The organism is Embleya sp. NPDC055664 (assembly GCF_053618075.1).
Genome location: NZ_JBSHGZ010000057.1, coordinates 1 through 45,788, shown reverse-complemented (window position 1 = coordinate 45,788; position 45,788 = coordinate 1). Strand labels below are relative to the sequence as shown.

Below are 45,788 nucleotides of genomic sequence, written 5' to 3'. Positions count from 1 at the left end.
GGATGCACGGCAGCCAGCCGCCGCCGGTGTAGGCGCTGTTGTCGGTGTACGACGGCACCAACCGCTCACGCAACGACGTCGGCGGCCGATCCCGAAACCCGAACCGAGCCAGTGACCACGCCCAACCACGCGGCTCCGGACGTGCGGTCCCCGTGTCGCCGGGGGACTCCGCATCCCCCTGGGGGGCATGCTTTCGGGTCGGCTGATCGGTCGCCACGTCACTCGTCACCGGAGCATCGTATTGACGCGCGGGCGAGACCGGGCGCGCGAAAGGAGAGGATGGCCGCGTGGAACACGAACAGCACACCTCTCAGAGCGGCGTACTCGTACTGGCCGGCACCCCCATCGGCGACGTCGGCGACGCGCCCGCGCGCCTCGCCGCGGAGCTGGGCACGGCCGACGTGGTGGCCGCCGAGGACACCCGCCGGCTGCGCAGACTGGCCGGCGCGCTCGGCGTCGAGGTGCCGGGGCGCGTGGTGTCGTACTTCGAGGGCAACGAGGCGGCGCGCACCCCGGACCTGGTCCGGGCGTTGCGCGAGGGCAAGCGGGTGCTCCTGGTCACCGATGCCGGGATGCCGTCGGTGTCCGACCCCGGCTATCGCCTGGTCGAGGCCGCGGTGGCGGAGGACATCCGGGTGACGGCCGTACCGGGACCGTCGGCGGTGCTGACCGCGCTGGCCCTGTCCGGTCTGCCGGTGGACCGGTTCTGCTTCGAGGGCTTCCTGCCCCGCAAGGCCGGGGAGCGGTCCCGACGCCTGGCCGAGTTGGCCGCCGAGCCGCGCACGATGGTGTTCTTCGAGGCGCCGCACCGGCTCGCCGAGTCGCTGGCGGCGATGGCCGAGGCGCTGGGCGCCGAACGGCGCGGCGCGGTGTGTCGCGAGTTGACCAAGACGTACGAGGAGGTCCGCCGGGACACCCTGGCCGAACTCGCCGTGTGGGCGGAGCCGGGTGTGCGCGGCGAGATCACCGTGGTGGTCGCGGGCGCGCCGCCGGCCGACCCGTCGCAGCTCGGTCCGGCCGACCTCGTCGCGCTGGTGGCCGGACGCGAGGCCGCCGGACAGCCGCGCAAGGAGGCGATCGCGGCGGTGGCCGCGGAGGTCGGCGTGCCCAAGCGCACGGTCTTCGACGCGGTGGTGGCGGCCAAGGCGACCAAGTAGCCCGGGCCCCGGGCTGCCGCGGGGCACCCGGCCGAGCCGGTTGCCCGACCCGAGGCGACCGGCCCGCCCGAGCCGTCCGGCCCCCGGCGATCCGTCCGCCCGGCCGCCCCGGCGGAGCACACGCCCCCACGCTCCGAACGCCCCACCCCACCCACCCGGAACGCTGTGTGCACGATCCGCGACAGCACGTGCCCGCTCCGTCCGCGCAAGCGCACGGCGCGACGGTCAAGCGCGTGCAACGGGCAGGTAGGGCGCTGCACTCGATCGGGTGATGAGTCTTTCGGAATATCAATATTCCGTAGTGCCCCCCGTCAAGGAACCGTTCGGGTCGATACGTCACCGCCCCCTCGGGCATTCCATGGATACCGGTCACGGGAAGCCCTCGAACCAGTCGGCGGGCCCACCCGTGTGAGGAGGTCGTCATGGAGAACCCGACGGTGGTGCACGAGTCCTACTCCTTCGTCTGTATGTCGTGTGGTCGAGGCTGGGAACGCGACTACGAGATTCACCACGCGACCGATCTGCACGGATTGCGACTGTGCCGTTACTACTCGGAGGGGACCCTTGTGCCGTCCCCGTTCACCAAGCCGGCGTGCGAGCACTGCGACGGCACCCGGCTGCGGATACTGCCCGCCGGACGGGTCGCCTCGGTCGCCGGCACGCCCAGGCCGGTCAAGCCGGTGAAGGCCGTCAAGCCGATCAAGGCCGCGAAGCCGGACAAGGTGCCCGCCCCGCGCGGCGCCTCGCGGTGGCACCTGCCCTCGCTGCACCGCTCCGCCTGACCCCCGTCCGGCCCGCCCGGACGCCGCCGTCCGCCCCCGGGGATACTCGGGGGCGGACGGCGTCCCGCCGGCCGTAGGATTCCGGGTATGGCGGCCACTGGAACCACTGAACACACTGCGGGCGAGCGCACGAAGGCGTTCTATGTCACAACGCCCATTTACTACGTAAATGACGCCCCGCACCTGGGCCACGCCTATACGACCGTCGCAGGCGACGTGCTCACCCGCTGGCACCGCCAGCGCGGCGAGAAGGTGTGGTTCCTCACCGGCACGGACGAGCACGGTCAAAAGATCATGCGCACGGCCGAGGCGAACGGGGTCACTCCGCAGGAGTGGTGCGACAAGCTGGTCACGGAGGCGTGGAAGCCGCTGTGGGAGCACCTGGAGATCGCCAACGACGACTTCATCCGCACCACCGAGCTGCGACACACCGCCCGGGTCCAGGAGTTCGTCCAGGACCTGTTCGACAAGGGCGAGATCTACAAGGGTGGCTACGAGGGCCCGTACTGCGTCGCGTGCGAGGAGTACAAGGCGCCGGGTGACCTGCTCGACGGCGAGGACGGGCAGAAGTTGTGCCCCATCCACAAGCGCCCGGTGGAGATGCTCAAGGAGGAGAACTACTTCTTCAAGCTCTCCGAGTACGGTCCGCGCCTGCTGGAGTTCTACGAGGCCAACCCCGACTTCATCCAGCCGGCGTCGGCCCGCAACGAGGTGCTGCAGTTCGTCCGGCAGGGCCTGCAGGACCTGTCCATCTCGCGGTCCACGTTCGACTGGGGCATCCCGGTGCCGTGGGACCCGAAGCACGTCATCTACGTGTGGATCGACGCGCTGCTCAACTACGCCACCGCCGTCGGCTACGGCGCGGACCAGGCGAAGTTCGAGCAGACCTTCCCGGCCGACGTGCACCTGGTCGGCAAGGACATCCTGCGCTTTCACGCGGTGATCTGGCCCGCGATGCTGATGGCCAACGGCCTGCCGGTGCCCGGACGGGTGTTCGCGAACGGCTGGCTGATGGTCGGCGGCGAGAAGATGAGCAAGTCGAACCTGACCGGCATCTCGCCGCGGCAGCTCACCGACCACTTCGGCGTCGACGCCTACCGCTACTACTTCCTGCGCGCGATCCAGTTCGGCCAGGACGGGTCGTTCTCGTGGGAGGACTTCTCCGCGCGGTACACCTCCGAGCTGGCCAACGACTTCGGCAACCTGGCCTCGCGCGTGGCGGCCATGGTCGGCAAGTACTTCGACGGCGCGCTGCCCGCCTCCACCGCCGACGGGGACGCCGAGGGTGTGCTGCACAGCGCGCTGATCGAGACGGTCTCGCTCGCCGACGACCGGGTCCGCGCGCTCGACTTCCAGGCCGGTCTGGACGCCGTGTTCGGCTACGTGAAGCTGGTCAACGGCTACATCACGGAGCAGGAGCCGTGGAAGGTGGCCAAGGACGACAGCCCCGAGGGTCGGGCCCGGCTGGCCACGATCCTGTACACCTCCGCCGAGTCGCTGCGTGCGCTCGCCGTGCTGCTCAACCCGGTGATGCCGGAGACCGCGCACAAGTTGTGGGACTCGCTCGGCGCCGAGGCCCACCTGGGCGCGCTCGACGCGCAGCACGTGCAGGACGCGGGCCGCTGGGGGCAGTTGCCCGAAGGGGCCGTGGTCACCAAGGGCGCGGTGTTGTTCCCGAGGCTGGAAGAGAAGAAGGCGGACGCGTAGGTGAGCAAGCGCAAGCGGCGGGACGGCGGGCCTCGGGACACCACCCCGCCGCCCGCCCCGGATCCGCTGCGGGTGCCGGTCTGGGACGCGCACACGCATCTGGACCTCCAGGACACGACGCCCGCCGACGCGTTGTCGGCCGCCGCCGCGGTCGGCGTGGACACCCTCGTCCAGGTCGGCATCGACGTACCGTCCTCGGTCTGGGCGGCGCGCACGGCCGCCGCGCACGAGCGGGTACACGCCACCGTGGCGCTGCACCCGAACGAGGCGCCGCGGATCGTGCTCGGCGACCCCGACGGATGGTCCGGACAGCGGCGCCCGCCCGGCGGGGCGGCCGCCCTGGACGCGGCGATCGCCGAGATCGACCGGCTCGCCGCGCTGCCGCACGTGCGCGGGGTCGGCGAGACCGGCCTGGACTACTTCCGCACCGGCGACGAGGGAGTGGCGACCCAGCAGGAGTCGTTCCGCCGGCACATCGAGATCGCCAAGCGGCATCGCAAGCCGCTGGTGATCCACGACCGCGAGGCGCACGCCGACGTGTTGCGGATCCTGGCCGAGGAGGGCGCCCCGGAACGGGTCGTCTTCCACTGCTTCTCGGGTGACGCCGAGATGGCGAAGACCTGCGCCGAGCACGGCTACGTGATGTCCTTCGCGGGCAATGTGACCTACCCCAGCGCGCAGCCGCTGCGCGACGCGCTGACGGTGGCCCCGACCGAGCTGATCCTGGTCGAGACCGACGCGCCGTTCCTGACCCCGGTGCCCTACCGGGGCCGCCCCAACGCGCCCTACCTCGTGCCGATCACGGTGCGGGCGATGGCCGAGGTCAAGGGCCTGGCCGAGGACGAGTTGGCCGCCGCGCTCGCGGCCAACGCCGAACGCGCGTTCGCGCCCGCGTAGTTGCCCCACCGGCCCGCCGCGGGCCGGTGCGGGCCGCCGCCCGTCACCCGGACGACCGGGCGGCGGCCGGCACGCGTCCCGGGCCGGTGTACAGTCCGGTGCTCGTCGGGCGGAACCTCGGCCCGCACCCGGGATCACACCCCCGGACCCGACCCCCGGAATCCCCTCAGGAGCACCCTTGAGTCGTTCCGCCGGCTCCGCCCGCAGGCGTACCTCCGCCCGGGCGGGCCGGGGCGGCAGCCGCCCCGGCCCGTCCCTGCGCTCGCTCGTCCCGCAGGCCCTGGTGGTCGCCGTCCTGGTCGGCGGCACCACCGCCTTCGTCGCCTACGACAAGACGGTCAAGCTCGTCGTGGACGGCGAGGAGCGCACCGTGCACACGTTCGCCTCCGACGTCTCCGGGCTGCTCGACCGCCAGGACGTCAAGGTCGGCGAGCACGACATCGTCGCGCCCGGCCGCAAGGCGGGCATCGAGGACGGCGACCGCATCGCGGTGCGCTACGGCCGCCTGCTGACCCTGACCGTCGACGGCCGGCCGCAGCAGGTCTGGGTGACCGCGAAGTCGGTGTCCGAGGCGCTGGAGCAGGTCGGGGTGCGGGCGGACGGCGCCTACCTGTCCGTCTCGCGCGATCTGCCGATCGGCCGGCAGGGGCTCAACCTGGACGTGCGCACCGAACGCGCGATCACCTTCCTGGTCGACGGCAGGACCATCCCGCTGCGGACCAACGCGGCCACCGTGCAGGCCGCCCTGGAGCAGGCGGGCATCGCGATAGGGCCGCAGGACCGGATGGACGTGCCGACCGACGCGTATCCGCAGCAGGGGCAGACCATCTCGATCCTGCGGGTCACCGGCAGCACGGTCACCAAGGACGAGAAGCTTCCGTTCAAGACGGTCAAGCAGGACGACCCGACCCAGTTCAAGGGCACCGAGGAGGTCGCCACCAAGGGCGTGACCGGGCTGAAGCAGATCACCTACTCCTACGAGACGATCAACGGCGTCAAGCAGGAGCCGCGCAAGGTCTCGGAGAAGGTGATCAAGGAGCCGGTCACCCAGATCGTCAAGGTCGGCACCAAGGAGATGCCGAACTCGGTGGCCGGGGCCGACCAGCTCAACTGGAACGCGCTCGCGCAGTGCGAGTCGGGCGGCCGGGCGAACGTGGTGGACGGGTCGGGGACCTATCACGGGCTCTACCAGTTCGACGCGCAGACCTGGCAGTCGATGGGCGGTACCGGGGTGGCCAGCCAGGCACCCGCGTCCGAGCAGACATATCGGGCAAAGCTCATGTATGTCCAGCGCGGGGCGAGTCCGTGGCCGCTGTGCGGCAGTAGGCTCTTCTCGTGAGTGATCTTCCCGCGGGACCGGGACTCCTCGGTGCCGCGGACATCCGTGCGCTCGCCGAGGCCCTGGGTGTGCGCCCGACCAAGCAGCTCGGCCAGAACTTCGTGATCGACGCCAACACGGTGCGCCGCATCGTGCGCACCGCCGGGGTGCGGCCCGACGACGTGGTCGTCGAGATCGGTCCCGGCCTGGGCTCGTTGACCCTGGCCCTGCTCGAAAGCGCCGCGCGAGTGGTCGCGATCGAGATCGACCCGGTCCTGGCCCGGCACCTGCCGACCACGATCGCGGCCCGCATGCCGGAGCGGGCGGCCGATTTCGCGCTGGTGCACGCCGACGCCATGACGGTCGCCGAGCTGCCCGGCCCGGCGCCCACCGCGCTGGTGGCGAACCTGCCCTACAACGTCTCGGTGCCGGTGTTGCTGCACATGCTCCAGACGTTCCCCTCGCTCGATCGACTCCTGGTGATGGTGCAGTCCGAGGTGGCCGACCGGCTCGCGGCCACGCCCGGCGGCAAGGTGTACGGGGTGCCGTCGGTCAAGGCCGCCTGGTACGCGGACGTCAAACGCGCGGGCGCGATCGGCCGCAACGTGTTCTGGCCCGCGCCCAACGTCGACTCCGGCCTGGTGTCGTTCGTCCGCCGCGATCCGCCGCCGACCACCGCGACCCGCGCGGAGGTGTTCGCGGTGGTGGACGCGGCCTTCGCGCAGCGGCGCAAGACGCTGCGCGCGGCGCTGGCGGGCTGGGCCGGCTCGGCGGCCGGGGCCGAGGAGGCGCTGCGCGCCGCCGGGATCGACCCGCGCACGCGCGGCGAGGCGCTGGGGGTGGCGGAGTTCGCCCGGATCGCCGAGCACCGGCCCGACAGCCGGCCCGACAACCGCCCCGCCGGCGCCCCGAACGAGCCCCGCGACTGAGGGCCGGGTGCCGCCGTCGATACCATCGGCGACGGTGCCGGGGAGTTCGCACGGCCCGCGTCCGAAGAGGCCCGACAGGGCCACGAAGGAGTTCCACCAGCCGTGTCTTCCGTTACCGTCAGCGTTCCCGCGAAGGTCAATCTGCAGCTCGCGGTCGGTGGCGTGCGGCCCGACGGCTTCCACGAGCTGGTCAGCGTCTTCCACGCCGTGTCGCTGTACGACGAGGTTTCCGTCACGTCGGCGGACCGGCTCACGGTGACCTGTGAGGGCGAGGGCGTCGGCGATGTCCCGCTGGACCACAACAACCTGGCCGCGCGCGCGGCGATCCTGCTCGCCGACCGGCTCGGCCGCGAGCCGAACGTGGGCATCCACATCCGCAAGGGCATCCCGGTCGCGGGCGGCATGGCCGGCGGCAGCGCGGACGCCGCGGCCACGCTGCTCGCGTGCGACACGCTGTGGCGCGGCGACACCCCGCGCCCGATGTTGCGCCGGCTCGGCGCGGAGCTGGGCAGCGACGTACCGTTCTCCGACCTGGGCGGGACCGCGATCGGCACCGGGCGGGGCGAGCGGCTGGCGTCGGTGCCGACCACGGCGCGCTTCCACTGGGTCTTCGCGCTCGCCGACGGCGGGCTGTCCACGCCCGCCGTCTACGGCGAGTGCGACCGGCTGCGCGAGCTGGCCGGCGAGCCGGTCGGGCCGCCGGAGCCGCGGGCCGAGCTGATCGCCGCGCTGCGGGCGGGCGACGCGCGCGCGCTGGGCGCGAACCTGGTCAACGATCTGCAACCGGCCGCACTGTCCCTGCGGCCCGCGCTGGCCGCGACGCTCGCGGCGGGCATGGCCGCGGGCGCCGTCGGCTCGCTGGTCTCCGGCTCCGGACCCACCTGCGCGTTCCTGGCGCCGGATCGGGAGACGGCCCGGCTGGTGGCCGAGCGGCTGACCGGATCGGGCACCTGCCGGGCCGCGCGGGTCGCGTTCGGCGCGGTGCCCGGGGCCCGGGTACTGCCGCGCCGGGTCGTTCCGGTGGAGCGCGAGAACACGGTGTAGTGGAGACCGTTAGTCTTGGTCGAATGCGAGCGTTGCGGTATGGCGGTTCGGTCTGATGGCGAACCTGGTCAATCTTGAGTCAGTCGGCAAGGCGTACGTCATGCGCACCCTGCTCGACGAAGTGTCCCTCGGCGTGGCCGAGGGCGACCGGATCGGGGTCGTGGGTCGCAACGGTGACGGCAAGACCACGCTGATCCGGGTGATGGCCCAGCGGGAACCGGTCGATTCGGGCCGGGTCACCCACGTGGGCGGGCTCAGCCTGGGCATCCTCAGCCAGCAGGACGACCTCGACCCGACGGCCACCGTACGGCGCGAGATCGTCGGCGACCGGCCCGAGCACGAGTGGGCGGGCGACGCGCGCATCCGCGACGTGCTGACCGGGCTGTTCGGCGGGTTGTCCATGCCCGGCTTCGAGAGCGGCATCGACTCGGTGATCGGCCCGCTGTCCGGCGGCGAGCGGCGCCGGATCGCGCTGGCCAAGCTGCTGATCGAAGAGCACGACCTGATCATCCTCGACGAGCCGACCAACCACCTCGACGTCGAGGGCATCGCCTGGCTGGCCGGACACCTCAAGACCCGGCGCTCCGCGCTCGTCGTGGTCACCCACGACCGCTGGTTCCTGGACGAGGTCTGCACCCGCACGTGGGACGTGCAGGGCGGCAAGGTGCACGACTACGAGGGCGGCTACTCGGCGTACGTCCTGGCCCGCGCCGAGCGCGCGCGGATCGCGAGCACCGAGGAGACCAAGCGGCAGAACCTGGTCCGCAAGGAGCTGGCCTGGCTGCGCCGCGGCGCCCCCGCGCGCACCTCCAAGCCCAAGTTCCGGATCGAGGCGGCGAACGAGCTGATCGCCGACGAACCGCCGCCGCGCGACACCCTCGCGCTGCGCGGCTTCGCCAACGCGCGCCTGGGCAAGACCGTGTTCGAACTGCTCGACGTCCGGATCGAGGCGGGCCCCAAGACCCTCCTGGAGCACCTGACCTGGAACCTGGGCCCGGGCGACCGGATCGGCCTGGTCGGGGTCAACGGCGCGGGCAAGACCTCGCTGCTGCGCGCGCTCAAGGACGCGGCCTACGAGGACCGCCAACCCGCCGCGGGCAAGATCGTGGTCGGGCGCACCGTCAAGCTCGCCTACCTCTCCCAGGAAGTCGTCGAACTGCCGGGCACGCTGCGCGTGTTGGAGGCGGTCTCCCAGGTGCGCGAGCGGGTCGAGATCGGCAAGGGCAAGGAGCTGACCGCCGGTCAGCTGTGCGAGCAGTTCGGCTTCACCGGCGAGAAGCAGTGGACGCCCGTTTCCGACCTGTCCGGTGGCGAGCGGCGCCGGTTGCAGCTGCTGCGGTTGCTGATGGACGAGCCGAACGTGCTGTTCATGGACGAACCGACCAACGACCTCGACATCGAGACGCTGACCCAGCTGGAGGACCTGCTCGACGGCTGGCCGGGCTCGCTGGTGATCGTCAGCCACGACCGCTACTTCGTCGAGCGCACCACCGACACGGTGCTCGCGCTGCTCGGCGACCGCACGTTGCGGATGTTGCCGGGCGGCATCGAGGAATACCTCCAGCGCCGGCACGCCGTCGTCGAGGCGGGTGCCACGGCCGCCGCGCCGGTCCGCCGCAGCGGTGGGGACACCCGGGCGGCGAAGAAGGAACTCCAGCGGGTCGAGCGGCAGTTGACCAAGCTGGCCGACCGGGAGAAGAAGGTGCACGACGGCCTGGCCGAGCACGCCACCGACTTCGACAAGGTCTCCGCGCTCGACGCCGAACTGCGCGCGATCCGGGACGAGCGGGACGAGTTGGAGATGCGCTGGCTGGAACTGGCCGAAGAGGCCGAATAGTTCGTAGCGGGAGACCCGGCGATGGGATATGTCGGGTATTCCGCCCGTTCGTGGTTCACCGAATCGATACCCGGTCACCGTCCGAAGCGAGGGTTTACCCCGTACCCATCGGTCATATCGGCTGGGTAGTCTGGGGACTACTGATACGGGTGCGCCGCGATGCGCCGCCTCGGATGTGGGGCACGCGCGGTGTGTTGGTAACTAGCTGCGTGGTGACGGGGTGAGGTATCGGCTCCACGCACGGGGGAGTGTGGCAGATGGTGCTCATTGCGGATATCGGTGACGGCGGGCCCGTAGGGGTCTCGTCGTCGGACATGCAGGCGCTGTCCGTCGGTCTGGAATCGATGGTGCAGTTCCAGAAGGACGTCCAGCGCGCGCTGGACGACCTGGACGCATCCACCGCGGCACCGCACAAGCTGGTGGACAACCGCGTCGAGCTGGACGCCTCGGGCAACTTCGGCGAGGCGATCCGGCTGTGGTCGGCCTACGTCGACGTGCGCTCGGAGCTGATCGACCTGTCGACGCAGCTCAAGCGCCAGATCGAGGCGATGCAGATGACCGTCCAGTACGTGCAGGGCACGTACGAGGGCAACGAGGCGGAGTTCACCGCCAAGTACAAGGCTCTGCAACAGGACTACGCGAACAACGCGCCGGCTCCCGCGCCGCCGGCGAAGACCCCCTGAGCGGGGTCCGATTCGACGTGACGGGAACTACGGGGACGGGGTGACGTGATGGTTGCGGATGCGGGCGGTGGCGGTGGGTGGGGAGATGGTCCCACCAAGTTCGACGAGTTTTCGCACGAGGCGCTGAAGAAGATGATCGACGGCGCGCGACCCGCCGAACTGACGGCATCGGGAAAGGCGTTGCTCGATGCCAAGGAGACGCTGGAGACGCTGACGACGGCGTTGGAGACGCGGATCAGCCGACTGGAGTGGAAGGGCAAGTCGGCCGACGGCTTCCGCGACTGGGCCGGGAAGGTCATGGTCGCGACGCGCAAGTTCGCCGAGCACTCGGGCGCGGTCGGCACCGCGATGGACCACGCGGGCAGCGAGTTGAGCTTCGCGCTGCTGACCATGCCGGAGGTGCCGGCGAACGCCAAGGTCATCGTGGACAGCAACGGTGACAAGAAGCTGCTGTGCCAACCCGGCGACAGCCCCGACAAGAAGGTCCTGGTCGAGTCGGCCAAGACCGAGTTGGAGAAGGCGCGCCAGGAGGCCATCCGGCGGATGGAGAGCCTGGGCAGCACCTACACGGTGACCACCGAGACGCTCGCCAAGGCACCGGCGGTGGAATTCCCGCCGCTGCCCGCGCTGCCGCAGGTGACGCACAAGGGGGGCGGCGGTACGACCGGCGACCCCCGGCGGACCGGCAACAACTCGACGGTGCGGACCACGACCGGCCGTGACGGCGGGACGCTGATCCCCGGGCACGGGCCCAACGGGGACGGCGGCGTGGTGTACTCCGGCTCCGACGGCTCGGGTTCGGGCGGCTCGGGGTCCGGGGGCGTCGGGGGTTCCGGTGGCTACGTGCCGCCGGTCGGTACCGACCTCCAGGGCACCGGCCCGTTCCAGAACGGGCCCACGCCGGTGTTGGACGGTCCCCCCGGCCCCACGGGTCCCGGTCTGCCCGGTCCCGGTGGCAGCGGTCCCTTCCAGCAGAATCCGCCCGGTGGTCTGCCCGGCGGCTTCCCGCCGGCGTCGGGCGGCGGCAAGGTCGGCATTCCGCCCGGTGGCAAGACCGGGATCACCAAGGCCCAGTTGACCTCGAACCCGCTTCCCGGCAACGGGCGCAACCCCAACGTCCAGTCCTCGACCGAGCCGGTCAGCGGCGGTCGGCCCTTCGGACGCGGCCCGGGTGGCGGCGGTGGCGGCGAGCACCCGTCCGGCGGTCGCCTTGGCGGCAAGCCAGGGGGCGCGGGTGGGCGCCGGTTCACCGGGCAGAGCGGTGGCGTGGTCGGCGGCACTCCGCGTACCGCGAGCGGGGCGGGCCAGTTCTCCTCCGGCGGCACCGGTCTGGCCGGTCGGGCCGGCGCGGGTGCGGGCGGTCGGGCCGGCGCCGGTCGCGGCGGGATGCGCGGCGGCGGGATGGGCGCGGGCGGCGGGGAGCGCGACCAGCGCAACCGGCGGCAGCGCGCCGACTACCTGCGCGAGGAGGAGGAGACGTGGGTGGGCGACCGCACCGCGGCTCCGCCGGTGGTGGATTGATCGGTCGGTAGGACTCGGGATCGGCCCCATCCGCGTGTGTCGCGGGTGGGGCCGATTTTCGTGCCCGGGAACGGAACGGGTGGGGCTCGGACTTCGTGCTCGGCAACGGACCGGGTGGGCCCCGGACTTCGTGCCCGGGGAACAGAAGGGGACGTGGCGGAGGCGGGTGGCGTTCCCTCGCGCAAACGGCAAACACCAAACTCTCGGGCGTTTGGGCAAAACCGCGACGGCGGCCCGAGGCGGGCCGTACGCTGAATCCCGAGTGCCGGTGGTTGCCTGCGCGGCTGTTGGTCCACCCGATGCGCCTGGGCCGCAAGTGACGCCGTGATCGTGGGGCCGTCGGGGGTTGTGGGGGCAATAGGGGCAGTTGCGTACGACCGCCGGGGTGGGCGTGGTGCGACGAGGCGGGACGCCTGGCTGCACCGGCGGGTCGGTGCCGCGTGTGGTCGGTGCACGATCCGAGGCCGATCACGCTGCTCCTGACCGAGGGGGGCTTGATGGGTCGGAGTTCGGCAGCGACGGACATATCCGGAGCGGGTCTGCGGACCCTGGTCGTGGGGGCCGGGTCGGCGGGCAGCGCGTTGGCGAGGGATCTTTTGCGGACGCCCGAATTCGGGTTGCGTCCGATCGGATTTCTCGACGACGATCCCGAAAAGGACGGGGTCCGGGTCGCCGACGCGGACAATCCACAACATCTGCTTCCGGTCCTGGGCGGTCTCGACGCCCTGACCGACGTGGCATTGGAGCACGGCATCGAGGTGGTCGTCCTGGCCATCCCGGGCCTTCCGCACGAGGAGTTTCGCAAGGTCGCCGCCGGCGCGGCCGCGATCGGCGCCGCCGTGCGGTATCTGCCGTCCTTCCTGGTCGCGTTGCGGCGCGATGTGGTCGGCAGCGACATGCGCATGCTCGACGTCAACCGGCTGATCGGTCGGCAGGAGCTGCACGTGGTCTCGGCGTCGGTGCGCGAGGTGATCGCGGGGCGCCGGGTGCTGATCACCGGCGCCGGCGGCTCGATCGGCAGCGAGCTGTGCCGGCAGGTGTACGGCTTCGGACCGAGCCGGATGTACATGCTCGACCACGACGAGTCCAACCTCCACCGGTTGCAACTCGACGTGTGGGGCGAGGCGTTGCTCGACGACGAGTCGTTGGTCATCGCCGACATCCGGGATCGGCCGCGGATCGAGCAGCTCTTCCACGAACTCAAGCCGGAGGTGGTCTTCCACGCCGCCGCGCACAAGCACCTGCCGCTGCTGGAGCGGCATCCGTGCGAGGCGGTGAAGTCCAATGTGCTGGGTACGGAGAACCTGGTCCGGGCGGCCCTGGACATCGGGGTCGAGCGCTTCGTGCTGATCTCCACCGACAAGGCGGCGGATCCGGTCTCGGTACTCGGCGCCACCAAGCGGCTGGCCGAGCTGATCGTGCAGGCGAACACGCAGGCGCCCGGGGTGTTCGCGGGCGTGCGGTTCGGCAACGTGCTGGGCAGCCGCGGCTCGCTGCTGTCCGTACTGGCCGAGCAGTTGCGCGCCGGCGGCCCGGTCACCGTCACCCATCCCGACGTCACCCGGTTCTTCATGACCATCGAGGAGGCCGTCGGGCTGGTCCTGGAGGCGGGTCGGATGGCCCAGGGCGGGGAGATCTTCGTCCTCGACATGGGCGAGCCGGTACGGATCGTGGACCTGGTGCACAAGTTCGCCGAACAGGTGAACCTGCCCGACGTGCCGATCCGGTTCACCGGTCTGCGGCCCGGCGAGAAGCTCAACGAGGCGCTGTTCGCCGCCGGCGAGGAACGACTGCCCACCGAGCATCGGCGGATCCAGGCGACGGTGCCGCCGGGCCAGGCCCTGGACGCGGTGGTTCGGCTGCCGGAGCTGTACGAGGCGGCGGCGGTCAACGACACCAGGGCGGTGCGGGCGCTGCTGTCCGAACTGCTGCCGGGGTACACGACACCGGCGCCGAGCGTGGTCGAGGTGGTGTCCGCGCCGTATCCGGACGACTTCTAGACGATTTCCGAACACCGTTGGGACGGTAATCCCGTGACCGGTGGGGTGTGAGGCGCAGTACGGTGGCGGTGAGGCCCCTGTGCTGCGAAAGGCGGATCCTCCGTGATCGACCCCGAACTGAAGACGGCCCTGGACGCGATGCTCGGCGACCCGGAGCACTGGGTGCATGTGGGCACGGTGACCCCGACGGGGGAGCCGCACGTGACCCCGGTGATGCTGGCGTACGACGACGAGTACCTCTACCTCAGCCTCACCGGTCGCACCAAGAAGGCGAACCTGGAACACGATCCGCGGGTATGTCTGTCGATGGCGCGCGATGGCGACATCGCGCACGTCATCGTGTGGGGCGAGGTCGCCATGCGCGAGGACGAATGGGCGCAGGAGCGCTGGGAATTCGCGATGCGGCACATCCTGGGCGAGGCGGGGCTGGCGCAACAGCAGCGCCCGCTGTCCCGGGAGGGCACCAGCCTGGGCGTGGTCACCCCCAAGCGCTGGCGGGTGTTCGGTCTGGGTCCGGGGCCGGGATCATGACGTCGCTTCGGCGACGCCGGGCCGCCTCCTCGTCCACGGCGTGTTGGATCCCCGCCTGGGCGAACAACACCGAGGCCACGTAGCACGGCAGGGCGATCAACCCGGCGACCGGCACCACGTCCTCGGCCCGCATCAGGCCCATGGCGATCCCGAACAGCGCGAGGATCAGCGGCAACCAGCGCCGCCATGCGGCGAGTTCGTACATCCGGACAACCGTGCCCGCGCGGACGAGAACGCCCCCGCCGGCCACGGAGACGAAGAGAATCGCGAACAACTCCACGCGGAACCAAGCCCTTTCCGGCTTGTGACTGAAAACGATTGATCCCAGCAAACCAGAAGTGGCCGGAAAGTGCCGCCTGTTACGGCGGGAGCGGGCCCTGGGGTTTGGTGGGTGGATGGTGCGGCCGGGGTTCGGCGGCACGGTTCGCTGCTGTCCGGTTTGCCGGGTTCGGTGAGTGGATAGAGTCGAACCGGGAGGCCGTGGTGACAGACGGTACCGACGCGGTGGCGGCGGATGTGTGGACCCTCGATCGACCCGACGGGACCGACCGCACCGGTGCGCCCAGGGAGATGGCGGCGCCGAGTGCCGAACCGACGAACGCATCTCGCGGTGGCGATCGATCGAAGGAACCGACCACGACCGCTCGCCGCACGGGATCACGCACGCCTACGCGGATTTGTTGTGCGGTCTGCTGTGCGCGTGAACGGCGGCGTGGGCCGGCCGCCGGTCCGAGCCGGTCGGCCACGAAGGTCAGGAGGACCGGCATCGTGCCCGCGTCAACGCGTCATTCCCTGCGCCGTCCACACACGGGGTCCGGATCCCATGTCTGGCCGGGTCTCGACGAGTCGTTCGCGCGGCACACGGCTCGGCTGGCGCATACACCGCAGGGCCGGGAGCTGACCCGTTCCCTGGTCCTGCGGGACGGGGTCGCCCAACGGCCGCGCCCACTGGGGCCGCCGCTGTGCCTGCGGCCGGGACTGCGTTCGGAACTGGACGCCTTCCTCGCCGCGTACCACCGGCTGATCGAGACGATCCTGAGCGCGTACGACCACGATCCGCGACTGCGCCGTGTGCTCACCGTGCCCGAGCCGCTGCGCGAGGAGGTCGCCGCGGCGCGCGATCACCGCGTACATCTGATGCGGCTGGATCTGCTGCCCCATCCCGACGGAGGGCTGCGGGTACTGGAGACCAACGCGAACTGCCCCGCCGGGCTCACGGCGGCGGGTCGGGGTCGGGCCGCGTGGCGGGTGCTGCTGACCCGACACGGGGTCGCGCTGCCCGCGCCGCTGCCCGCCGACGTGCCCACCTGGACCGGCAGTTGGCTGGCCGATCTGGCGCTGCGGCACACCGGGGTCCGACCGCGCTCGGTTGCCCTGCTGTGTCCGCGGGGGGCCAATCGCAACGAGATCAACGACTACGAGGCCGGTCTGACGGCGATCGGGATCCGCGTGGTGCACGCCGATCCGCGCGAGCTGCGTACCGGCCCCGGCGGTACCACCGTCGTCGGCGGGGAGCCGATCGCGCACGCCTACGCCAAGATCGCGACCCGGGACCTGCTGCGCATGGGCGCCGACGCGCTGCCGTACCTGCGGGCGGTGCGGAAGCGGAGCCTCTTCGTCCAGAACGGACTGCGCGGCCGATTCCTCGGGGACAACAAGCTCTGCCTGGCCGTGTTGTCGGACCCGCAGTTCGCCGGCCTGTTCGATGCGGCCGACCACCGACGTGTGCGGCCGGCCATCCCTTGGTCACGCAACATCGCGCTGTGCGACGGCGCCGTTCTGCGCGCCGTGGGCCGTGACCGGGAGCGCTACGTCCTCAAGCACCCGCTCGACACGCGAGGTCGCGGGGTCGTCATCGGCCGGGAATCCCCGGACGCCGCCTGGGCCGGCGCGGTGGACCACGCCTGCGAATCCGGCTGGCTGGTCCAGGAGTACGTGCCCGCGCCGCGCGCGCCCGCCACCCCGAACGGGTCGGGCAGACGCCACGACCTCGCCCTCGGCGCCGTCGACGGCCGCCTGGTCTCCGCCTTCGCCCGCACCGGCCACGACGCACGCCTGAACGTGGCGCGCTCGGGCCGGTTGCATCCGGTGTACGTGTGAGGGTGGGTCAGCCGCCTTGGCCGGCGCTGCCCATGGGGCCGACGGTGACGGCGGAGCCGGTGCCGCCGGTGACGGGGAGGGTGGCGGCGCCCGGCCAGGGGATGTCGGCGGCCTTGGTCTCTCCGGGCGGGGTGACCAGCAGGCCGGTGATGCGGACGCCGGAGCCGCCGGAGTCGTTGCTCGGGTAGTGGATGCCGAACGAGATCGAGGTGTCGCGCTTGAGGGTGATGGGGAAGACGGGCTCGCTGGTGCGCTTGGCGGAGATCGGTCCGGCGGTCGTCTTGAGGTCGACGCCGGCGAAGCCGTACATGGAGCAGTCGCCGGCGAGGTTGTTGAGGGTGACGGCGACGGTGCGGTTGCCGTCACCGTCGATGGTGACGTCGTCGGCGAGGAAGCTGAGGTCGTCGGTGCGGCACTTGGCGGGGCCGCCGGAGCCGGACTTGCCGCCGCCGGTGGTGGTGGTGCCGGTGGCCTTGTTCGGCGTGACGGAGGTCTGCCCGGAGTCCTTGACGGTGGAGCCGGAGCCGGAGGAGGTGTTCCCGCCCGCCTGGTTGCCGCCGGTGGTCGAGGATCCGGGTGCGGACGGTTGGGTGACGGCCTGGCCCGCCGGAGCGGCGGCGGGCGGGTTGCCCTGCGCGGCGTTGCCCGAGTCGGTGCCCTGGCATGCCGTCATCATCATCGCGCCGCCGACGACGGCGGCGGAGAGGAGGAAGGCCCTGCTGCGGTTCCCGAACATTGAACGTCCCCTTGGTATCCGGTGATCGAAGCCCGGGGCCGGCGAGGCCCCGCGGTGCTTGCTCGATCACTATTGCGAGGTCGCACGGCCGGGCGATACGGGAGTCGTCGACCCACGACGGCGCTGTCACAGACCGGTGACATGGTCACCAAAGAGAACAGCAAAGCCCGACAGCCCCCGATTCGACCCCACACCAACACCACGTTTGCCCTGGTGACACCCCCCAGGGCGGCTCCCGGCCGCCGGTGTTACAGAAGGTTGGTCGCCCGACGCCGACACCCGAAATCCCACGCCGGCGCTCGCGATCATGTGCAACAGCCCTTCCGGGGCGCCACAATCCGCGCTTCCCCCAAGCCAGTTGTGCTGTCCGCACTCAGCGCGGACGGACTCCGTCGAGAAGCGCACGCCACGCGGCCGGGGGCAGGGTGACTACCGGTCCGTCGACGAGCTTGGAGTCTCGAACTCCGATGGAGCCGAGGTCGGCGACGGCGACGCAGTCTTCGTTTCCACTGTGGCTGCTGGTCTTCCACTGGGCACGCTTGTCCTCGAAGCCCATGCGTTCATCTCCGCTTCCCGGGCCCGCTTCGCGACGAGTTCGATCGACTCGTCCACGGTCAGGGCAGCCGCTTGCAGATGATCGTAGGCCAGCGCGTGGGCGGCGAGACAGGTCGGACGAGAGGTCCAGGAACGACCTGTGAGTCCTTCGAGGTAGACAACGCGATCTCTCCCGAAGTCGTACCAGGTGAACGGTCCGGAGTTGAGACCCGGATGCGCGCCCACATCGTCGGGGAGTACCTGGAGGCGGATGTCGGCTCGCTGCGAAAGCACGACCAGGATGTGACCGAGTTGATCAGCGAGGGTCTGCCACCCACCGACCGGATTGCGAAGCGCCGAATCGTGGACGATGAACCACAACGAGCGTTGCGGGGACGCGGACTTCGTGACATCGCCGAGCCGTTCCACCCGGCGCTTCGTACGACGCAACACCTCGTCCTGTGCCAGGGTCGGTGAACCGGCTCGAATGACGGCGAAGGCGTACTCGAACGTTTGCAGCAGACCGGGAAGCAGGGTCGGCAGGTACGACCGCACAGCTACCGCAGACTGTTCCGCCTCCACCAGTCGCGCGTAGTGTGCGTTCCCGGCCATCTCGTCGGACTCCGTACGCCACCACCCCGGTTGCTCACGACCTTTGAGTTCACGGAAGGCAAGGCCGTCGTCCATCGCCGGATCCGCATCCACCAAGTGCGCCGGGCGCACGAACCCCAGCCGATCCAGTGGCACGCCGAACATGCTTTCCAGCACCCGTACGTAATCGGGCGTCGGCCAGGGCGGGTTCGCCGATTCCCAGCGTCGAACCTGCCGCACGCTCACATCCAGCCGCAGCCCCAACCCCGCCGCGCACTCCCGAAAGGCGGTCGAGAGATGCCGCTGCCCCATCCACCCATGCGCGTATCGTGCGCGAACGAGCGCCGGGTTGCCGGGTTTCGCCGTCATAACGTGCCACCCCCGAGGGCTGCATGAACCAATACCGGCCACGCTACCGCCGATATGGCCACATTTACGCCAGAACCACGATCTGCCCCTCCCCGTCCCCACCACGTCCCCCCGAAGTCCCCACCCGGACAGGTCGGCTGCCGACGGCGGCGGCGACCACAACCCCGACGCCACGCCTCGGCTTGCAGGGTGAGGGGTCGGGTCGGGTCCGCCGGGATGCGTTCCCGGGTGGGTCGGGTACTTCCGGCGGGGGTTGCGCTTGTGGTTTCGGGTGGCTGGTGCGGGGGCGGTCAGAGTTGGTGGTGGGCCGCCGCCGGCGTGCGGCCCCGAGACTTCGGGCTTCCGGCGAGACGGGCGCCTTGCTCGGCGAAAAAGCGACCAACAGCGGCGGGCAGGGAGGGCGCTCGGGTCGAGTTCGCCGGGTGTCCTTCCCGAGGGGGTCGGGGTGTTTCGGGTGTGTTTGGAGGGGAGTTGGGACTCGAAACCGGACGGCGTGGGGTGCCGCAGTCTCGGTGCGCGAGAAAACCGCAGGTCAGTGGGAAGGGAAGCCGTTTCGAGTGCCTCGGGATCCGGTTTCGGCTCCCACTGGGCACTTTCGGTCGGCTCGACAGCCTCCGCGAGGTCGCAGCGCCCGAAGCCGACCCCGACCGGGCAGTTTCGGTCTCCGCACCGGCGTCGAGGAGGCCGGAACACACGAAACCGGCACTCGACGCCCGACCTTTCACCCCGACCCCACAAAACCGCAGGTCACCGAAACCCGAAGCCCACAACCATCGACCGCGATCCGGTTTCGAGCCCCAACTCCCCTCCAAACACACCCGAAACACCCCGACCCCCTCGGGAAGGCCACCCGGCGGACCCGACCCGAGCGCCCTCCCCGTCCGCCGCTGTTGGTCGCTTTCAAGCCGACCAACACACCCGTCTCGCCGGAAGCCCGAAGTCTCGGGCCCCGCACGCCGGTGGCGGCCCATCACCGACTCTGGCCGCCCCCGCACCGGCCACCCGCAGCCTAAAAGCGCGACGCGCGCCGGAAGAACCCGGCCCATTCGGGAACGCACGCCCGGCGGACCCGACCCGAGCGCCCTCCCTGCCCGCCGCTGTTGGTCGCTTTCAAGCCGACCAACACACCCGCCCAGCCGAGACCTCGAAGTCTCGGGGCCCGCACGCCGGCGGCGGCTCACCCCCGACTCTGGCCGACCCCGCACCAGCCACCCGCAATCACAAGCGCAACCCCCGCCGGGAGCACCCGGCCCACTCGGGAAGGCCCCCCGGCGGACTCGACTTGACCGTCCTCCCTGCCCGCCTCTGCCGGTCGGTTTTCGCCGAGCAATACGCTCGCCTTGCCGGACGCCCGGAGTCTCGGGGCCCGCACGCCCGCGGCGACCCGCCCCCCGACGCGGACCGGCCCCGCACCGGCACACCGCAGCCGAAGAGCGGACAGCAAGAGGCGCCCCCCGCCGACTGCCACAACCGCACCACCGGCACCGGCACCGGCACCGGCACCGGCACCGCCGCAGGCAATGTCCCTCCGCAACCACGTGATTCACGTCGCCGGATACTCTCGCCGTATGTCTGGCGATCTCGTGGGGGCCGGCCTTTCGGGCGGGTTGACGGTGGCGGATTCCGGTCGGCTTCGTGCGGTGCCGTCGCGGGGGCGCAATATGCGTACCGCGGGCGACGTGGTCATGTTTGCCGCGTTCGTTGCGCAGCGCCCCGACTCCGATGCGCTCGAAACGCTCATGGAGTGGACCGGTCTTCCGGAAGAGGAGATCGTCGAGCGTATTGCCCAAGCCGAGCCGTACACCATGGTGATCGTCGCCGCAGGGCCGGACGACGCCCTGCCAGGGGTCGACATTTCGCATCTGGATCCGAGGTGGCTTGGTCAGCCCGGCACTTGTCGCTGGCTGGAGAAGATCGGCTTCGTACCCGACGGCGACGCCGTCCGGGTGTACGTGGTGCCCGCTCCGTACGAACCCCCGGCCGGATGCGAGTCGTACATCGAGTACTGCTTCGCCGTAGAGGATGCGATGGCGGTGCGCGTCGCGGCCTCGCTGATCGACGCGGGCTTGGTACCGGGTGGGCGGGTGCCGGTCGGGCAGGGGCCCACGGTGACCGGCGACGACGAAGTGTGCCGGGCGCTCACGGAGGTGGTTCGAGAGCTGGCCGACAGCCACCACTGGTATGCCGGCGACGCGTTCCGGTGGGTCGAGTGCACGCTGCTCGACGCCGTGGCCGGAATGCCACCGGAGCACGCCGCCCGCTTCCTCGACCGAGCAAGCGCCTACGAGTGGGCCACGGCGATCGCCGAAGGGTGGGAGGACCGCGATCGGCTCGCTGAGGTGATCGAGCGAGCCGAGTTCGCCCCCGAGGCGGCGGCCGAACCCGTCGATCCGCAACCGGTCCGCGAGGCGATCGGCGACTGGGGGACGGCGCTGGTGTGTCTGGTCGCATGGGCGGTGGACGTGGACGTCCTCACGGCAACCCTCGCGCGGGCGCGGCCCGTTGCGCTCGATCCGGCAACGTTCGCCTCATCCGCATCGGATGCGATCGAACTCGAAGCCATCGCCGTACGGATCACCCGCCTGCCGGCATCGGCACCGGCACCCGACGACCCCGAGGCGATCCCGATGTGGTCGCTGACCTGCACGCCGCGCACAGGGGTCTCGTGGCAGGAGGTCCTGCGGGACGTACGTCGCATGGCCTGGCGCCTACAGGAGGCAGGCGCGACCCGGATGAGCGTCGAGTTCGGCGACCCGACGGGCGAACCCGACCTCACGCCTTCCGCAGCATATGGAACGTGCGTCGATCCCGTCGGAGAATCCTGAGCGGCTCACCACCATCGGCCACGGTTGCCCGTGAATACTCCAACCCGACGGTGTGCAGCCGGTAGACGATCATCCGCAAATCCTCCGAGAGGTCCGTCCAGGACGTGCCGTCCTTCGGCCGAAACGTCATTGACACATATCCCCGGTCGGACTCGGCGTCGTACAGCTCACCGATGATCGAGATCTCCACGCGCTCGTTCTCGATCCGCGCGGCATGCCCACCCGTGCTCTGCCGCGCTCCGGCCACGATGGACACGAAGTCGTCGAGTTCGCCGTCCCACGTCACGAACATCTCGACAGGCGCGAGGTGGTCCCCCAGCGCCAAGCCCCCGAACTCCGGATCCCCGGCCTCGGGCATCGGCCGAGGCCGCGAGTGGCTGTGATCGTCACCAGACCGCTGCAGCCACGGATCCGACTCCAGGTAGATCTGGTCGGCCCAGTGTTCCTCGGAGTACTCGAACAAGAACCGGCGATCGTTTTCCTCCGTGAAGTCCCAACGGTAGGGCCGCATGTGGCGATCCACTCGAAGGAACGCCTCCTCCTCCGAAACCCCGTACACCCGCACCATGTCGTCCACGATTTCGAACAGGAACTTGTACACAGGCTCGGTCCCGCGCACGGCGAACACCCGACGCACAGACTTCACACCACCGTCTTCGAACACATCGAAAACCCTAGCGACCCTCGGGACCGCCGGAGAGGGAGTCCTCGTCTGGTGAAGCGCGCGCCCGGGAACGAGATCCGCGCGCGCCAGGCCGTCGAACTCCGGTGCGCCGAAGGCGACTCCAGATCTCACGGGCCGTATCCGGGTTGTCGCGCCAGGGAATAGGCGTGCGGCGCGACTGTCAAGCAGCATTCGGCCGGCCGCCATACCATTTCTCGCACGTCAGTCGAAGAACCGTGGCCTGACGGTCGACATCGGTCATTCGTCGCCGGTTCGTTACATCAGCAGATCACGCTTCGTTTGCTCGATGGTCAGGGGATCGCAGAAGAATACCGTGTTGAAGGCGACTTCCGTTCCTGCAGGTTTTGCCGGTTGGCCGGGTGAGGTCCCGAAGTGCCTTGCGGTTCGGTTCAGAATTTCGGAGACGACCCTCTTTCCTTCCGGCTCGTCGCGCAGGAGAAGTTCTGCACGAAGGATCAGAAGGAGATATCTGTCGGCGGGAATCCACGAAAGATCTCTTGTATATTCCGCGAGTGCCGGCCAGTTCCAGCCGAACTGGAAAGGGAACTTCAGTTCGCTGGAGAACGACTCGAGCACGCCCTGGCTGTCGAGCATTCGGGCTCCGTCGAGGCGTGCGCAGTAAATACTTCCGGTCGGCGGCAGCGGGATGGCATGGACCTCGGTGTCCGGAACGAAATGAAACCAGGGGGATTCGTGCTGCCAAATATCGGTGCCAAGCATCATTTGTACACGATCCAAGATTTGTAGTGGTTGGGGCTGTAGTATATCGAACCGTCCGACCCCGAAACGATTCTTTCGGTGCTTCTACTGGGATCGCCTTTGGTTTGGAGTGACCCCCATTCTCGGTAGGCGATCGGATTTCCGTGCGCATCGTGGGTCGGCAGGATTGTGCTGTTGTTTCTACCGTCGTTCTGGAACGGCGTCGGCAGGGATTCCCCCTTGATTCCGTCAGGGTAACCGTAGGGATGGACGCCGCGATCTTCTATCCAGCGAATCACCTCGAGCGATTCCGCCGGAATCGCCGACGGGAGCCACCATCCGGGCGGCGGGTTGCCGAATGAGGAACCAGGGCTGTAGGCAGCGAGCCCCAGCGGATCGAGCCAGGTGAGAGGATTTGTGACGTACCCATGTGGATTTGGCGCGGGCTTCAATCCCCAGGGATCCGGACTGGCGTATGCTCCGAAGGTCGGATCGTACTGGCGGAAATAATTGGATGAAAATTGGCTCTCTTCGTCGCGAAACTGTCCCGGGAACCCAAGCGGACAATAGGCAAGGTGATTCATGGGTCGTTCGTCGCAACCCCAGAGTGAAGTACGCGTGCCCCCCGCCCGGTGACCGAACATGTCGATCAAGTCGGTTGGGGTTCCGGCGGGATCGGTGACGATCGAAAAAATATGGCTTTCGGCATCGGAGGCGCTACTCGATATCACGGCCTGGGTGATCGGGCGGGGGGCATCCGGGTGGTAGTTCCAGTTGAGGATTCGGCCGTCGGCTGTCGACTCTTCGACGAGGTCGGTTCCATCCCAGGTATAGGTGTAGTGCTGCGGGGTGTCTTCGCTGTCAGAAACGAGAGTTTTGGAGAATCTGCGTCCGAAAGGATCGTAGATATAGTTCCATGTGTGGCCGCTGGGCGTTACCGTGGAGACGAGTCGATCGTCGGTATCCCACGAGTAGTTCCAAACGTACGATTTTCCGGAAAGAGACTTCCGGGTGCGTCGTATGATGCGGCCCTGGCGGTCGTGGTCCAGCTGTGTGCGGCCGACACGGCGAGTGAGAGTCCCGGATACCTCACGTGAGCCCTGTTCAGCTGTATCGGCGGTCGGCCATTGGCCGTGGATCTGGTTTCCGGCGGTGTCATATGCATAACATTCGGACCAGCCCGGCGCATTTTTGCCAAGTACTCGTCCTACCTCGTCGAGATTGAACGACGTCATCCCGTGGAGTGAATCCTCGATGGATACGACACAGCCATCGTCACGGTAAGTGAAGCCACGGTGAAGCGTTTGCCGAGTTCCGAGGCGTGGGTCAAGGACGGCCGCCAGTCCGGTTGCCGAGGATCCAATCGTGATCGACTGGTCGATGAGGCGATGAGTCTCGGTCCACTTCTGCGCGAGAGTGACGTGATCCCCGAACTCTCGCCGCGTTTCGCGACCTGCGGCGTCGTGGGTGAATTCAAATGCATGCCCCGAAGTGTGCAGGGCCAGCGGCCTCCCAGCGGCGTCGTAGGTCCATTCGCTGACCTGACCGCTCGGAGTCTCGCGACGCGTTCGCCGGCCGAGTTCGTCGTAACTGCATCGGAGATGGCGGCCGTTGCAGATTTCGGCCACCGCTCGTCCGGACGCATCCCGGAGTAGAACCAAATCCACATCAGGACCGGTGGCCCTGCGCAGTCGACCGAGAGCGTCGTGTTCGTAGCGTGTTTCGTGACCCGTGGCTTCGTGGTGTTGGACAACGACCCGACCGAGTGCGTCCCGGGTGTATGCAACAGCCTCCCCCGCTCCGTTGACGCGACGGATCAGTCGTCCTGCGGAGTCGTGGCGATAGGTGAGGCGCCGGCCGTTGAAGTCGGTTTCGGCGAGCAGCCGGCCGCCTGGATCGTATTCGTAACTCCACGTCAAACCCTGGGGGTTGGTGACCCTTGTCAGGTGCAACTCGGCGTTGTAGGTGAATTCCAACCTCGCGCCGTCGGGGTTGGTTTGGGCGGAGGGGAGGTCGAAGTGGGTTGATTCGTAGGATGTGGTGAAGACCGCTGGGTTTACGTGGTGGCGGAGGTTGCCTTCGGCGTCCCAGGTCCAGGATTCGGTGGTGCCGTCGGGGCGTTCGCGGCGGGCCGGTTTTCCTTCCACCGTCCAGGCCGTTTTGGTGGTGTGGCCCAAGGGGTCGGTCAAGGCGGTGGTGCGGCCGAAGGCGTTGTGGGTGATGTGGGTGGTGGCGCTCAGTGGGTCGGTGATTGTGGTGGGGAGGCCGGCCGCGTTCGATGTGACCGTTGTGGTGTGGCCCAGGGCGTTGGTGATGGTTGTGAGGTGGCCGGCCTCGTTGTATGTGTGGGATGTGACCGCGTTGATTTCGTCAGTGGTGGTGAGGAGGTTGCCGCGGCTGTCGTAGGTGTGGTGGCGGACTGTGCCGTCCGGGGCGGTGATTCGGGTGGGGCGGCAGAGCACCGGGTCGACTTCGGCGACTGTGAAGGTGCCATCGGGGTGGATGACGCCGGTCGGGTTGCCCTGTGCGTCGTATGCGTACCTCGTGGTGTGGCCGAGTTCGTCGGTTACTGCGACTCGGCGGTTGTAGGAGTCCCATTCGGTGCGCCTGGTGCCGCCGAGGGGGTCGGTTTCGCGGATTACCTGGGACCAGTCGTTGTATTCGTATTCGCGGACGGCGCCGAGGGCGTTGGTCATCCTGGTGATTCGGGACGCTTCGTCGTACTCGAACGTGTTGTCCATGACGCCGGCCACGCCGGAGCCCCTGACGCAGCGGCCGGCCTCGTCGTATTCGTACTGGTACCAGGTGTCGTTGCGGTCGGTCCAGGACGTCATGCGGTTGTGGGGGTCGTAGGTGAAGCGCAGGGGGCGGCCCGAGGAGTTGACGACTTCGGTGAGGTTGCCGAGCGCGTCGTGGGTGAAGGTGACGAGGCCGACGCAGGCCGCCGGGTCGTTCGTGCTCGTGTGGGTGACCGGGTCCGCGCCGAGCAGGCGGTATCCCGTGATCAGGCCCGCCGCCGAGTCGACCGCCACCCGGTAGCCGCCCGAGTGGGTGACCTCGCACGGCACACCTTCGGCGTCGTAGACGTACTCGACGCGATTCGCGTTGCGATCCGTCAGCGCCCGCACCGGTATTCGGCGCGACGCCCGCCCCGGCAGCGCCGCGAAGGACCACGTCCACCCCCGCCGCGGGTCGGTGACCGTGAACGTGCCGGCGCCGTCCCACGCCAGGGGCCACCGGTATCCGCCCATCGGCAGCACCGGCTCGCCTGGCCTCGGCACCGGATAGCGCAGCGTCATCCCGTCGGCGGCCGTGAAGGTGACCCGGTCCGCGCCCAGACGCAGGCTTTGGTCGAGCGTCGATGCCCACCGCTCACCGAAGAACCGGCCCCCGCCGAACGCCGTCCGGTGATGCCGCTCCAGCACCAACGGCAGCGCGCCCGCCAGCGTCACGTCGGTCTGCGGCAACACCATCTCGCCGGTGACCACGTCGATCGGCTCACCCTCGCGCGTGCATGCCTCCGCGGCCCGGCAGCGCGGGTTGTCCCGCTTGGCGATGTTCTTCTCGACCTGCTCGGCGGGCGTCAGCGCCTTGTTGCCGCCGCGCGTTGCCAGTGTCAGGGCCAGGTCGGGCGCCGCGTGGCCGAGCCAGCGGGCCGGGTTCTTCTTGAAGTCCTCCCACGAGGAGACGACCGTGTCCTGGGCGAACCCCACCGGGTCCCGGGCGATGCCGAGCATGCCGCCCGCGATGCCCTTGAGGTCGGTGGCGTAGGCGATCGGGTCGACGAAGATGCGACCCGGGTCGATCGTCCACGCGAAGCTCGCGAGTTCGAAGACCCCGCCGGCGGCGCCCTTGGCGAAATCGATCCCGGCCTGGCGGAGCGTCTTCCATATGTCCGGGTCGAGGTCGAGTACGCCACGGGACTTGCGCAGTTCCAACAGCGCGTGCGCGTCGGCCTTTTCCACCCGCTCGCGGACCCGCGTCAACTGCTCCTGCGCCTCGCGCAACATGTCCGCGCCCGGATGGCCCTCGGGCTTGTGCGGCAGCGGGGGCAGGCACTCCTTGCCGACGCCGTTGGCTTTCTGCACATCCTGATTGCGCTTGGCCAGGTCGTACGACTCCTGCTCGCGCGCCTGTGCCTCGATCAGCCAGAACGCCTGCTTGGCCTTGGGAATGATCTCGTTCGCGCACTCGCCCTGGGCGAACCGCAACACCTCGGCGAACTCGCGCAACTTCGCGGCGACACTCGGGTATTCCTTGCCGTGCAGGCCCAGGATCTCGGTGACGATCCCGAGGTCCTTGCGAAAGCCCTCCGCCGCGTTGCCCTGCCAGAGGTCCTGGCCCTCGATTTTGCCGAGCCGGCCCTTGGCCTCCAGCGCCTGCGCCGAGAACCGGGTCAGCACGTCGGCGAGCGTCTGTAACACCTCCCAGTCGCCCGGTATCAGGCCGCGTGGCTGCGAGTCGGGGGTGAGTGGTTCGCCGGATACCAACACCGGGCGGCCTCCGTCAGTTCGTGGTGCCCAGGTCGTCGCCCGCGTGGATCGAGGCCGCGCCGCCGGGCGTGAAGAACCGGGCCTCGGCGTCGCGTTCGGCCGCCTCGTACTGCTGCGCGGCCATCTCCAGCGCGACCGCGATGTTCTCGCCGAGGTTCACCAGCGCGGCCATCGCCTTGGCGGACTCCAGTACGATCTCGCCGGCTTGGAACGGTGACGAGTAGTACTTCTGCAGCGCCACCAACCCGTCCCGCAACGGCTGCTGCTTCTGCGCGATCTCCCGGGCCACCGTCAGCGCCTCGATCAACTCCGTACCGGCCCCGCGCACGAACGTGCTGTCGACCTTGAAACCGTCGTCACCCATCCGCCGCCTCCGCGTTCCACAGACTCGCCCGCAGCCGCACCGGTCGTGGGCCGGCCAGGTCGATCGCGATGTCGTAGCCGGGTGGCAACAGCCGCACCAGGTCGGCGCCTTCGGTGGCGAACCAGTCGCACCCGCCCCGGACGAACAGCGCCAACTGCTCCTCGGACGTGAACACCGGAACCACCCCACCACCCGGCGGCCCGATCGCCGCGAAGCCGACCCGCTCGGGTCGTTCGCAGTACAGCCGGGCCGCGAGCAACGCGGCGAGCAGCGCCGGCGGATCGCCCGCGAGCAGCCGGGCGATCTCCCGCCGCAGCGGCGATATACCCAGCAGTGGTACACGGGCCGGGACGCCCACAACCACGAGACTCTCCGGAACGTCGGCACCGGTGGCCAGTGCCTGGACGTCCCCGGCGGCAACACCAACCAGGGCACGTCGCTGATCGTCTATTCCTGCAACAACGGCGACAACCAGGTGTGGCACCGGGCGGACACGCAGTACGGCTCGTCCTTCCAGAACTACCCGGGAAGCGGCCACGTACTGGACCTCGCGGGTGGCTCGACCCAGTCCGGCGCGCTGGCGATCATCTGGCCCTGGAATGGGCAACCGAACCAGCAGTGGCAGCGGGTGTGACACCGACCCGATCCGGCGGCAGGGCGCGCCCGACATCCCCCGGAGATGTCGAACCCACCTGAACCGCCCATCCGCATCGCACCGCACCACGCAAGCCGCCCTCACGCGAACCGACGCGTGGGGGCGGCTTGCGTGGGTGACAGCGAGGTCGCCCGCGCCGCCCGTCGCCCGGTAGAGGGACGAACCGGTCGATCCGTTCGCGTACGCGTCACCGAATAGTCGCCCACAGCTACCCGTTCCCGAGCAAAGCGCGACCCGGGCTGCTACTAGGCTGGCCGAGCAGACCAGCGTGCCCCTTGACCAAGGAGAAACTCGTGCCGTCCATCGACGTCATCCACGCCCGGGAGATCCTGGACTCCCGAGGGAACCCCACGGTGGAGGTCGAGGTCGTCCTCGACGACGGCAGCTCGGGCCGTGCCGCCGTGCCGTCCGGCGCTTCCACCGGCGCCTTCGAGGCCGTCGAGCTGCGGGACGGCGACGAGTCCCGCTACGGCGGCAAGGGTGTACAGAAGGCCGTCGACGCGGTCAACGACCGCATCTACGACGAGATCGTCGGCACCGAGGCCGACGACCAGCGGCTGATCGACCAGGCGATGATCGACCTGGACGGCACCGAGAACAAGGCCGAACTCGGCGCCAACGCCATCCTCGGCGTCTCGCTCGCCGTGGCGCACGCCGCCGCCGAATCGGTGAACCTGCCGCTGTTCCGCTACCTGGGCGGCCCGAACGCGCACGTGCTTCCGGTGCCGATGATGAACATCCTCAACGGTGGTGCGCACGCGGACACCAACGTCGACATCCAGGAGTTCATGATCGCGCCGATCGGCGCGGAGACCTTCGCCGAGGCGGTGCGCTGGGGTACCGAGGTGTACCACTGCCTGAAGTCCGTACTGAAGGCCCGCGGCCTGGCCACCAGCATCGGCGACGAGGGCGGCTTCGCGCCGAACCTGGAGAACAACCGCGCCGCGCTCGACCTGATCGTCGAGGCGATCGAGAAGGCCGGCTACACCCCGGGCACCGACGTCGCGCTGGCCCTGGACGTGGCCGCGAGCGAGTTCCACACCGACGGCGCCTACGTGTTCGAGGGTGCCAAGAAGACCTCCGCCGAGATGTCGGCCTACTACGCCGAGCTGGTCGAGGCGTACCCGCTGGTGTCCATCGAGGACCCGCTGGACGAGAGCGACTGGGAGGGCTGGGTCGCGCTCACCGCGCAGCTCGGCGACAAGGTCCAGCTGGTCGGCGACGACCTGTTCGTCACCAACCCGGAGCGCCTGGCGCGCGGCATCGCCGAGAAGGCGGGCAACGCCCTCCTGGTGAAGGTCAACCAGATCGGCACGCTCACCGAGACCTTCGACGCCGTGTCGCTCGCCCACCGCAACGGCTACCGGTGCATGATGAGTCACCGGTCCGGCGAGACCGAGGACACCACGATCGCGGACCTCGCGGTGGCCACGGACTGCGGCCAGATCAAGACGGGCGCCCCGGCGCGCTCCGACCGGGTCGCCAAGTACAACCAGCTGCTGCGCATCGAGGAGATCCTCGACGACGCGGCGGAGTACGCCGGCCGCGCCGCGTTCCCGCGCTTCCAGGGCTGACGCCCGGTCGAGCGGGGGACCGCCGGCGCCGAATCGACGGAACGGCGGGAGGACGCGTGAGCGAGCAGGGCGAGGGCGGTCGCAGGACGGCCGGGCCGACTCGGGTCGCCCGCGCGTCCCGAGCCGTCGCACCGCCGCGCCAGGCCCGCGGTACCCGCCCGGCATCGGCCTCGTCGAGGCCGGCCGGGTCCAGGCCCGCCAAGTCTGCCAAGCCGAAGACCGCGGCCGGGTCCTTCAAGGGCTCGGCCGCGGCGGCGGGCCTGGGTCGGCTGCGCCGGCGCGGCGGCGGCAAGTGGATCGTGCTGAGTCTGGTGGTGCTGAGCCTGGCGATCGCCCTCGTCTACCCGCTGCGGCAATATCTGGCGCAGCGCTCCGACGTGGCCGACCTGCGCGAGAGCACCCGCAAGCAGCAGTCCGAGACCGAGCGCATGCGGTCCGACCTGGAGCGCTGGAACGACCCGGCGTACGTTCGGCAACAGGCGCGCGAGCGGCTGCACTTCGTCTACCCCGGCGACACCGCCTACCTGGTGGTGCCGCCCGCCGGCACCGCGGGCAACCCGGCGCCGCCCACCCCGGCCCAGGCGGGCTCGCCGCCCTGGTACCGGAACCTGTGGGACTCCACCCGCGACGCGGACAAGGCCGGTACGCCGACCCCGAGCACGTCGCCGACGCCCACGAGGACACCCGCCACGTCGATCGGCTAGGCCGGTCCGGGCCGCCGCCGGCCCCGCGCGGCCCGCCGCGACCGGCCGCCGCACCCGGCTCCGGGGCGGCACCCCGCTCGAACGTCGGTCCGAACCATTCAGCGAAACAGGACATACTCCCTCCATGGATCAGCAGGACATCGACGCCGTCAAGGCGCAGCTCGGCCGTACCCCGCGTGGTCTGCGCGGCGTCGCACACCGGTGCCCGTGTGGGCTGCCGGACGTCGTGGAGACCGCCCCGCGCCTGGAGGACGGTTCGCCGTTTCCGACGCTGTACTACCTGACCTGCCCCCGGGCGGCGTCCGCGATCGGGACGCTGGAGGCGAAGAACGTCATGCGCGAGATGAACGCGCGCCTGGCCGAGGACGAGGATCTGGCCGCCCGGTACGCCGCCGCGCACGAGGACTACATCGCGCGCCGGGACGCGATCGAGGTGCTGGAGGGCTTCCCGTCGGCGGGCGGCATGCCGGACCGGGTCAAGTGCCTGCACGTCCTGGCCGGCCACGCGCTCGCCGCCGGACGCGGCGTCAACCCGCTCGGCGACGAGGCACTGGACGCGCTGCCCGACTGGTGGGCCAAGGGCCCGTGCGTGTGCGTGGACGCCCCCGCCGACGCCTCTCCCGACGCCCCCACCACGCCGCCCGCCGACGCCCCCGCCCCGGAGGACGAGACCCGATGACCCGACGCGTGGCCGCGATCGACTGCGGCACCAACTCCATCCGCCTGCTCGTCGCCGACTTGGACCCGGCCGCCGGCACCCTGGTCGACCTGGACCGCCGGATGCGGATCGTACGACTCGGCCAGGGCGTGGACCGGACCGGCCGGCTGGCTCCGGAGGCCCTGGAGCGCACCTTCGCGGCGTGCGTCGACTACGCCGAGGTGATCCGCGAACTGGGCGCCGAGCGGGTGCGTTTCGTGGCCACCAGCGCCAGCCGGGACGCGGAGAACCGGGACGATTTCCGGGACGGCGTCCGGAAGATCCTGGGCGTCGAGCCGGAGGTGATCTCGGGCGACGAGGAGGCCGCGCTGTCCTTCGTGGGGGCGACCCGCGAGCTGGCCGGGACCGGCGCCGTCGAGACGCCCTACCTCGTGGTCGATCTCGGCGGCGGATCCACCGAGTTCGTACTCGGCACCGACCGGCCCGAGGCGGCCCGATCGGTGGACATCGGCTGCGTCCGGATGACCGAGCGCCACCTGCGCGACGACCCGCCGACGCAGGCCCAGGTCGCCGCCGCGATCACCGACATCGAGGTCGCCCTGGACCAGGTCGCGGCCGTGGTCCCCCTGGCGCGCGCCCGCACCCTGGTCGGCCTGGCCGGTTCGGTGACCACCGTCGCGGGCATCGCGCTCGACCTGCCCGAATACGACTCGACCACGATCCACCACGCCCGGTTGACGCTGGACCAGGTCCGCGCCGTCACCGCTCGCCTTCTGGCGAGCACCCACGCCGAACGCGCGACCATCCCCGTCCTGCACCCGGGCCGCGTCGACGTGATCGCCGCCGGCGCGCTGGTCCTGCGCACGATCATGGAACGCACCGGCCTGACCGAGGTCGTGGTCAGCGAACACGACATCCTGGACGGCATCGCCTGGTCCGAGGCGGAGGCCCCGGTCGGCGACTAGCCCCGCTCCCACACTCGCGGACGCGCCCGCCCCGCCCGACCCCCGTGGCGCGCCCGCGAGTTGGCCCCCGCACGCCGTCCCGCCCCGGATCGGCAAGGAGCAAAGGGCGCCCCAACAGGCAGCGGACAGGCAGCGCCCAAAGAACGAACAACCACCGCCAGGGAACCAACGGCCCCTGTCCAACGTTCGGACACGGACGAAAGTTTGTGAATCCCTTCACATGGTCGACGGGGCAAAAGTTGGCCATGTAGGGCCGTTTTCCTCTGGTCGACCCGTTTCGAGACGGTCCCCGCCTTCGAAAACCACGGTCGTCGACAAGCCGAGGTGGAGATCACATTGCGCCGTCCCCGCACCCCTCGGGCAGGATCGACGCAGGTCACCGGGACCGAGTCGCCGGGTGCCAGGGTCGGATGGATCCTCCCCGACCGCCCACCGTGCACAAATGCACAAGCAAAAGGACGAAGGGTACCAGACGGCCCCTTCGGTACTGCGCGCGGCCTCGAAGCACCGGCGACTTCGATCGGTGGATACTTCCAAACATGAGCAACACGGATCGCCCTCGCATCCTCATCGTCGGCGGCGGCTACGTTGGTCTGTACGCCGCGCAGCGCATCCTCAAGAAGATGCGCTTCGGCGAAGCGACCGTCACGGTCGTCGACCCGCGGTCGTACATGACCTACCAGCCCTTCCTCCCGGAAGCGGCCGCCGGCAGCATCTCACCGCGCCATGTCGTGGTGCCGCTGCGCCGTGTCCTGCCCAACGCCGAGATCGTCAACGGCCGGGTCACCTCCGTCGACCACGACCGCAAGGTGGCCCTCGTCGAGCCGCTGGCCGGCGAGTCCTACGAACTCGGCTTCGACTACATCGTCATCGCGCTCGGCTCCATATCGCGAACCTTCCCCATTCCCGGCCTCGCCGAGAACGGCATCGGTCTCAAGACCATCGAAGAAGCCATCGCACTGCGCAACCACGTGCTCGGGCAGCTCGACCTGGCCGACTCCACCACCGACGAGGACATCCGCCGCAAGGCGCTGACGTTCTGCTTCGTCGGCGGCGGCTTCGCCGGTATCGAGGCGCTGGCCGAGGTCGAGGACATGGCCCGCGACGCGGTGCGCTACTACAAGAACCTCAAGCGCGAGGACATGCGCTTCGTGATGGTGGAGGCGGCCAACCGCATCCTCCCCGAGGTCGGTCCCGAGCTCGGCGCGTGGACGCTGGAGCGGCTCAAGAGCCGGGACATCGAGTTCCACCTGGAGACCTCGCTCAAGTCGTGCGTCGACAAGCACTGCGTGCTCTCGAACGACATCGAGTTCGACGCCTCGACGATCCTGTGGACCGCGGGCGTCAAGCCCAACCCGGTGCTGTCGGAGTACGGTCTGCCGCTCGGCCCGCGCGGCCACGTCGACACCCGCACCACCCTCCAGGTGGTCGGCATGGACAACGTGTTCGCCGCCGGCGACAACGCGCAGGTGCCGGACCTGGCCGTGGGCGAGGGCGCCTGGTGCCCGCCGAACGCGCAGCACGCGCTGCGGCAGGCCCGGGTCCTGGGCGACAACGTCGTCTCGGTGATGCGTGGCTTCCCGCCGCAGGAGTACAAGCACAAGAACCTCGGCGCGGTGGCCGGCCTCGGTCTGCACAAGGGCGTCGCCGTGATGTTCGGCCGGTTCAAGCTCAAGGGTCTGCCGGCCTGGCTGTTCCACCGCACCTACCACGGTGCGATGGTGCCGACGTTCAACCGCAAGTTCCGGGTCTTCGCCGACTGGACGCTGTCGGCGTTCTTCCGGCGCGAGATCGTCTCGCTCGGCGCGATGGAGCACCCGCGCGACGAGTTCGCCGAGGCGGCGCTGCCCGCGCCTCGGCCGGCCGCCGAGTCCGTGGCCAAGTCGTAGGTCGTAGGTCGTTCGCGACGAAGCCCGGTACGCCCTGTGCGTACCGGGCTTCGTCGCGTTCCCTCGGTCAGCTCGTGCGCTGTGCCTCGAAGCGCTTCATGCGTTCCAGGACCAGATCGGCGGTCGGCGCGGTCATCTCGTCGACGATCCGGCCGTCGGCCAGGAACACCACGCGGTCCGCGTAGGAGGCCGCGTTCGGGTCGTGGGTGACCATCACGATGGTCTGGCCCAGGTCGTAGACGCTGCTGCGGAGGAAGCCCAACACCTCGGCGCCGGAGCGCGAGTCGAGGTTGCCGGTCGGTTCGTCGGCGAAGATGATCTGCGGTTTGCTCGCCAGCGCGCGGGCGCACGCGACACGCTGTTGCTGGCCGCCGGACAACTCGGTCGGTCGGTGCCTGAGCCGGTCGCGCAGCCCGACGGTCTCGATCACGTGGTCGAGCCAGGCCTTGTCCGGCTTGACCCCCGCGATGTCCATCGGGAGCGTGATGTTCTCCAGCGCGGTGAGCGTGGGCAGCAGGTTGAACGACTGGAAGACGAAACCGACCTTTTCCCGGCGGAGCAGGGTGAGCTGTTTGTCGTTCAGCGCGGACAGCTCCGCGTCGCCGAGCCGCACCGAGCCGGCCGTGATCGAGTCGAGCCCCGCCATGCAGTGCATCAGCGTGGACTTGCCCGACCCGGAGGGCCCCATGATCGCGGTGTACTCCGCGCGCCGGAAGCCGACCGAGACGCCGTCGAGCGCGATCACCCGCGTTTCGCCCTCGCCGTAGACCTTGGTCAGGTCGGTGGCGACGGCGGCGAGCGCGCCGTGCGTCCCGACTCCCGCGATGGGTTCGGTGGCGGTCACAGGAGACCTCTTTCCTTGGATTTTTCCTTGGATTCGCCGGGCGACGGAAGGGTTCCGATTCGTGCTGCCTACCCACGCTTCCACAAGATTGCGCATGATCCAGGACGTCTGATCACACTTACTCACGCTTCATCGGTTTCGCTCACACATGGTCGAAATCGATCGTGCCAAGCGGCGCCGACGGGGGCCTCGCGCCCCTCCCGCAGCCTCCCGCCGGCCGGCCGGAAATGAGACTCCCGACGGGGCCGCAGGTGCCGGGCAACCGCGGCCGAATGCGGTATATCCCCTGATCAGGCGCCTCAAAGCGCCCATTCGGCATCATCCGTGCGGCATCGGGACGGGTTGCCTTCGGTCGCTCTCCGCGATCGAACGGGTCGCCGCGAGCCGTTCACGGAGCCGCGAAAAACAGGGGGTCAACCCGGTGCGCCGGGGCCGCTACGCTCAGCATCGCCCCCGGATGGTGGAACGCAGACACGAGGAGCTTAAACCTCCTTGGCCGCAAGGTCGTGCGGGTTCGAGTCCCGCTCCGGGGACCAGATGATCATGGCTCTGACCTGCGGGAAGGCCATTTTCAAGATCGCTGCCGTTGACAGAAGTGCGGGTCTGTCAACGGACGAGCGAACGAAGATCATTCACCGTCACCCCCTGTGCACCGGTCGGAACTGCGGTTCCGAATGTGAAGATGACGTTCTCATCGATAGAAATTGCGATCGGACCCATCGGCCGGGCTATCGCATGCCGCCGCGTCGGGTGGTTACGGCGTCCGTGTACGGCTCGGTGGTCAACGCATCGTTACCGACACCCCGCCCCGCCAGTACCTCGCGCACCGCCGCCCATGCCGCCGCGACCCGGTCGTCGGACTCGACGAGGGTTTCGACATCGACCCGTGGGCCCTTGTACGTCATCGACGAGGTGCTCTCGGCTCCGGGTACGGTCCTGATCCGCACTCGTGAACAGCGCAGGGTGTTCCCGCGCGTACAGCGATCGGCTTCGTGATGGATTCCATCCGACTTTTCATGCCCGGACAGTGACCACGGGCACAAATCGCGTGTCCGACGACGTTGAAAGGGAAGGATGGAGCCCCCGAGACCTTTACTCGGGGATTACTCTTTTAAGCCACGACCCCCACCCGGGGGCATGGAGGAGATGACATGAGGAGCAGCAACCCGGTGCTCACGCGGCGGGGGGCGTTCGAGACCGGCCGGCAGCAGCAGGCCGGCTACGGAGCGCCGCAGCCCGGGCCGCAGGGCGCCCCGTTCGGTGGGCCGCAGCAGCCGCCGATGCAACCGATGACCCCCGAGCAGCTTCAGGAGATGTACCGGGCGCAGTCCGCCGGTCCGCTCCAGACCGGCCGGATGACGATCGACGACGTGGTCGCGCGTACCGCGATGACGTTGTTGACGGTCGTCGTCACCGGTGCGCTGTCGTGGGCCTTCCTGCCGTTCGAGAACTTCGGCTGGGCGATCGGCGCCGCGTTCGCGGCGTTCGTCGTCGCGATGGTCGTGACCTTCAAGCGGGAGATCAGCCCGGCCCTGGTGCTGACCTACGCCGCGCTCGAGGGTGTGTTCCTGGGTGCGATCAGCCACGCGTTCGAGCAGCGGTACAGCGGCATCGTGGTCCAGGCCGTCCTCGGCACGGCCGCCGTGTTCGTCGGCATGCTTGTCGCGTACAAGTCCGGCTGGGTCAAGGTGACGAGCCGCTACGCGCGCATCGGCCTCGCGATCGCGATCGGGTTCGTCACGCTCATGCTCGTCAACGGACTGGCGATCCTGATCGCCGGCGGCGACGGCCTCGGCCTGCGCAGTGGTCCGCTGGGCATCGTGATGGGCATCCTCGGCATCCTCATCGGTGCGTTCTTCCTGTCCCTCGACTTCAACGAGATCGAGCAACTGGCCGCCCAGGGCGTGCCGGAGAAGGAGGCGTGGCGGTCGGCGTTCGGCCTGACCGTGACCCTCGTGTGGATCTACATGGAGGTCCTGCGCCTGCTGTCGATCCTGCGGGACTGACGCGGGTGACGGGCCTCGGCCCGAACACGCGAAAGCGGCGGTGCTCCCACTCGGGGGCACCGCCGCTTTCGCGTTCGCGGGATCGGCGGAGGGTGTGCGGCGGACGTGGCGCGTGCGCGCAATCAGGGTGCCGGGGGTCTTCGACGGGGGGCCGACAGCGGATCGGCCGCGGGTCGGCGGATCAGCTGACTCCGCCCGGCGCGTGCCGGCGGCGCTCGTGTTCGCGGACGATGGCGAGGGCGTGGCCGTGTCCGAGGTTGTGCTCGCCCTGGAGCCAGGAGACCCGGTCCTCGAACCGGGAGAAGGCCGGACCGGCCTCGATCTCCCGGAACCATTCGGGGAGTTCGCGGCCGGTGCAGGCGGGCACCCGGGCCACGAGGTTGCGGTGGGTCTCTTCGGAGAAGTGCAAGGACATAAGCGCCTCCGGTGAGCGTTCCGTTACCCGAGCGTGCATGACGGGCGAACGGTTGGCAAGCGGTCGAAGCCGGCCCACGCGCGGTGCGCGCGCTGGGTACGCTCCGGTTATGTCGTCCCGCATCCCCATCCCGCCGGTCGGGAAACCGTCCGTTTCCCTCACGGTCGATCTGGGCCCGTTCGTCAAGGAGTCCGGTGCGGTCGCCGACCGGCTCCGCCACCTGTCCGAGGCCCGGCTCAAGGCCCCGCTGACCGCCCGTCAGGAGGGCGCGCCGAGCCGGGCGGGCGCGGCGCTCGCGCTGGCGCAGTGCCTGGCCGATCTGGCCGCCGCGGTGGAGGGCGAGCCCCGGCGCGAGGTGCCGGATCTGGGGGTGTTCGTGGTCGGCGACCAGATCGCGGTGACCTCGGGGGACCTGGCCGCGGCGTTGGAGCCGTTGACCGAGGAGCACCCGCTGGGCCTGGACGACGGCGAGCCGGCGACGGCGGGCGATGTGGTGCGCCGGGCCCGGGAGATGGTCCGGGAGTTGGCTGCGGCGATCTGAGGCTCGGGCGCGGCGCCGGCTATGCCGGTGGGCGGACGTACAGACGGTCCGCGAGGGCGTAGGTGGTGTCCTCGTCCAGGCCGAAGGTCAGCGTCCAGCCGCCGCCGATCTCCGAGGTGCCGAGCAGTCGGACCGGGCGGCCCAGGGACAGTGCGATCTCGATCAGCGTGGTGGCCTCCGGGTCGCCGGGCATCACCACCAGCGAGCTGCCGTCGGCGAAGTCGAGGACGTCCAGGCCGCCGGCGCCGGTGGGCGATCCGGTGCGCACGTGCGTGACCGGGGTGCCGCCGGCGACCAGGCCGGTGAGGTAGCCGGCGGTCAGGTGGGTGGGCAGCAGCGGGGTCAGGTTCTCCGAGGGGTGCGGGCGGCGGGCGCCGTCCTCGTCCGACTCGGGGCGGTCGTCCGGGAGGTCGTCGCGTCCGGGCCCCGGCACGGTCAGCGCCGGCCGCTCCGACTCGCGGCTGCGGAAGAGGTGGTCGACGAACGCCTGGTCCCACACCTCGGCGCCGGCCCGGGCCCGGTGGCGTCGGACCAACCGCCGCACGACGGTGGTCACCGCGACGGCGCACGCCGCGGTGAGCAGGACGGGGACGATGTAGACGTTCGGCATGATCCGCAACCCTCGGCCGACCCGGAGAACCCTTCCCCTCCAGGGTCGCGCCGTCGCCGCCTTGCCGCCAGGGCGCGACGTCCCGACGGGATGGGACCTCGGACCCACGCGGGCGCGGCGTCCGGGTCACCCCGCGCGGCCCGCCCGGGGTGGCCCGGACCGGCCGCGCGGCTCGTCGGTGCGACCGACGTGTGTGTACGGGTCAGCTCATGCGCTCCAGCACCATGGCCATGCCCATGCCGCCGCCGACGCACATGGTCTCCAGGCCCCACTGCTTGTCGTGCCGGCGCAGCGAGTTGATCAGCGTGCTGGTGATCCGCGCGCCGGTCATGCCGAACGGGTGGCCGATCGCGATCGCGCCGCCGTTGACGTTCACCTTGTCCAGGTCGAAGCCCAGGTCCCGGTAGGAGGGGATGACCTGCGCGGCGAACGCCTCGTTGATCTCGACCAGGTCGATGTCGGCGGAGGTCAGGCCGGCGCGGGCCATCGCGATCCGCGAGGCCTCGACCGGGCCGTAGCCCATGATCTCGGGCGACAGGCCGGACACGGCGGTGGAGACGATCCGGGCGAGCGGGGTCAGGCCCAGTTCGCGGGCCTTGGTGTCGGACATCACGATCACCGCGGCGGCGCCGTCGTTGAGCGGGCACGCGTTGCCGGCGGTGATCGTGCCGTCCGGGCGGAAGACCGGCTTGAGGCCGGAGACGCCTTCGAGCGTGGTGCCCGCGCGCGGGCCGTCGTCCTTGCTCACCACGGTGCCGTCGGCCAGGGTCACCGGAGTGATGTCCTCGGCCCAGAAGCCGTCGGCGATCGCCTTCTCGGTGAGGTTTTGCGAACGCACCGCGAACTCGTCCTGCTCGGCGCGCGAGATGCCCTTGTGCTGGGCCAGGTTCTCCGCGGTGAAGCCCATCCCGATGTAGACGTCGGGGAGCAGGCCGGCCTCGCGCGGGTCGGTCCAGGTCGAGCCCTCTTCGACGGCCGCGACGGTGCGGGCCGCGGCGTCGGCGAAGAGCGGGTTCTTGGTGTCCGGGATCGAGTCGCTGCTGCCCTTGCCCCGGGTGCTGGTGACCATCTCGACGCCGGCGGAGATGTACGCGTCGCCCTCGCCCGCGCGGATCGCGTGCATCGCCATCCGGGTGGTCTGCAGCGAGGAGGAGCAGTAGCGGGTGATCGTGGTTCCGGGCAGGTGGTCGTAGCCGAGCAGGACCGCGACGTTGCGGCCCATGTTGAAGCCCTGCTCGCCGCCCGGCAGGCCGCAGCCCAGCATCAGGTCGTCGATGTCCTTCGGGTCGAGCGCCGGGACCTTGTCCAGGGCGGCGCGGACCATCAGGGCGGTCAGGTCGTCCGCCCGCAGGTCCTTCAGCGAACCCTTGAAGGCGCGGCCGATCGGGGAACGGGCGGTGGCGACGATGACTGCTTCGGGCATCGGGACTCCTATGTGGTCTTCGCGGCCGTCGGTACGAGGACCCCGCGAGGACTCTCGTCGGTACGGATGCGCAACTGACGCTTGAAGTTACTGCCTGGTAGCCGAAAGCGGGAGGGGTGGATCGTGCGACCTGTCCCACGCCCGAACTGACGGCCAGTCAGATTTCCTTCGCCACATTACCCCGGACGTCCTCGAATGGGCTCGATGGATTCGACCCGGGGTTCGATGGACCCGACCCGCCGTCCGCCCCGGACCGCCCGCCGTCCGTGCCGGACCCCTCGGCGGCCTCGGCAGGGCCCTCCGGATCCACCGTGGCGGGCGTCGGGATCTGCTGCCGCCGACGGTGCCGAAGCAGCGCCCAGCGACCGCGCGGGCCACGTTCGCGACCACCCACGTCGGTGCCGGCCACCTCGGTGCCGCCCTCGGCCGCCGCCTCGATCGCGGCCTGCGCGATGGGCAGCACACCCTCGCCGCGGAAGCTGTCCGGGCGCACCTCGTCCAGCGGCCACAGGTCGAGCGCGGCGCACAACGACGGCAGCGAGGCCATCGCGGCGGTGGCGTAGCCCTCGACCGAGGGGTGGAAACGATCCGGGCCGAACATCGCCTTGGGGCGGGCCAGGAACTCCGGCCCGAGCAGCGCGCCGAGCGAGACGGTACGCCCGCCCGCCTCGACCACCGCGATGGTCTGCGCGGCGGCCAGATTGCGGCTCCACTGCCGGGCCAGGTAGCGCAGCGGCTGCGCGATCGGCTCGATCGTGCCCAGGTCGGGGCAGGTGGCCACGACCACCTCGACGCCGGAGGCGATCAGGCGGCGGGTGGCCTGTTCGAGGTGGCGCACCGACTCGGCGGGGCGCATCCGGTGGGTGACGTCGTTGGCGCCGATCATGATCATCGCCACGTCGAGCTCGTGCCGCAGGGCGAGCGTGACCTGGCGCTCCAGGTCCGAGGACTGGGCACCGGACAGCGCGACGTTGACCAGTCGCACCGGCTGTTCGGCGACCGCGGCCAGGCCGGAGGCGAGCAGTGCGCCGGGAGTTTGCATGGGGTCCTCGACGCCGAGGCCGGCGGCGGTGGAGTCGCCGATCATGGCGAACACGATCGGCTCGTCGGGCTGATCGCCGTACTCGCCGTAGACACCGTCCGCGGTCGGCGGTTCGCCGTCGGGCTCGCCCACCGTGCGGCGGGCCATCTTCGCCTCGGTGTACAACACCGCGAACATCGCCCCGGTCAGCACGCCCACACCGCCGCCGCCGAACGCCGCGGCGGCGGCGACCCGGCGGGCCATCCGGGTGCGCATCATCGCCGTGCTCCGCGGCCTGTCGTCGTGTCCAAGGCCTCGGTCTCCTCCCCGTCACGGACTCCACGCCGACCCTAACCGACCGTCAGGTTCGTCGGCGGGTACCGGGCGGCGCGCCGGCGCGGGCGCGTTGGACCGGGCCCGCGCGGCCGCGGGTCGCGGAATGGGAACGCGTGTTCGCGCGGGTCGGCCCGGCCGGCCGCCCGGGAGATCGAAAGGGGCCACTAGGCTGGGAGAAGTTCGCGCAATGTGAGGATTTCGGGCCATCCGGCCCCGGCTGATGCGCACTCATGGCGGAGGTTCCGTGCGGTACCACGAATCCATGCTCGACCTGATCGGGGACACCCCCCTCGTCAAGCTCAACTCCGTCACCTCGGGGTTGTCGGCAACGGTCCTGGCGAAGGTCGAATACTTCAACCCCGGCGGCTCGGTGAAGGACCGCATCGCCGTGCGGATGATCGACGCGGCCGAGCAGTCGGGCGCGCTGCGTCCCGGCGGCGTGATCGTCGAGCCCACCTCCGGCAACACCGGCGTCGGGCTCGCCATGGTCGCGCAGCAGCGCGGATACAAGTGTGTGTTCGTCTGCCCGGACAAGGTCAGCATGGACAAGATCAACGTGATGCGGGCGTACGGAGCCGAGGTGGTGGTCTGCCCGACCGCCGTCGACCCCGAGCACCCCGACTCGTACTACAACGTCTCGGACCGGCTGGTGCGCGAGACGCCCGGCGCGTGGAAGCCCGACCAGTACTCCAACCCGGAGAACCCGCAGTCGCACTACCTCTCCACCGGCCCCGAGCTGTGGGAGCAGACCGACGGCCGGATCACCTGCTTCGTGGCGGGCGTCGGCACCGGCGGCACCATCTCCGGGACGGGGCGGTTCCTCAAGGAGGTCTCCAACGGCGGCGTGCGGGTGGTCGGCGCCGACCCCGAGGGCTCGGTGTACTCCGGCGGCAGCGGCCGGCCCTACCTGGTCGAGGGTGTGGGTGAGGACTTCTGGCCCACCGCGTACGACAGCGCGGTGCCGGACGAGATCATCGCGGTGTCCGACCGGGACTCGTTCCTGATGACCCGTCGGCTCGCCCGCGAGGAGGGCCTGCTCGTCGGCGGCTCGTGCGGGATGGCCGTGGTCGCGGCGCTGCGCGCGGCCGAGCGGCTGGGTCCCGACGACGTGGTCGTGGTGCTGCTGCCCGACTCCGGGCGCGGCTACCTGAGCAAGATCTTCAACGACGAGTGGATGGCCGACTACGGCTTCCTGGACGCGGACCAGGGCGAGGCCACCGTGGCCGACATCCTCACCCGCAAGCAGGGTGACCTGCCGGCCCTCGTGCACGTGCACCCGGAGGAAACGGTCGGCGATTCGATCGCGGTCCTGCGCGAGTTCGGGGTCAGCCAGATGCCGGTGGTCAAGCCCGGCGCCGGGCACCCCGACGTGATGGCCGCCGAGGTGGTCGGCTCGATCGCCGAGCGCGACCTGCTGGACGCGCTGGTGGCCGGGCGGGCGTCGGCGGGCGACCCGTTGGAGAAGTTCATGTCGGCGCCGATGCCGGTGATCGGCTCCGGCGAGCCGATCGCGCGGCTCGCGCGGGTCCTCGAGCAGGCCGACGCGGCGCTGGTGCTGGTGCACGGCAAGCCGCAGGGTGTGGTCACCCGGCAGGACCTGCTCGGCCACCTGGCGGGCTGAGTCGCCCGCGTTTCGCCACCGGGGCACGACGTCATCGGATCGGTTCACCGAGGACACGTTCACGTAGTCGACGCGTAACACCGTCTCGACACCGTGGGGGTTCGACGGGGACGGATCGCGAGGACCGCCCCGGTGGCGAAGGGCGGTGCGGTGATGGAGACGACGACTGCGGCGATTCGGGGTCGGGCCAGGCTCACCATGGTGGGCGGGGGCGGCGTGGGCGAGTGGCCCGCGCGGGTACGGGTGCGCACGGCCCGGATCGAGGATGTCGCCGAGGTCCGCGCGATGCACGAGCGGTGCTCGCCGGAGACCCGGCGATTGCGCTACTTCACCTCGACGCCGCGATTGCCGGACAGCGCCCTGGGCAAGCTGCTCGCGCCGGCCGACGGGCTGAGCCTGGTGGCGATCGGCCCCGACGGGGCGATCGGCGCGCTGGCCACGCTGTTCCACCCCGAGGGGGAGCGGATGGGAGAGGTGGCGCTCCTGGTCGAGGACGGATGGCAGCGGCACGGTCTCGGCACGGCGCTGCTGCGCTCGCTGGCGGAGCACGCGGCGGCGCGCGGGGCGACCGGGCTGCGGGCGCACGTACTGCCGTGGAACCGGCGGATGCTCGCCCTGTTCGAGCGGGCCGGGCTGGTCGGCAGGTGCGGCTACGAGGACGGCGTGGTGCTGGTGGAGGCGGAGCTGCCGGCGGCGGGGGCGCTCTCGACGGAGCGGTGCGCGTAAGCGGGGTGGCGTCCCGGGGGGAGCGGCGCGCCAGGGGTGGCCGGAAGGGTGGCCGCGAACTGCTCGTTTGCCTCTGAGGCAAGTTAATTGCCTCTCCGGTCCATGCCTGCCTAGTCTCGAAGCATGGTCGCTCCTCCAAGTTACGACACCGGCGATCCCGACCCGGAACCCGCCGGTGCGGAATCCGCCGAGGCGGTGCCGACCGGGCTCGGTGATCGACTGCGCGCGGCCCGGCTGGCGAACGGTTTCAAGCTCGACGAGGCCGCCCGGCTGACCAGGCTCTCCGTCGCCTACCTCTCCCGGCTCGAACACGAGCGCCGGCAACCCTCGTTGCCCGCGCTGCTCACCCTGGCCCGGGTGTACAACACCACCGTCTCCGAACTGCTCGGCGAGGACGCCGCGGCGACCGAGCCCGTGGTGCGCGCCCGTGCGGCCGAGCCGGTCGAGGCGCACGGCTGGACCTACTGGCGCGTGGGCAGCCCGCGACGCGGCATGCAGGCGCTGCGGGTCCGGGTGCCGGCGGGGCGGGCGGACGGGCCCGGCCGGGTGCATCCGGGCGAGGAGTGGCTGTACGTCCTGAGCGGGCAGCTGCGGCTGACCCTGGACGGGGCGACCCACCTGCTCGCGCCCGGCGACGTGGCGCACTTCGACTCGGGCCTCGCGCACCGCATGGAATCGGCCGACGCGTACCTGCCCGTCGAGTTCCTGATGGTCCACGCGGCGCCCGCGCTGGTCGCGTTCTCGCCGTGCCTTCCCGCCCACATATGAGGAGTTCGCCGTGATGGAGAGCGAGAAGAGCCGGGCGACCGGGATGTGGATCCGGATCGCGATCTACATCCTCGGATTCTCCGTGGTCTTCGGGGCGCTGATGGTCACCGCCGTGACGTACGGCCACCGCTGAGCGCACGGGGCGTCGCCCCGACGCGCCGGCGCGCCGGCGCGCGGCGCGTCAGCACGCCGGGGGTCGGTCGTGGGCCCGTAGGCTCGCGCCCATGGAAAACCCGACTTCCTCCGAGTCCACGACCCGCTACATCCGGCTCAACCTCGAAATCGTGCTCGAGGTCACCGACGCGGACGCGCTGCGCGCCGCCGCGTTGGACAGCGTCAAGGCCGACGAAGAACTGTCGTCCGGCGACCGAGCCGACGCCATGGCCGCGATCGAGAGCGACCTGGCCGAGTCCGTCTCGTACCTGATCGACCCGTTCAGCCTGGTCGAGGAGATCGCCGGCACCGAACTGAGCGAGGCCGGCTGGCAGTCCGAGGGCGCCGAGTACCTGCCCGAGGACGACGACGAGGACGACGAGGACGCCTGACGCGTCCCGGGACACCCTGTTCCGTCCCGGCTGCCTCGGCCTCCGATTCCCACGCGCCCCGACCCGCGCACCGAGTCCTCCGTCCCCGCGCCCCGCAAAGCCCCGGCTTCGCGGGGCGCAGTCCGTTGCCGCTCGACCGCGTGGTGCGCCGATCGTCGCGTGTGCGCCCCTCGGGGTGGGTGGTGCGCCGGCGCCCGGCACCGGCGTACGGCGCAAGCGGGTGTCCTCGTAGGGGTGAATCGGCGGCGAACCGGGCGGTGGGGCGTTGCCGATCGATGTGGGCTTCGTTGTCCCACGTGCCGCATCCGTTCGTGCGGCACTGTGACATGGAGGAAGAATGAACACGGTCAAGAAGGCGGCCTTCATCACCGTCGCCGCCGGTGGCATCCTCGCCGCGGGCATCGGTGGGGCCAGCGCCAGCTCCGAGGCGGACGGTGCCGCCGTCAACTCCCCGGGTGTCGCCTCGGGCAACAACATCCAGGTCCCGGTGCACATCCCGGTCAACCTGTGCGGCAACAGCATCAACGTCGTCGGCCTGGTGAACCCGGCGTTCGGCAACACCTGCATCAACGCCGGCTGAACCTTCGCACCATCGCGGTGGGCGCTGTACGGGGCAACCGGTCCCGGAACGGCGCCCTCTGGCGTTTTCGGGCCGGTCCCGGGTGCCGCGCGGGTCGCGTCGACC

Annotated in this window: 42 protein-coding genes, 1 tRNA gene and 2 pseudogenes; 29 read left to right on the top strand and 16 right to left on the bottom strand. The window is 70.2% G+C overall.

Features of this window, described 5'->3' with window-relative positions:
* Nucleotides 1-229, bottom strand: a pseudogene (locus ACWGR4_RS45800) (hypothetical protein); the annotation flags it as partial.
* 58 nt (nt 230-287) lie between these two features.
* On the opposite strand from ACWGR4_RS45800, the gene rsmI reads away from it, so the two are divergent.
* From rsmI to ACWGR4_RS45740, 12 genes are all read left to right on the top strand, one after another.
* Nucleotides 288-1,157: a 16S rRNA (cytidine(1402)-2'-O)-methyltransferase gene (rsmI, locus tag ACWGR4_RS45795; protein ID WP_380014070.1), complete on the top strand. Its 870-nt coding sequence runs from the start codon at nt 288-290 to the stop codon at nt 1,155-1,157.
* A gap of 422 nt (nt 1,158-1,579) precedes the next feature.
* Nucleotides 1,580-1,939 (top strand): hypothetical protein, encoded by a 360-nt coding sequence (locus tag ACWGR4_RS45790; RefSeq protein ID WP_452131692.1) that lies wholly within the window; start codon nt 1,580-1,582, stop codon nt 1,937-1,939.
* An 87-nt stretch (nt 1,940-2,026) separates the two neighbouring features.
* A complete protein-coding gene (metG, locus tag ACWGR4_RS45785) occupies nt 2,027-3,646 on the top strand; it encodes a methionine--tRNA ligase (RefSeq protein WP_380014076.1) in 1,620 nt (539 codons plus the stop codon).
* Entirely contained in the window at nt 3,647-4,543 is an 897-nt protein-coding gene (locus ACWGR4_RS45780; RefSeq protein ID WP_380014079.1) for a TatD family hydrolase, read from the top strand.
* A 178-nt stretch (nt 4,544-4,721) separates the two neighbouring features.
* Nucleotides 4,722-5,882 (top strand): ubiquitin-like domain-containing protein, encoded by a 1,161-nt coding sequence (locus ACWGR4_RS45775; protein WP_452131693.1) that lies wholly within the window; start codon nt 4,722-4,724, stop codon nt 5,880-5,882.
* The gene (gene rsmA / locus ACWGR4_RS45770; protein ID WP_380014085.1) at nt 5,879-6,790 is read left to right on the top strand and encodes a 16S rRNA (adenine(1518)-N(6)/adenine(1519)-N(6))-dimethyltransferase RsmA; all 912 of its coding nucleotides are present in this window, start codon (nt 5,879-5,881) and stop codon (nt 6,788-6,790) included. Before ACWGR4_RS45775 ends, rsmA begins: the two co-directional genes overlap by 4 nt.
* A 102-nt stretch (nt 6,791-6,892) precedes the next feature.
* Complete coding sequence (locus ACWGR4_RS45765; RefSeq protein ID WP_452131694.1) at nt 6,893-7,834, top strand: 4-(cytidine 5'-diphospho)-2-C-methyl-D-erythritol kinase; 942 nt, start codon at nt 6,893-6,895, stop codon at nt 7,832-7,834.
* Between the two features lie 52 nt (nt 7,835-7,886).
* The gene (locus ACWGR4_RS45760) at nt 7,887-9,671 is read left to right on the top strand and encodes an ABC-F family ATP-binding cassette domain-containing protein (RefSeq protein ID WP_380014301.1); all 1,785 of its coding nucleotides are present in this window, start codon (nt 7,887-7,889) and stop codon (nt 9,669-9,671) included.
* Nucleotides 9,672-9,928: 257 nt separating this feature from the next.
* Nucleotides 9,929-10,354 carry a hypothetical protein gene (locus ACWGR4_RS45755; protein ID WP_380014091.1) on the top strand — a complete coding sequence of 142 codons (426 nt, stop codon included), beginning with the start codon at nt 9,929-9,931 and terminating at the stop codon, nt 10,352-10,354.
* A gap of 48 nt (nt 10,355-10,402) precedes the next feature.
* Nucleotides 10,403-11,875 carry a WXG100 family type VII secretion target gene (locus tag ACWGR4_RS45750; RefSeq protein WP_452131695.1) on the top strand — a complete coding sequence of 491 codons (1,473 nt, stop codon included), beginning with the start codon at nt 10,403-10,405 and terminating at the stop codon, nt 11,873-11,875.
* 497 nt (nt 11,876-12,372) lie between these two features.
* Nucleotides 12,373-13,875, top strand: a complete 1,503-nt coding sequence (locus ACWGR4_RS45745; protein WP_380014097.1) for a polysaccharide biosynthesis protein — start codon at nt 12,373-12,375, stop codon at nt 13,873-13,875.
* Nucleotides 13,876-13,977: 102 nt separating this feature from the next.
* Nucleotides 13,978-14,406: a pyridoxamine 5'-phosphate oxidase family protein gene (locus ACWGR4_RS45740; RefSeq protein WP_078975872.1), complete on the top strand. Its 429-nt coding sequence runs from the start codon at nt 13,978-13,980 to the stop codon at nt 14,404-14,406.
* Here ACWGR4_RS45740 and ACWGR4_RS45735 read toward each other — a convergent pair.
* Entirely contained in the window at nt 14,354-14,686 is a 333-nt protein-coding gene (locus ACWGR4_RS45735) for a hypothetical protein (RefSeq protein ID WP_452131696.1), read from the bottom strand. The genes ACWGR4_RS45740 and ACWGR4_RS45735 overlap by 53 nt on opposite strands.
* A 488-nt stretch (nt 14,687-15,174) precedes the next feature.
* On the opposite strand from ACWGR4_RS45735, the gene ACWGR4_RS45730 reads away from it, so the two are divergent.
* Nucleotides 15,175-16,506 (top strand): hypothetical protein, encoded by a 1,332-nt coding sequence (locus ACWGR4_RS45730; RefSeq protein WP_452131697.1) that lies wholly within the window; start codon nt 15,175-15,177, stop codon nt 16,504-16,506.
* A 7-nt stretch (nt 16,507-16,513) separates the two neighbouring features.
* Here the strand turns inward: ACWGR4_RS45730 and ACWGR4_RS45725 are convergent, their stop codons facing one another.
* The 3 genes and pseudogenes from ACWGR4_RS45725 to ACWGR4_RS45715 all read right to left on the bottom strand — a co-directional run.
* Complete coding sequence (locus ACWGR4_RS45725; protein WP_452131698.1) at nt 16,514-17,242, bottom strand: DUF4232 domain-containing protein; 729 nt, start codon at nt 17,240-17,242, stop codon at nt 16,514-16,516.
* 373 nt (nt 17,243-17,615) lie between these two features.
* A complete protein-coding gene (locus tag ACWGR4_RS45720) occupies nt 17,616-17,798 on the bottom strand; it encodes a DUF397 domain-containing protein (protein ID WP_452131699.1) in 183 nt (60 codons plus the stop codon).
* A 41-nt stretch (nt 17,799-17,839) separates the two neighbouring features.
* Nucleotides 17,840-18,388, bottom strand: a pseudogene (locus tag ACWGR4_RS45715) (DUF5753 domain-containing protein); the annotation flags it as partial.
* 2,009 nt (nt 18,389-20,397) lie between these two features.
* On the opposite strand from ACWGR4_RS45715, the gene ACWGR4_RS45710 reads away from it, so the two are divergent.
* Nucleotides 20,398-21,561 (top strand): hypothetical protein, encoded by a 1,164-nt coding sequence (locus ACWGR4_RS45710; RefSeq protein ID WP_452131700.1) that lies wholly within the window; start codon nt 20,398-20,400, stop codon nt 21,559-21,561.
* Here ACWGR4_RS45710 and ACWGR4_RS45705 read toward each other — a convergent pair.
* The 5 genes from ACWGR4_RS45705 to ACWGR4_RS45685 form a co-directional block, all read right to left on the bottom strand.
* On the bottom strand, nt 21,509-22,357 hold the full coding sequence (locus ACWGR4_RS45705; protein WP_452131701.1) for a hypothetical protein: 849 nt from the start codon (nt 22,355-22,357) through the stop codon (nt 21,509-21,511). The two genes, ACWGR4_RS45710 and ACWGR4_RS45705, sit on opposite strands and share 53 nt — an antisense overlap.
* Nucleotides 22,358-22,501: 144 nt before the next feature.
* Nucleotides 22,502-22,969: a barstar family protein gene (locus ACWGR4_RS45700; protein WP_452131702.1), complete on the bottom strand. Its 468-nt coding sequence runs from the start codon at nt 22,967-22,969 to the stop codon at nt 22,502-22,504.
* Entirely contained in the window at nt 22,966-27,438 is a 4,473-nt protein-coding gene (locus tag ACWGR4_RS45695; RefSeq protein ID WP_452131703.1) for a DUF6531 domain-containing protein, read from the bottom strand. Before ACWGR4_RS45695 ends, ACWGR4_RS45700 begins: the two co-directional genes overlap by 4 nt.
* Nucleotides 27,439-27,451: 13 nt before the next feature.
* Entirely contained in the window at nt 27,452-27,802 is a 351-nt protein-coding gene (locus ACWGR4_RS45690; protein WP_452131704.1) for a hypothetical protein, read from the bottom strand.
* A complete protein-coding gene (locus ACWGR4_RS45685; RefSeq protein ID WP_452131705.1) occupies nt 27,795-28,166 on the bottom strand; it encodes an SseB family protein in 372 nt (123 codons plus the stop codon). The genes ACWGR4_RS45690 and ACWGR4_RS45685 overlap by 8 nt, the downstream gene beginning before the upstream one ends.
* On the opposite strand from ACWGR4_RS45685, the gene ACWGR4_RS45680 reads away from it, so the two are divergent.
* From ACWGR4_RS45680 to ACWGR4_RS45655, 6 genes are all read left to right on the top strand, one after another.
* Nucleotides 28,083-28,436 (top strand): RICIN domain-containing protein, encoded by a 354-nt coding sequence (locus ACWGR4_RS45680; protein ID WP_452131709.1) that lies wholly within the window; start codon nt 28,083-28,085, stop codon nt 28,434-28,436. The two genes, ACWGR4_RS45685 and ACWGR4_RS45680, sit on opposite strands and share 84 nt — an antisense overlap.
* 314 nt (nt 28,437-28,750) lie before the next feature.
* Nucleotides 28,751-30,031 carry a phosphopyruvate hydratase gene (eno, locus tag ACWGR4_RS45675; protein WP_380014136.1) on the top strand — a complete coding sequence of 427 codons (1,281 nt, stop codon included), beginning with the start codon at nt 28,751-28,753 and terminating at the stop codon, nt 30,029-30,031.
* Between the two features lie 56 nt (nt 30,032-30,087).
* Nucleotides 30,088-30,735, top strand: a complete 648-nt coding sequence (locus ACWGR4_RS45670; RefSeq protein ID WP_452131706.1) for an FtsB family cell division protein — start codon at nt 30,088-30,090, stop codon at nt 30,733-30,735.
* A 124-nt stretch (nt 30,736-30,859) separates the two neighbouring features.
* On the top strand, nt 30,860-31,414 hold the full coding sequence (locus tag ACWGR4_RS45665) for a DUF501 domain-containing protein (protein ID WP_452131707.1): 555 nt from the start codon (nt 30,860-30,862) through the stop codon (nt 31,412-31,414).
* Nucleotides 31,411-32,358: a Ppx/GppA phosphatase family protein gene (locus ACWGR4_RS45660; protein WP_452131708.1), complete on the top strand. Its 948-nt coding sequence runs from the start codon at nt 31,411-31,413 to the stop codon at nt 32,356-32,358. Before ACWGR4_RS45665 ends, ACWGR4_RS45660 begins: the two co-directional genes overlap by 4 nt.
* Before the next feature lie 539 nt (nt 32,359-32,897).
* Entirely contained in the window at nt 32,898-34,247 is a 1,350-nt protein-coding gene (locus tag ACWGR4_RS45655) for an NAD(P)/FAD-dependent oxidoreductase (protein ID WP_380014148.1), read from the top strand.
* Between the two features lie 67 nt (nt 34,248-34,314).
* Here ACWGR4_RS45655 and ACWGR4_RS45650 read toward each other — a convergent pair whose 3' ends face one another.
* Nucleotides 34,315-35,091 carry an ABC transporter ATP-binding protein gene (locus ACWGR4_RS45650; protein ID WP_452133777.1) on the bottom strand — a complete coding sequence of 259 codons (777 nt, stop codon included), beginning with the start codon at nt 35,089-35,091 and terminating at the stop codon, nt 34,315-34,317.
* Between the two features lie 451 nt (nt 35,092-35,542).
* Between ACWGR4_RS45650 and ACWGR4_RS45645 the strand changes: the two genes are divergently transcribed.
* Nucleotides 35,543-35,627 (top strand) — tRNA-Leu (locus ACWGR4_RS45645).
* A gap of 192 nt (nt 35,628-35,819) precedes the next feature.
* On the opposite strand, the gene ACWGR4_RS45640 is transcribed toward ACWGR4_RS45645, so the two are convergent.
* Nucleotides 35,820-36,038, bottom strand: coding sequence for a hypothetical protein (locus tag ACWGR4_RS45640; RefSeq protein WP_452133776.1), 219 nt, complete (start codon nt 36,036-36,038; stop codon nt 35,820-35,822).
* Nucleotides 36,039-36,242: 204 nt separating this feature from the next.
* On the opposite strand from ACWGR4_RS45640, the gene ACWGR4_RS45635 reads away from it, so the two are divergent.
* Nucleotides 36,243-37,097 carry a Bax inhibitor-1/YccA family protein gene (locus ACWGR4_RS45635; RefSeq protein ID WP_380014157.1) on the top strand — a complete coding sequence of 285 codons (855 nt, stop codon included), beginning with the start codon at nt 36,243-36,245 and terminating at the stop codon, nt 37,095-37,097.
* A 181-nt stretch (nt 37,098-37,278) separates the two neighbouring features.
* On the opposite strand, the gene ACWGR4_RS45630 is transcribed toward ACWGR4_RS45635, so the two are convergent.
* Nucleotides 37,279-37,512 carry a DUF4287 domain-containing protein gene (locus ACWGR4_RS45630; protein ID WP_078975854.1) on the bottom strand — a complete coding sequence of 78 codons (234 nt, stop codon included), beginning with the start codon at nt 37,510-37,512 and terminating at the stop codon, nt 37,279-37,281.
* Between the two features lie 109 nt (nt 37,513-37,621).
* On the opposite strand from ACWGR4_RS45630, the gene ACWGR4_RS45625 reads away from it, so the two are divergent.
* On the top strand, nt 37,622-38,053 hold the full coding sequence (locus tag ACWGR4_RS45625) for a hypothetical protein (RefSeq protein WP_380014160.1): 432 nt from the start codon (nt 37,622-37,624) through the stop codon (nt 38,051-38,053).
* Nucleotides 38,054-38,072: 19 nt separating this feature from the next.
* Here the strand turns inward: ACWGR4_RS45625 and ACWGR4_RS45620 are convergent, their stop codons facing one another.
* From ACWGR4_RS45620 to ACWGR4_RS45610, 3 genes are all read right to left on the bottom strand, one after another.
* Complete coding sequence (locus tag ACWGR4_RS45620; protein ID WP_380014163.1) at nt 38,073-38,663, bottom strand: hypothetical protein; 591 nt, start codon at nt 38,661-38,663, stop codon at nt 38,073-38,075.
* Between the two features lie 202 nt (nt 38,664-38,865).
* Complete coding sequence (locus ACWGR4_RS45615) at nt 38,866-40,086, bottom strand: acetyl-CoA C-acetyltransferase (RefSeq protein WP_380014166.1); 1,221 nt, start codon at nt 40,084-40,086, stop codon at nt 38,866-38,868.
* A gap of 157 nt (nt 40,087-40,243) precedes the next feature.
* Complete coding sequence (locus tag ACWGR4_RS45610; RefSeq protein ID WP_380014169.1) at nt 40,244-41,386, bottom strand: SGNH/GDSL hydrolase family protein; 1,143 nt, start codon at nt 41,384-41,386, stop codon at nt 40,244-40,246.
* Between the two features lie 301 nt (nt 41,387-41,687).
* On the opposite strand from ACWGR4_RS45610, the gene ACWGR4_RS45605 reads away from it, so the two are divergent.
* The 6 genes from ACWGR4_RS45605 to ACWGR4_RS45580 all read left to right on the top strand — a co-directional run bounded on the left by ACWGR4_RS45605 (nt 41,688) and on the right by ACWGR4_RS45580 (nt 45,683).
* Nucleotides 41,688-43,064: a cystathionine beta-synthase gene (locus ACWGR4_RS45605; protein ID WP_452133775.1), complete on the top strand. Its 1,377-nt coding sequence runs from the start codon at nt 41,688-41,690 to the stop codon at nt 43,062-43,064.
* A 153-nt stretch (nt 43,065-43,217) separates the two neighbouring features.
* Entirely contained in the window at nt 43,218-43,790 is a 573-nt protein-coding gene (locus ACWGR4_RS45600; protein WP_380014175.1) for a GNAT family N-acetyltransferase, read from the top strand.
* A gap of 123 nt (nt 43,791-43,913) precedes the next feature.
* A complete protein-coding gene (locus ACWGR4_RS45595; RefSeq protein ID WP_380014178.1) occupies nt 43,914-44,558 on the top strand; it encodes a helix-turn-helix domain-containing protein in 645 nt (214 codons plus the stop codon).
* Nucleotides 44,559-44,568: 10 nt separating this feature from the next.
* A complete protein-coding gene (locus ACWGR4_RS45590) occupies nt 44,569-44,691 on the top strand; it encodes a hypothetical protein (RefSeq protein ID WP_380014181.1) in 123 nt (40 codons plus the stop codon).
* Between the two features lie 91 nt (nt 44,692-44,782).
* Entirely contained in the window at nt 44,783-45,103 is a 321-nt protein-coding gene (locus tag ACWGR4_RS45585) for a hypothetical protein (RefSeq protein WP_078975846.1), read from the top strand.
* 337 nt (nt 45,104-45,440) lie between these two features.
* Nucleotides 45,441-45,683 (top strand): chaplin, encoded by a 243-nt coding sequence (locus ACWGR4_RS45580; protein ID WP_380014184.1) that lies wholly within the window; start codon nt 45,441-45,443, stop codon nt 45,681-45,683.
* The last annotated feature ends 105 nt before the right edge of the window (nt 45,684-45,788 follow it).

What these genes read in the sequence shown, in the direction of transcription:
- ACWGR4_RS45790 (WP_452131692.1), top strand. Translation starts at nt 1,580, where the DNA reads ATGGAGAACCCGACGGTGGTGCACGAGTCCTACTCCTTCGTCTGTATG.
- ACWGR4_RS45600 (WP_380014175.1), top strand. Translation starts at nt 43,218, where the DNA reads ATGGAGACGACGACTGCGGCGATTCGGGGTCGGGCCAGGCTCACCATG.
- metG (WP_380014076.1), top strand. Translation starts at nt 2,027, where the DNA reads ATGGCGGCCACTGGAACCACTGAACACACTGCGGGCGAGCGCACGAAG.
- ACWGR4_RS45580 (WP_380014184.1), top strand. Translation starts at nt 45,441, where the DNA reads ATGAACACGGTCAAGAAGGCGGCCTTCATCACCGTCGCCGCCGGTGGC.
- ACWGR4_RS45725 (WP_452131698.1), bottom strand. Translation starts at nt 17,242, where the DNA reads ATGTTCGGGAACCGCAGCAGGGCCTTCCTCCTCTCCGCCGCCGTCGTC.
- ACWGR4_RS45720 (WP_452131699.1), bottom strand. Translation starts at nt 17,798, where the DNA reads ATGGGCTTCGAGGACAAGCGTGCCCAGTGGAAGACCAGCAGCCACAGT.
- ACWGR4_RS45625 (WP_380014160.1), top strand. Translation starts at nt 37,622, where the DNA reads ATGTCGTCCCGCATCCCCATCCCGCCGGTCGGGAAACCGTCCGTTTCC.
- ACWGR4_RS45620 (WP_380014163.1), bottom strand. Translation starts at nt 38,663, where the DNA reads ATGCCGAACGTCTACATCGTCCCCGTCCTGCTCACCGCGGCGTGCGCC.
- ACWGR4_RS45655 (WP_380014148.1), top strand. Translation starts at nt 32,898, where the DNA reads ATGAGCAACACGGATCGCCCTCGCATCCTCATCGTCGGCGGCGGCTAC.
- ACWGR4_RS45750 (WP_452131695.1), top strand. Translation starts at nt 10,403, where the DNA reads ATGGTTGCGGATGCGGGCGGTGGCGGTGGGTGGGGAGATGGTCCCACC.
- ACWGR4_RS45665 (WP_452131707.1), top strand. Translation starts at nt 30,860, where the DNA reads ATGGATCAGCAGGACATCGACGCCGTCAAGGCGCAGCTCGGCCGTACC.
- ACWGR4_RS45630 (WP_078975854.1), bottom strand. Translation starts at nt 37,512, where the DNA reads ATGTCCTTGCACTTCTCCGAAGAGACCCACCGCAACCTCGTGGCCCGG.
- ACWGR4_RS45755 (WP_380014091.1), top strand. Translation starts at nt 9,929, where the DNA reads ATGGTGCTCATTGCGGATATCGGTGACGGCGGGCCCGTAGGGGTCTCG.
- ACWGR4_RS45745 (WP_380014097.1), top strand. Translation starts at nt 12,373, where the DNA reads ATGGGTCGGAGTTCGGCAGCGACGGACATATCCGGAGCGGGTCTGCGG.
- ACWGR4_RS45635 (WP_380014157.1), top strand. Translation starts at nt 36,243, where the DNA reads ATGAGGAGCAGCAACCCGGTGCTCACGCGGCGGGGGGCGTTCGAGACC.
- ACWGR4_RS45690 (WP_452131704.1), bottom strand. Translation starts at nt 27,802, where the DNA reads ATGGGTGACGACGGTTTCAAGGTCGACAGCACGTTCGTGCGCGGGGCC.
- ACWGR4_RS45710 (WP_452131700.1), top strand. Translation starts at nt 20,398, where the DNA reads ATGCGTACCGCGGGCGACGTGGTCATGTTTGCCGCGTTCGTTGCGCAG.
- ACWGR4_RS45700 (WP_452131702.1), bottom strand. Translation starts at nt 22,969, where the DNA reads ATGATGCTTGGCACCGATATTTGGCAGCACGAATCCCCCTGGTTTCAT.
- ACWGR4_RS45585 (WP_078975846.1), top strand. Translation starts at nt 44,783, where the DNA reads ATGGAAAACCCGACTTCCTCCGAGTCCACGACCCGCTACATCCGGCTC.
- ACWGR4_RS45660 (WP_452131708.1), top strand. Translation starts at nt 31,411, where the DNA reads ATGACCCGACGCGTGGCCGCGATCGACTGCGGCACCAACTCCATCCGC.
- ACWGR4_RS45615 (WP_380014166.1), bottom strand. Translation starts at nt 40,086, where the DNA reads ATGCCCGAAGCAGTCATCGTCGCCACCGCCCGTTCCCCGATCGGCCGC.
- ACWGR4_RS45595 (WP_380014178.1), top strand. Translation starts at nt 43,914, where the DNA reads ATGGTCGCTCCTCCAAGTTACGACACCGGCGATCCCGACCCGGAACCC.
- ACWGR4_RS45610 (WP_380014169.1), bottom strand. Translation starts at nt 41,386, where the DNA reads ATGATGCGCACCCGGATGGCCCGCCGGGTCGCCGCCGCCGCGGCGTTC.